General features: G+C 56.3%; 61 protein-coding genes and 1 tRNA gene. 34 read left to right on the top strand and 28 right to left on the bottom strand.

The window, feature by feature from the left end; all coding sequences use genetic code 11:
• The first annotated feature begins 149 nt into the window (after window positions 1-149).
• From ACR0B5_RS21355 to ACR0B5_RS21295, 13 genes are all read left to right on the top strand, one after another.
• Window positions 150-1490 carry a tyrosine-type recombinase/integrase gene (locus tag ACR0B5_RS21355; protein ID WP_480543261.1) on the top strand — a complete coding sequence of 447 codons (1341 nt, stop codon included), beginning with the start codon at window positions 150-152 and terminating at the stop codon, window positions 1488-1490.
• Window positions 1477-2118, top strand: a complete 642-nt coding sequence (locus ACR0B5_RS21350) for a hypothetical protein (RefSeq protein ID WP_480543259.1) — start codon at window positions 1477-1479, stop codon at window positions 2116-2118. Before ACR0B5_RS21355 ends, ACR0B5_RS21350 begins: the two co-directional genes overlap by 14 nt.
• 118 nt (window positions 2119-2236) lie before the next feature.
• Window positions 2237-2476, top strand: a complete 240-nt coding sequence (locus tag ACR0B5_RS21345) for a helix-turn-helix transcriptional regulator (protein WP_480543257.1) — start codon at window positions 2237-2239, stop codon at window positions 2474-2476.
• 121 nt (window positions 2477-2597) lie between these two features.
• A complete protein-coding gene (locus ACR0B5_RS21340) occupies window positions 2598-2957 on the top strand; it encodes a hypothetical protein (RefSeq protein WP_480543255.1) in 360 nt (119 codons plus the stop codon).
• A 100-nt stretch (window positions 2958-3057) separates the two neighbouring features.
• Window positions 3058-3264: a transcriptional coactivator p15/PC4 family protein gene (locus ACR0B5_RS21335; protein ID WP_480543253.1), complete on the top strand. Its 207-nt coding sequence runs from the start codon at window positions 3058-3060 to the stop codon at window positions 3262-3264.
• On the top strand, window positions 3265-4353 hold the full coding sequence (locus ACR0B5_RS21330) for a bifunctional DNA primase/polymerase (protein WP_480543251.1): 1089 nt from the start codon (window positions 3265-3267) through the stop codon (window positions 4351-4353).
• Window positions 4354-4457: 104 nt separating this feature from the next.
• Entirely contained in the window at window positions 4458-4904 is a 447-nt protein-coding gene (locus ACR0B5_RS21325) for a DUF5681 domain-containing protein (protein WP_480543249.1), read from the top strand.
• A complete protein-coding gene (locus tag ACR0B5_RS21320) occupies window positions 4901-5215 on the top strand; it encodes a hypothetical protein (RefSeq protein WP_480543247.1) in 315 nt (104 codons plus the stop codon). The genes ACR0B5_RS21325 and ACR0B5_RS21320 overlap by 4 nt, the downstream gene beginning before the upstream one ends.
• A 240-nt stretch (window positions 5216-5455) precedes the next feature.
• Entirely contained in the window at window positions 5456-5725 is a 270-nt protein-coding gene (locus tag ACR0B5_RS21315) for a hypothetical protein (RefSeq protein ID WP_480543245.1), read from the top strand.
• A gap of 63 nt (window positions 5726-5788) precedes the next feature.
• Complete coding sequence (locus ACR0B5_RS21310) at window positions 5789-6589, top strand: alpha/beta hydrolase (protein WP_480543243.1); 801 nt, start codon at window positions 5789-5791, stop codon at window positions 6587-6589.
• Window positions 6590-6880: 291 nt separating this feature from the next.
• Window positions 6881-7312, top strand: coding sequence for a C39 family peptidase (locus ACR0B5_RS21305; protein ID WP_480543241.1), 432 nt, complete (start codon window positions 6881-6883; stop codon window positions 7310-7312).
• A gap of 1015 nt (window positions 7313-8327) precedes the next feature.
• Window positions 8328-9023 (top strand): SOS response-associated peptidase, encoded by a 696-nt coding sequence (locus tag ACR0B5_RS21300; protein WP_480543239.1) that lies wholly within the window; start codon window positions 8328-8330, stop codon window positions 9021-9023.
• The gene (locus ACR0B5_RS21295) at window positions 9007-9546 is read left to right on the top strand and encodes a GNAT family N-acetyltransferase (protein ID WP_480543237.1); all 540 of its coding nucleotides are present in this window, start codon (window positions 9007-9009) and stop codon (window positions 9544-9546) included. The genes ACR0B5_RS21300 and ACR0B5_RS21295 overlap by 17 nt, the downstream gene beginning before the upstream one ends.
• Before the next feature lie 34 nt (window positions 9547-9580).
• Here ACR0B5_RS21295 and ACR0B5_RS21290 read toward each other — a convergent pair whose 3' ends face one another.
• The 4 genes from ACR0B5_RS21290 to radC form a co-directional block, all read right to left on the bottom strand.
• Window positions 9581-9802, bottom strand: a complete 222-nt coding sequence (locus ACR0B5_RS21290; RefSeq protein ID WP_480543235.1) for a hypothetical protein — start codon at window positions 9800-9802, stop codon at window positions 9581-9583.
• Window positions 9803-9804: 2 nt separating this feature from the next.
• Window positions 9805-9951, bottom strand: a complete 147-nt coding sequence (locus tag ACR0B5_RS21285; RefSeq protein WP_480543233.1) for a hypothetical protein — start codon at window positions 9949-9951, stop codon at window positions 9805-9807.
• Window positions 9952-10281: 330 nt separating this feature from the next.
• Entirely contained in the window at window positions 10282-10677 is a 396-nt protein-coding gene (locus ACR0B5_RS21280) for a thermonuclease family protein (protein WP_480543231.1), read from the bottom strand.
• A gap of 44 nt (window positions 10678-10721) precedes the next feature.
• Entirely contained in the window at window positions 10722-11651 is a 930-nt protein-coding gene (radC, locus tag ACR0B5_RS21275; protein WP_480543304.1) for a RadC family protein, read from the bottom strand.
• Window positions 11652-11940: 289 nt separating this feature from the next.
• Between radC and ACR0B5_RS21270 the strand changes: the two genes are divergently transcribed.
• From ACR0B5_RS21270 to ACR0B5_RS21250, 5 genes are all read left to right on the top strand, one after another.
• Window positions 11941-12408: a type VI secretion system amidase effector protein Tae4 gene (locus tag ACR0B5_RS21270; RefSeq protein WP_480543229.1), complete on the top strand. Its 468-nt coding sequence runs from the start codon at window positions 11941-11943 to the stop codon at window positions 12406-12408.
• On the top strand, window positions 12405-12926 hold the full coding sequence (locus ACR0B5_RS21265; protein ID WP_480543227.1) for a hypothetical protein: 522 nt from the start codon (window positions 12405-12407) through the stop codon (window positions 12924-12926). The genes ACR0B5_RS21270 and ACR0B5_RS21265 overlap by 4 nt, the downstream gene beginning before the upstream one ends.
• Before the next feature lie 171 nt (window positions 12927-13097).
• Complete coding sequence (locus ACR0B5_RS21260) at window positions 13098-13307, top strand: hypothetical protein (protein WP_480543225.1); 210 nt, start codon at window positions 13098-13100, stop codon at window positions 13305-13307.
• Between the two features lie 282 nt (window positions 13308-13589).
• Window positions 13590-13925 carry a hypothetical protein gene (locus tag ACR0B5_RS21255; protein WP_480543223.1) on the top strand — a complete coding sequence of 112 codons (336 nt, stop codon included), beginning with the start codon at window positions 13590-13592 and terminating at the stop codon, window positions 13923-13925.
• Window positions 13926-14618: 693 nt separating this feature from the next.
• Window positions 14619-15869: a Hint domain-containing protein gene (locus ACR0B5_RS21250; RefSeq protein WP_480543221.1), complete on the top strand. Its 1251-nt coding sequence runs from the start codon at window positions 14619-14621 to the stop codon at window positions 15867-15869.
• A gap of 832 nt (window positions 15870-16701) precedes the next feature.
• Here ACR0B5_RS21250 and ACR0B5_RS21245 read toward each other — a convergent pair.
• From ACR0B5_RS21245 to ACR0B5_RS21230, 4 genes are all read right to left on the bottom strand, one after another.
• Entirely contained in the window at window positions 16702-18402 is a 1701-nt protein-coding gene (locus tag ACR0B5_RS21245; RefSeq protein WP_480543219.1) for a patatin-like phospholipase family protein, read from the bottom strand.
• Window positions 18403-18842: 440 nt separating this feature from the next.
• Window positions 18843-18919 (bottom strand) — tRNA-Arg (locus ACR0B5_RS21240).
• Between the two features lie 21 nt (window positions 18920-18940).
• Window positions 18941-19417, bottom strand: coding sequence for a GNAT family N-acetyltransferase (locus tag ACR0B5_RS21235; RefSeq protein WP_480543217.1), 477 nt, complete (start codon window positions 19415-19417; stop codon window positions 18941-18943).
• The gene (locus ACR0B5_RS21230; RefSeq protein WP_480543215.1) at window positions 19418-19729 is read right to left on the bottom strand and encodes an ETC complex I subunit; all 312 of its coding nucleotides are present in this window, start codon (window positions 19727-19729) and stop codon (window positions 19418-19420) included. It abuts the gene before it with no gap.
• 154 nt (window positions 19730-19883) lie between these two features.
• Between ACR0B5_RS21230 and uvrB the strand changes: the two genes are divergently transcribed.
• Window positions 19884-22070, top strand: coding sequence for an excinuclease ABC subunit UvrB (gene uvrB / locus ACR0B5_RS21225; protein WP_480543213.1), 2187 nt, complete (start codon window positions 19884-19886; stop codon window positions 22068-22070).
• Between the two features lie 69 nt (window positions 22071-22139).
• Here uvrB and ACR0B5_RS21220 read toward each other — a convergent pair whose 3' ends face one another.
• The gene (locus ACR0B5_RS21220) at window positions 22140-22580 is read right to left on the bottom strand and encodes a hypothetical protein (protein ID WP_170468730.1); all 441 of its coding nucleotides are present in this window, start codon (window positions 22578-22580) and stop codon (window positions 22140-22142) included.
• A gap of 232 nt (window positions 22581-22812) precedes the next feature.
• Between ACR0B5_RS21220 and ACR0B5_RS21215 the strand changes: the two genes are divergently transcribed.
• Together ACR0B5_RS21215 and ACR0B5_RS21210 are read left to right on the top strand one after the other, a co-directional pair.
• The gene (locus ACR0B5_RS21215) at window positions 22813-23514 is read left to right on the top strand and encodes an ORF6N domain-containing protein (RefSeq protein ID WP_480543211.1); all 702 of its coding nucleotides are present in this window, start codon (window positions 22813-22815) and stop codon (window positions 23512-23514) included.
• A gap of 47 nt (window positions 23515-23561) precedes the next feature.
• Window positions 23562-23990, top strand: coding sequence for a hypothetical protein (locus ACR0B5_RS21210; protein ID WP_480543209.1), 429 nt, complete (start codon window positions 23562-23564; stop codon window positions 23988-23990).
• 44 nt (window positions 23991-24034) lie between these two features.
• Here the strand turns inward: ACR0B5_RS21210 and ACR0B5_RS21205 are convergent, their stop codons facing one another.
• Window positions 24035-24325: a hypothetical protein gene (locus tag ACR0B5_RS21205; protein WP_170468737.1), complete on the bottom strand. Its 291-nt coding sequence runs from the start codon at window positions 24323-24325 to the stop codon at window positions 24035-24037.
• 143 nt (window positions 24326-24468) lie between these two features.
• A complete protein-coding gene (locus ACR0B5_RS21200) occupies window positions 24469-24891 on the bottom strand; it encodes an excalibur calcium-binding domain-containing protein (protein WP_480543207.1) in 423 nt (140 codons plus the stop codon).
• Between the two features lie 106 nt (window positions 24892-24997).
• Between ACR0B5_RS21200 and ACR0B5_RS21195 the strand changes: the two genes are divergently transcribed.
• Window positions 24998-25480 carry a HugZ family pyridoxamine 5'-phosphate oxidase gene (locus ACR0B5_RS21195; protein WP_480543205.1) on the top strand — a complete coding sequence of 161 codons (483 nt, stop codon included), beginning with the start codon at window positions 24998-25000 and terminating at the stop codon, window positions 25478-25480.
• Window positions 25481-25501: 21 nt separating this feature from the next.
• Here ACR0B5_RS21195 and ACR0B5_RS21190 read toward each other — a convergent pair whose 3' ends face one another.
• The 6 genes from ACR0B5_RS21190 to phhA form a co-directional block, all read right to left on the bottom strand.
• Window positions 25502-25822 carry an antibiotic biosynthesis monooxygenase family protein gene (locus ACR0B5_RS21190; protein WP_170378809.1) on the bottom strand — a complete coding sequence of 107 codons (321 nt, stop codon included), beginning with the start codon at window positions 25820-25822 and terminating at the stop codon, window positions 25502-25504.
• A gap of 111 nt (window positions 25823-25933) precedes the next feature.
• Entirely contained in the window at window positions 25934-28219 is a 2286-nt protein-coding gene (locus ACR0B5_RS21185; RefSeq protein ID WP_480543203.1) for a glycosyl hydrolase family 28-related protein, read from the bottom strand.
• Between the two features lie 135 nt (window positions 28220-28354).
• Window positions 28355-28756, bottom strand: a complete 402-nt coding sequence (locus ACR0B5_RS21180; RefSeq protein ID WP_170767227.1) for a DUF4864 domain-containing protein — start codon at window positions 28754-28756, stop codon at window positions 28355-28357.
• A 48-nt stretch (window positions 28757-28804) separates the two neighbouring features.
• Window positions 28805-30379 carry a lysine--tRNA ligase gene (locus ACR0B5_RS21175; protein WP_480543201.1) on the bottom strand — a complete coding sequence of 525 codons (1575 nt, stop codon included), beginning with the start codon at window positions 30377-30379 and terminating at the stop codon, window positions 28805-28807.
• Window positions 30380-30501: 122 nt separating this feature from the next.
• Entirely contained in the window at window positions 30502-30783 is a 282-nt protein-coding gene (locus tag ACR0B5_RS21170) for a 4a-hydroxytetrahydrobiopterin dehydratase (RefSeq protein WP_480543199.1), read from the bottom strand.
• Between the two features lie 78 nt (window positions 30784-30861).
• Entirely contained in the window at window positions 30862-31662 is an 801-nt protein-coding gene (gene phhA / locus ACR0B5_RS21165; protein ID WP_480543197.1) for a phenylalanine 4-monooxygenase, read from the bottom strand.
• Between the two features lie 109 nt (window positions 31663-31771).
• Between phhA and ACR0B5_RS21160 the strand changes: the two genes are divergently transcribed.
• Window positions 31772-32239, top strand: a complete 468-nt coding sequence (locus ACR0B5_RS21160; protein WP_480543195.1) for an Lrp/AsnC family transcriptional regulator — start codon at window positions 31772-31774, stop codon at window positions 32237-32239.
• Window positions 32240-32318: 79 nt separating this feature from the next.
• Window positions 32319-32741, top strand: coding sequence for a tellurite resistance TerB family protein (locus ACR0B5_RS21155; protein WP_170553359.1), 423 nt, complete (start codon window positions 32319-32321; stop codon window positions 32739-32741).
• 2 nt (window positions 32742-32743) lie between these two features.
• On the opposite strand, the gene dacB is transcribed toward ACR0B5_RS21155, so the two are convergent.
• The 3 genes from dacB to ACR0B5_RS21140 all read right to left on the bottom strand — a co-directional run bounded on the left by dacB (window position 32744) and on the right by ACR0B5_RS21140 (window position 35412).
• Window positions 32744-34222, bottom strand: a complete 1479-nt coding sequence (gene dacB / locus ACR0B5_RS21150) for a D-alanyl-D-alanine carboxypeptidase/D-alanyl-D-alanine endopeptidase (protein ID WP_480543193.1) — start codon at window positions 34220-34222, stop codon at window positions 32744-32746.
• Between the two features lie 66 nt (window positions 34223-34288).
• Entirely contained in the window at window positions 34289-34909 is a 621-nt protein-coding gene (locus ACR0B5_RS21145; RefSeq protein WP_480543191.1) for a nicotinate-nucleotide adenylyltransferase, read from the bottom strand.
• Window positions 34910-34941: 32 nt separating this feature from the next.
• Window positions 34942-35412, bottom strand: coding sequence for an MOSC domain-containing protein (locus tag ACR0B5_RS21140; RefSeq protein WP_480543189.1), 471 nt, complete (start codon window positions 35410-35412; stop codon window positions 34942-34944).
• Between the two features lie 138 nt (window positions 35413-35550).
• Here ACR0B5_RS21140 and ettA point away from each other — a divergent pair, with 138 nt between their 5' ends.
• From ettA to ACR0B5_RS21120, 4 genes are all read left to right on the top strand, one after another.
• Window positions 35551-37218: an energy-dependent translational throttle protein EttA gene (gene ettA, locus ACR0B5_RS21135; RefSeq protein WP_170462733.1), complete on the top strand. Its 1668-nt coding sequence runs from the start codon at window positions 35551-35553 to the stop codon at window positions 37216-37218.
• 139 nt (window positions 37219-37357) lie between these two features.
• Window positions 37358-38209, top strand: a complete 852-nt coding sequence (locus tag ACR0B5_RS21130; protein ID WP_480543187.1) for a glycosyltransferase family 32 protein — start codon at window positions 37358-37360, stop codon at window positions 38207-38209.
• A gap of 231 nt (window positions 38210-38440) precedes the next feature.
• Entirely contained in the window at window positions 38441-38647 is a 207-nt protein-coding gene (locus ACR0B5_RS21125; RefSeq protein WP_170378838.1) for a cold-shock protein, read from the top strand.
• Between the two features lie 151 nt (window positions 38648-38798).
• Window positions 38799-39353 (top strand): L,D-transpeptidase, encoded by a 555-nt coding sequence (locus tag ACR0B5_RS21120; protein WP_480543185.1) that lies wholly within the window; start codon window positions 38799-38801, stop codon window positions 39351-39353.
• A 6-nt stretch (window positions 39354-39359) separates the two neighbouring features.
• Here ACR0B5_RS21120 and ACR0B5_RS21115 read toward each other — a convergent pair whose 3' ends face one another.
• A complete protein-coding gene (locus ACR0B5_RS21115) occupies window positions 39360-40025 on the bottom strand; it encodes an arylesterase (protein WP_480543183.1) in 666 nt (221 codons plus the stop codon).
• Window positions 40026-40051: 26 nt separating this feature from the next.
• On the opposite strand from ACR0B5_RS21115, the gene ACR0B5_RS21110 reads away from it, so the two are divergent.
• Complete coding sequence (locus ACR0B5_RS21110; RefSeq protein WP_480543181.1) at window positions 40052-40747, top strand: ABC transporter ATP-binding protein; 696 nt, start codon at window positions 40052-40054, stop codon at window positions 40745-40747.
• The gene (locus ACR0B5_RS21105) at window positions 40744-43272 is read left to right on the top strand and encodes an ABC transporter permease (RefSeq protein WP_480543179.1); all 2529 of its coding nucleotides are present in this window, start codon (window positions 40744-40746) and stop codon (window positions 43270-43272) included. Before ACR0B5_RS21110 ends, ACR0B5_RS21105 begins: the two co-directional genes overlap by 4 nt.
• A gap of 4 nt (window positions 43273-43276) precedes the next feature.
• On the opposite strand, the gene ACR0B5_RS21100 is transcribed toward ACR0B5_RS21105, so the two are convergent.
• On the bottom strand, window positions 43277-43723 hold the full coding sequence (locus ACR0B5_RS21100; RefSeq protein ID WP_170490778.1) for an RrF2 family transcriptional regulator: 447 nt from the start codon (window positions 43721-43723) through the stop codon (window positions 43277-43279).
• A 95-nt stretch (window positions 43724-43818) separates the two neighbouring features.
• Here ACR0B5_RS21100 and ACR0B5_RS21095 point away from each other — a divergent pair, with 95 nt between their 5' ends.
• Complete coding sequence (locus ACR0B5_RS21095; RefSeq protein ID WP_480527614.1) at window positions 43819-44430, top strand: gamma-glutamylcyclotransferase family protein; 612 nt, start codon at window positions 43819-43821, stop codon at window positions 44428-44430.
• A gap of 10 nt (window positions 44431-44440) precedes the next feature.
• Here ACR0B5_RS21095 and gltX read toward each other — a convergent pair whose 3' ends face one another.
• Entirely contained in the window at window positions 44441-45766 is a 1326-nt protein-coding gene (gltX, locus tag ACR0B5_RS21090) for a glutamate--tRNA ligase (protein WP_480543177.1), read from the bottom strand.
• A gap of 217 nt (window positions 45767-45983) precedes the next feature.
• On the opposite strand from gltX, the gene ACR0B5_RS21085 reads away from it, so the two are divergent.
• The gene (locus ACR0B5_RS21085) at window positions 45984-46916 is read left to right on the top strand and encodes an MBL fold metallo-hydrolase (RefSeq protein WP_480543175.1); all 933 of its coding nucleotides are present in this window, start codon (window positions 45984-45986) and stop codon (window positions 46914-46916) included.
• A 4-nt stretch (window positions 46917-46920) separates the two neighbouring features.
• Here the strand turns inward: ACR0B5_RS21085 and ACR0B5_RS21080 are convergent, their stop codons facing one another.
• From ACR0B5_RS21080 to ACR0B5_RS21070, 3 genes are all read right to left on the bottom strand, one after another.
• Window positions 46921-48252 (bottom strand): NAD(P)/FAD-dependent oxidoreductase, encoded by a 1332-nt coding sequence (locus ACR0B5_RS21080; protein WP_480543302.1) that lies wholly within the window; start codon window positions 48250-48252, stop codon window positions 46921-46923.
• Window positions 48253-48413: 161 nt separating this feature from the next.
• Window positions 48414-48635, bottom strand: a complete 222-nt coding sequence (locus ACR0B5_RS21075; RefSeq protein WP_480543173.1) for a hypothetical protein — start codon at window positions 48633-48635, stop codon at window positions 48414-48416.
• 321 nt (window positions 48636-48956) lie between these two features.
• Window positions 48957-50615, bottom strand: a complete 1659-nt coding sequence (locus tag ACR0B5_RS21070; RefSeq protein WP_480543171.1) for an NAD+ synthase — start codon at window positions 50613-50615, stop codon at window positions 48957-48959.
• A 130-nt stretch (window positions 50616-50745) separates the two neighbouring features.
• On the opposite strand from ACR0B5_RS21070, the gene ACR0B5_RS21065 reads away from it, so the two are divergent.
• Window positions 50746-52254, top strand: a complete 1509-nt coding sequence (locus ACR0B5_RS21065; RefSeq protein WP_480543300.1) for an MORN repeat-containing protein — start codon at window positions 50746-50748, stop codon at window positions 52252-52254.
• Between the two features lie 4 nt (window positions 52255-52258).
• Here the strand turns inward: ACR0B5_RS21065 and ACR0B5_RS21060 are convergent, their stop codons facing one another.
• Window positions 52259-52924, bottom strand: a complete 666-nt coding sequence (locus ACR0B5_RS21060) for an SDR family NAD(P)-dependent oxidoreductase (RefSeq protein ID WP_480543169.1) — start codon at window positions 52922-52924, stop codon at window positions 52259-52261.
• Window positions 52925-53215: 291 nt separating this feature from the next.
• Between ACR0B5_RS21060 and ACR0B5_RS21055 the strand changes: the two genes are divergently transcribed.
• On the top strand, window positions 53216-54784 hold the full coding sequence (locus ACR0B5_RS21055) for a 2-isopropylmalate synthase (protein ID WP_170553395.1): 1569 nt from the start codon (window positions 53216-53218) through the stop codon (window positions 54782-54784).
• On the opposite strand, the gene ACR0B5_RS21050 is transcribed toward ACR0B5_RS21055, so the two are convergent.
• The coding region (locus ACR0B5_RS21050) for a trimethylamine methyltransferase family protein (protein WP_480543167.1) at window positions 54781-54965 on the bottom strand (185 nt) is incomplete at its 5' end. The two genes, ACR0B5_RS21055 and ACR0B5_RS21050, sit on opposite strands and share 4 nt — an antisense overlap.

Here is a 54965-nt window from a genome sequence, read left to right as displayed (position 1 = left end):
TGCCGCCATCCAAGTTGTTACCAAAATCTCCTTATTTTATAACTTTGTGAGACTTGTCCCCCAATCACAAAGCGTATACAGTTGTCCGTAATCGTCCACTAGTATCCAGCATTTCTTGTCCCCCAGTTGTCCCCTAGAGGAAATTATCAGTGAAAGTAGAACTCACACACGGATTTCTATCTAAGCTGAAACGGCCAGATACCGGGCGTATCGAGATATCCGATGTGAAGCGCGCTGGCCTACGCTTGAGGGTTTACCCGACTCGCGCAGTGTGGATGTTTGAGAAGCGCGTTAAGGGTGGAGCTAAGCGAAAGCACACCTTTGGCACCTATTGCACATGGTCCCCTGCCGGTAAGCGAGAGGATGGGGGGATCGGCCTTTCAGATGCCCGCTCTTTAGCTCTGGAAATTGAAGCCGAAGCGGCAAGAGGCTTTGACCGGGTTCTGGTGGCTCAAGAACAACGCTTACAGAAAGAGCGCGCAGCAGCTCGAATCCAAACTGTTCAGGAAGTCATTAATCTTTATTCTGATTTGAAGCTCAGCAACCTGAAAACAGGCGATGAGCGCAAGCGACAATTGGAACTGGCGCTTGAAGCGCATCTATCCGAACCCTTTCCAAGTCTTACGCGATCCATCTTGCAGAAGGCAATTGACGACAAGGCCAAAGAGGGACGCCTGATAATGGCCAACCGCATCCGTGCGGCGCTCAAGGCGATGACACGCTGGGCGTGGCACAGGGAATATACGGACCAAGACCCAGGCAGTAGATTGGAGCGGGCCACAAAGGAGAGAATCCGCGACCGAGTGTTATCACTGGATGAGGTTCGGGAAATCTGGGTCAAATCGTTTGACTTGGGAGCCCTGTGGGGGCCGGTGATCCGGTTGCTCATACTAACTGTTCAGCGTCGGGGGTCTATAGGCGGGCTTGAGTTGGCAGAATTGGAACTTGAAAACAGCCGCTTCAAAAAGTCCGTTTCTCAGGAAAAGAACGACCGAGGGCATACAACGCACCTTTCCCCGCCTGCTTTTGCGGAGGTGCAAGCAGCGATTGAGCGGATTGAACAGCGGCGAGCCGAGAGTGGAGAGGTTCAGAAAAAGCGAAAACGCGGAAGGCCACCTGCTATATCAGTTACTTCTGCTACGCCGGAATATCTATTCACAACCACAGGTCGCACCCCTGTGTCGGGGTGGAGCGACATGAAAGAAAGCCTTGATAAGCTTCTTGGTGATGATTTCGAGCCTTGGCGGCTTCACGATTTCCGCACCGCGTTTGCAACTCATATGGCCGAGCGCGGGATATCTGAATCGGTCGTGGATCGTGTCTTGAACCATGCAGCTACAGCGTCAAAGGCCAGTGCAGTTGCCCGTGTCTACAATCAAGCCGAGTTGTTGGCTGAACGCGCCGTTGCGCTGGATAAATGGGCCGAGTTGGTTACGCAGGAAAGTGCAAATGTGGTTGAAATGAGAGGGCAGGCTAATGTTCAGTCCTGACGGATACACGTCGCTATATGACCTTGCAGAGGACTACCGCAGAGCCGAGTTTAGCAATCAGGATTTTGTGAGGCAGTGCGCTCAAGTCCAATCGGTCGCTGTTTGCACAACCGCCATGCAGGTTGCTCAAGTCTCAACCGACTTACTTCACAGGATTTCCTGGGAGGGTCGGGAAGAATTTGCATTCATCGACATGCGTCGCTGGGTTGTATCGCTGCACCGCATCAGAGAAGCCGCCAAGGGCATGAAGCCGGAACTCTTTGTGGGTGCGAGGATTCTTCTGACAACCGACCCTCATAACTTTTCAGAATACACGTTCCCGCCTGAATTTGTTACTGGACTTGAGGCGTTTGAAGGACAGCAGATAGTCGTCAGAGATACTGAGGCGGATAAACTAAAGCTTGCACTCACAGGAAAATCTCGGAGAGCTACCCTCAAAAGGTTTCCCACAAAGGCAGACACCAAACAGGCGTTCAGCGCTTGGATAGGGAGCAACCCTCTCTCCACAGACCAGCAACGAAACCAGTGGTATACAGACCATGGGTTGTCGCGTGAGGCAGGACGTAAACTATGGAGTGAACTAAAGCCTCAAGGTGGCTCAAAGGCGGGTCCGAAACCCAAAGACTAACCTCGCCGTTTTTTGTCTTCATCCGTCAACGGCGAAGTTGGCGAGGTTTCGGCGAAGTTCCCAGCGAAATTTGCCCCTACCATCCTGTGTGCATCAAAGCTACACAGAGGTGAGCAGGATGGGTAACAATGCAGAAGTCAAATCTGTCGGTATCGAACTGCGCCAACGGCATTCGGTTAGGCCTAGAGCCACGGATATAAAGGGCGCATCTCGATACACCGGAATGTCTCGTGCAACTCTGTACGCCGAGATGAAGGCAGGAAACTTGCGGTACGTCAAACTTGGTGGCGCGACTCGGCTGGAATATGGCGAGTTAGACCGCTGGTTTGATGCGAAAGTAAAAGCATCTGCCGCGTAAACGAAACCCGCGCACCATGGGTCAAACATGGGCACGGGGCATTTCGTTTTCAGTCGGTGGCTAAGACTGCAAGAAATGTAACGTGTTCTGACCTAAAGCGCAAGCTTAAGGATTTCCAAATATGGGAACCAAAACACTAGATACACTTCTAAAGAACGCACTATGGGTCACTACATGGCGTGACCTTCCAGATCAAACTGCACCTGCGCAATACACGGTCATCAATGAGGCTGGCGAGACCCGAAAAACCTGGGTGAGCAAGAATAAGCGTCGCATCATTGATGCCTTAATTGATGGTCCCGTCCATTGTGCATCTCCCTGCCGTTTGAGTCATTTCGTGATGGGCTTGCGAGAGGAACAAGGTCTCAACATCGAGACCGTATGGTTTGATCAAGATCCAAAGGCCGGGCGCGCGCGCTTCGGTATTTACAACCTCTTGGATCAGGTCATCCGGATCGAAGAGCGCGGGGTAGCGGCATGAGAACCGTTGACCTGCAAGTATCAACCCTTCGCCGTAAGCATGGCCTCTCAGAGACCGCAGCCCGTCTTGTCGCAACCCTGCATTATGGGGAGGGCCGCTAATGGCCCTCATTTCCCAGATCCCGAAAAACAGCCGTGAGGAATTCCGCGTCAGCCGGGATGACTTCCAAGGGCACGACCTCATCAACATCCGCGTGTTCTTCGTCTCGAAAGACGGAGAAATGCTACCCGGCAAGCAGGGTGTCGCCTTCAAGGCGGAATTGCTACCCGAGTTCATTGATGCGCTCAGCAAGGCGGAGGCGGTTTAGATGGGACGTCATGAAGCGCTCAAAACCCAATCAGGCTGCGTGCCGGTTGAAGAAATGTCCCGCCTTCACTCTCTTGGACACAGCTTGTTGCCGCTCGGAGGTGGCATCGACGGGAAGTCCCCACTTCTCAGCTTGGCCGATCCATCACGCCTGCCACTCAAGCGCGTGCTAGGACCAATGTACGGCAAAGGCAGCTCCTGTTTTGGGGTTCGCCTAGATGGCCTAGCAGTTGTCGATTGCGACGAACGCAGCCCATCTTTGGTAAAGGACATGGAGGCGCGCTTCGGGGCGTCTCCGGTCCACGTGTCCACCCCGCGTGGAGTGCATTTGTACTTCAGGGATGTTGGCGGGCAGGCACCCAAACTACGTGGCGAGGGCTATCCTGTAGACGTGAAGCGCGGTTCAAGCAGCTACGTTGTCGGACCGCACTCTATCCGACCAGATGGAGGCACATATCAACCATTAGTCGGAATGTTGGGTGTGAACAATTTGCCCGCGCTTCCACTAGAAACCGGCGCGACGCAATTCCGCACTGAAGCTATCACGATAGGCAACCGCAACCGCGAATTGAGCCTTGCCGCAATCGGAATGGTGGAGGCGGTCGACGGCCCAGAAGAGCTCTTCGGCAACCTAGCATTCATCCGTGATGACGAATGCGAAGATCCTGCCACGTTGCCAGATACTGAACTTCGCAAAATCGCCGACTGGGCCTGGACCAAGAGGCTGGAGGGCAAAGTGTACCGAGACCGCGACAGTGAGTTTCGCATGAACCGCGCCGCGTTGGACAAGCTATCAGGCTACAGCAACGCATCCGATGCCATCGCGCTGTTGGCAACTCTCCTTGCCTACCACGGCCATATCGCTGGCAAGACATTTGCCCTGGACCACGCGGGAATGGCGAAGGCAGGTCACACCAGTTTGGGACGCCGCCGTTTTTCAAACGCTATCTCGTCACTCCGCCATGCAGGCCTTCTCGGTGTAGCGAAGGAGTACTCGGTTGGTCACAGCCATCGGACTTATCAGCTTCTGCGCATGCGCCCTGATTTGCCCAACGTCCATTCACTGCTCACAGTAAAGGAGGCGTCCTAGTGCACGGGGGGAGGGGTTTATTAATTACATATGTTGACCGCTTTCGGTCAAAAGGGGCTTCCGGCCCGAAAACAACGAACAATCCAACAAGCGAGGCATGAGCAATGACGGATGAACCAAACCGAAAAAACGGCAGGACTACGGACGAGCGAAACCCGGACGGCACTTTCGCAACTGGTAACTCAGGAAGACCACGAGGAGCACGTCACAAGGTCACACGCGCCGTTGAGGAGCTGCTTGAGGGACAGTCTGATGCAATCACCCAAAAAGCGGTGGAATTGGCGCTAGAGGGCGATAGCACTGCCCTGCGCCTCTGTCTGGAGCGGATAGCGCCTACGAGGAAGGACGCACCGGTTAGTTTCGACCTCAAGCCTATCAAATCCGCTGAGGACGCCTCAGAGGCCGCTCAGGCGGTCTTACAGGCGGTTTCTCAGGGCGAAGTGACACCATTGGAGGGCGCAACGGTTATGGGGCTGGTGGAGCAGTACAGACGCGTGCTGGAAACCACCGAACTCGAACGCCGGATCTCGGCTTTGGAGGCAGCAAAATGAGCATGAGAAAGCGTATCAAAAAACTGGAAACAGCATCAGAAAACGAATTCAAGGTCGTTGTCACTGAAGGCCAGTTCTTTGACAGACACGGTGCTTCCATCTCAACAGAAGGTGAATACCCGCGAAATCTAGTGGAGACCGTTCATCGTGCCATCGTTAGTGTATCCGGTTCGGAAGAAGCAGAGACCTTAGAGCGAAAAGATGGTGAGACAGGCGCGGAATTTATGCACCGTTTCGAGCAAATGGGTATCCTTATTGGCAAAAAGGTAGGTGCGACTGTAACACTACGATGGGATGTGAAGTGGATTTGATTTTACAGTTTTGGGGTACGACGCGCCGAACTCGTACCCCCTCATTTACAATCGCAAACCCCATTCAAGACGCGCCGCACTTACCCGCTATCGAATCTGAATGTTTGAATTGTGACAGTTTGATGAAACAACGGCGGGAAGCTCGCTTACGTAGCGGAAAACGGTCACTGTTCAACACGTCAACGTTGAGGACGGCGGACAAGCAATTGTTGGCAACGTGCAGACCGGGGGGAGCAAAAAATGAAAGACAACCCCAACCCCATGCAAAAGGCACATGCGGCCCGGCGATGCACGGCGAAGTCCAAACGCAGCGGCCTTCCTTGCAAGAATCCAGCGGTCAAAGGCTGGTCTGTTTGTCGGATGCACGGCGCTGGCGGTGGCCACGGTCCCGGCAAAGCGAACCCCGCCTACAAACACGGCATGCGAAGCAGGGAGGCTCGAAAGATGAAGAAAGCTATCAACGAGCATTTACGATTGGTTCGTGAGATTGAGAAGCTACTCACTGAGTAAAGCATTTGACCAGAAGCAATTTCAAATGCACCATAAAGCATTTAGATATTTTTGGGGGTTCAAATGCATATTTTTAGTGCTTTTTTGGCCGCGATTTTTGTATTTGGCTCTCAATCACCGGCTCATTCTCGGGCGCTGTTCAGCTACATAGAAAAAAGTGTCGATGCGAATATTACTGTCGTGTTCGTTCATGGTTTGACGAGTGATGCCAGATCCAGTTGGACCAATGAGAATAGTAAAGGTTACTGGCCATACATAGTTAGTGATGATGACGAACTTGACGCGTTCAATGTAGCGGTTCTTGACTATGAATCCTTCTTGCGAGACGGTTTGCCTGTGGAAGGTATAGCAGCCAAGTCTCTGGACGCATTCAGAAACAACGTTTCCAGGGGTCAGAAACTAGTTTTTGTTGGACATAGCCTCGGCGGCATCGTCGTACGTGAAATGATTTTGCAAGAACCTGAAATCGCAAAAAATACGCTTAGCATAGTGACTTTTGCTACTCCGATGGCTGGTTCAGAATTAACAAGTTGGGCTCGTTTGATTGGCTTCAATGGCCCTGTTGTTGCGCAACTTGAGCCTAGCGTGGATAGTAACTATGTCACAAGACTGTTGCGAAGATGGTCGCGCTTACAAAACGTCGAGAGAATCCCAGTTCATTGCTCCTCCGAAGGAAAAAAAACTGGCTCGTTTATCGGCCTTCGTGGGCCGTTGGTTGTCGATCAGTCAAGTGCATTTACTTCTTGCACTCATACTTTCAAAGATTGGCCTGGGCACGACCACAATAGTATCAACAAACCAAGAGACGAATTTGATCAACTTCACGTTTGGCTTAAACAAATACTAGTTGGCTTGCCGAGTTAGAGAATTCCCGCCCAATGACAGCTATGGTGGAGGGGCTCTTAGCTCAATTTGACTGCAGCGGGATAGTCCGAATACTATTAAGAAAAGGAGGAAGAGTTGATTTTTAGGTCTGCATCGTCTCTGGGAGTTTTTATTCTTCTTTCATCCCTGGCGTACGCTGAAGTTGGTTGGCGTGAAGGTGCTGTTTCACACCAAAAGCTGCCGCCCCCAGCTATAACGAATTCCTACGTCAGGTTGGACGTGCCCCATATTAGACAAAGAGACTTTTTGTGCGTCCCAACTTCTGCAGCGATGGTCGTGCGGTATTTTGGGGGAGATATTGACCCCGTTGAGCTCAAGAAAGTCGCTGAAGGACATAAACCCGAAAGCCGAAGGAACAGCAAGTTCACGTATTGGAAAGATGCCGACTATGCTCTTCGCAAGTACGGTTATAGATGGAAAATTCGTGTTTACCCCAAAACATCCTCCGGGTTTCAATCTGGCCTTCGAGACATAAAGAAAAGTCTGAAAAAGGGCCGCCCTGTGCTTATCGATGTTCATCAGGACGATGGGCACACGTTCGTAGTAATGGGTTTCGACGAAAACAAGGAAGTCGTCTACATCCGCGATCCAAATATTCCGAAGCGGCAGTCTCGTGTTTTGAGTTATGCCGTTTTGGAGCAAAGTTGGCACAACCATAGATTTGCTAACAACCGAAGCGCTTTCTTTGCATATCCGAAGTAAATGGCGGAGGGCCACTGAATTTAAAATGCCCTGCTTGCTAGCTTCGCTGCGGTCTGGTGCCAGCCTGAAGGTTGAGCTTTCGACCGGCGCAAAACGCTTAGTTTACGTCAGTGTCTGTGATGCGGATGAAGTGGACATTCATCAACGTTGCGTAATTGAGCGAACCATTCAGCCGTCAAATCGTCACTGTGTCCACTTGAATTTCCCCGTCTGCTTGCCGGTCATATCGTGGAAAGTGCCCTTTCCACCCGGTCTGAACATATAGACAACCCCAAAATCCGCGAAAACGACCTGCAAGCCACTCTTAGTTTTTGTCATAGGTTTGTTTGCGGGAGAAGTATTGGTGTCTCGCAGACACAAGCCGCTGTTCGAATTGCAAGATACGATATTTGGACTGTATGGTCCCCCGTTTTGTGAGTGCCAGTCTGAAGTCACAGTAATTCGGGAACCTGCTGCGATATCCTGAGCGAAAGCCGGGATTACTGAAGTCAAAATTGCCGCTACTATCCCCGCAAACAGTTTTCTCAAAGAATTACCCTCCATAATAAATACTAGTTAACTTGCCAGATGGCGGACGCGTGTCAAGCGAACCGAGAATACAGCTTATTCTCAGATAACTCTGGGCTCAAAGCAGGCATTCGACCAGCTAATAGGCGGAACACTAGTTTTTCACCGAATCCACCTCCGGCCACCCCGGCAACCTATCAGGTGCCGCTACATCGTGCCGCTCAAGCCATTCCTTGATACCCGCCCAATGATCCTGTGTTCCCGCAGTGTAACGTCTGGCGTGTAGCTCGCTTATTTGGCGTCTAAGCGAAGGCCACCACTGCAATTTGAGCTTCAGTCGGTGCGTCTTCGCCCAAGCACGCAAAGCTGCTTCCCAGTCGGTTAAGGCTCGAGCCTCAAGCTCTTTGTGTAGGTCAAACGGAATTCGGTTGGGCCAATCAGACATGGGAAACATTTAGCGAACATCTAAACCTTGTCCAAACGTAAAATCGCGCCTACCGTCGTTCACATGTGCAATCTGTATTCCAATACCATTCCTGCCGATGCGATGCGCCTATTGTTTGACGTGGCCGTAGAGCGCGACCGGCTCGGGAATGCGGAACCATTGCCAGCCATCTACCCGAAGCACTTAGCTCCTGTGGTCAGGAAAGGCGACGAAGGCCAGCGAGAGCTGGTCCCGCTGAGCTGGGGTTTTCGTACGACAAAGAAGTCAAAGAAAACCGGCGCAATTATTCAACCCGGTGCTTGGAACAACGCACGTGATGACAAGGTGCGCTCAAACGGTTTGTGGAAGCAGAGCTTTGAAGGGAGGCGTTGCCTTGTTCCGGCCAGTTCATTCTGTGAGGCCCAAGGAAGAAACCCAGCCACTTATCACTGGTTTGCCCTGAAGGGCGATGACGACCGCCCGCCATTCGCATTTGCGGGTATGTGGCAAACATCGCGGTACCTGGGCAAGGAAGGGCCCGAAGAAGTTGCAACCTACACCGTCATCACCACGTCGGCCAATGAACTGGTAAAGCCCATACACCCGCAGAGAATGCCCGTCATCCTCAAGCCGGAGGACTATGAGCAATGGATGGACGGCAACGCGGATGATGCGTTTGAACTGTTGGAACCCTACAATTCAGACGAGATGCAAATTGTTCGGTTTGGCGAGGGTGAGAAGTCGGACCCAGTGGGAATAGACGATGGAATTTACGACTGATTACGTAGACAAAGCCGACGCCATCATTGCGATGTTCTTCGACACCTTTGCCGCATCGGAAGGACCCGAGGCTGGAACACTGATTAAGGCGTTAGTGGCCGATATGCTGACTTCGCTTGCATCTGACGACCTGCACGTGTTCACGGCAATAGAGAACGGAGAGGTCTTAGCCAGTATCATTTTCACACGAATGACCTATGCCGATGATAATCGGACGGTGTTCATTCTTGCGCCCGTGGCGGTGGCAACCGCTCAACAGGGTAAAGGACTAGGGCAGCGATTGATTAAACATGCCCTGCAAGCACTAAAGGATCGTGGGTTGGATGTTGCCCTGACCTACGGCGACATCAACTTCTATTCAAAAGTGGGCTTCGCTCACATCACGGAAGCCGATGCGCAACCGCCCTTGCCTTTACGGTATCCAGAAGGATGGTTGGGCCAGACCCTAAAATCCGGGTCATTCCTCCCGCTTAGAGGTCCTTCGAGATGCGTTGGCCCGCTCGACGATCCAAACCATTGGTGACGCAACATAGGGCGCATGAGGGCATCTCCGTTACTTAACCATGATCCTCAACGTCTTCGCCTTGATCCACAACATCGAAGAACAGCCAGAGAACAATCATCGATCCGAAAGGTGACCAGCAAAGCGAGATTATCCACCACGGCCAAGGGCTATGGCCACGGTCTCTAGCCATATCTCCAACAATTGAAAATACTACCCATATGAGCGCTATTGCGGCAAGGATTCCGAGCAGCGCAACTACGCCTTCCACGCTCATCACTATTGCTCCAGTCTTGTCAAAAGCGCCCGCTCGATTTCTAGATTCTGCTCTAGCACCGCTTTGCGTTCATCATCCTCGCATCCGGCCAATTCTTCTTCAATCTTGGCCATGTAGCGCTCATAGGATTCGCGGATCGCTGATTTCATGTCTCAGCTTCAGCTACTATAGGCAAAGGAAAAGGTGCGTGGTTGTTGAGTTGTTGTAGTCTATTGTCGAGCTGGCGTATTCGGGCGTTTTCCCGACCTTCCCGCAAACTCTAATTGCCTCAGACTGAACTGCTGGAAGTGACGGGTCACCTTCAACCAAAAAAGTCGATTGCTGTATTTCAACACTATTGCCGTTGAATCCTGTGACAAATGGGGCGGGTTCTGTGCAGGCGGTGGCAAGCAGAGGCAGGCCCAACAAAATTCGGTATTTCATTAAAATCGTCCCCAACATCTCATTCCAACAATAGAATGCATAATGGGGACTCTACTTCAATTGCAATATCTAGCTCGCTTGAGCCGTGATTTAGCTGCTGACGTCTCTAAGTGCCTGTAGCGGCCCCCTGAGTACCGCCGACAGTCTAGCGCGTGCCCTGCGGCGATAACAGCGGCTCCGATGTCCTGTCCATCCGCGTAACAAACCCCTACCCAACGGTCATGGGTGCGCTCGCCGTTCAATTCACAGGAAATCGACTTACCGCGAAGATAGTTGACCATCCAGCGCTTTGCGTCCTGGCCTGAGCGCGTTCCTCGTTCCGGCGCATCCACGCCGTTCAGCCTAACAGGGGTACCGTCTACAACGATTGTGTCAGCGTCTCGGACGTGAAGGGAACCCGCAAAAGCTGGGGCAGCCAGAAACAGCGCAGTGGTGAATATCAAGTATTTCATAAGTCGATAAAGTTTCCGTCCTCAAGAGCCACGTGAGGAAATCTCTATAGAAACCCGTTGCTCTTGAAAGAGTATTCCTCCTTTTTCCCGACAATAACATGGTCATGTATCAAAATGCCCAATGTGTCACAGGCGTCCTGAATGCGCTCAGTCATTTCGATATCCGCCTTGCTGGGCGTTGGGTCACCTGATGGGTGGTTGTGGACCAAGATTAGAGAACTGGCGTTTAGCTCCAAAGCACGTTTGACAACTTCACGCGGATAGACTGGCACATGGTCAACAGTGCCTCGTGCTTGCTCTTCGTCAGCAATCAAGGCGTTCTTACGATCCAGGTACAAAACACGGAATTGCTCGACCTCGCGGTGCGCCATTGCTGTACGGCAGTAGGTCACTAGTGCTTCCCATGATGACACTACGTCTCGCTTCATAACCTGAGCCTGCGCCATTCTGTGCCCAAAGGCCTCGACCACGCGGAGATGATAGTAGACCCAATCGGTTGCACCTTCGACCTGCATTACACGATGCTTGGACGCAGCAATGACGCCGTTCAAATCACCAAATTCAGCCAGGAGGCGCTTTGCGAGTGGCTTTACGTCAATTCGTTGAATCGCATTGAACAGTAGTAGCTCCAGCAGCTCGTACTCGGGCATTGGCTCGTGACCGCCCTTGAGGAAGCGAGTTCTCAGTCGCTCTCGGTGCCCCCAATAGTGGGGCCGTTTGGCCCCGTCATCTCCTTTGACCAATCCGCCGCCAGCAGCATTCTTGGGCGATAGTCGGTCTCGGTTGACATATGCGGGTGCGTAGGCTGGTTCCAAGGCAGCGTCAGGCGGTGGAGTTCGCGCCTCCAGATCCTTGAGGCCTTGCAGCGCATCTTCGGAAAAACCGCTCTGCCCATCGTATTTGACTAGCTTGCCGAACTTCTTCTTGTCCCCAGCAATGACCTGTTTGAGGTGGTCAAGCATTTGGCTTTTCATCACTGCACCCGTTCTTATCGCTTTCCAAGTGAGATTGCTCAATGGTTGGTTAACGACTGGTAAACTGAGTTCGGGCGCGCCTTGGCGCTCAATCTTGAGCAGCCTCATCTGACTGGCCCAAGTTGATTGCTAGTGCATCATAGGCATGTGATCCATCAAGACGATGGTTTCAGGCGATAGCCCAGTGCACTGTGGGGTCGTTTTGTGCTATCATTTCTTCATTCTATTCTAGGTAGTTTTACACCGGATAAGACCTGCCCAACGGTGCCAAAGCGAATGAGGTTTCAAAATGTCTAAATTTGATGATTTATGGAATAACCATCCTGCCAATCAGTCGCCCCCTGTGATCGAACCCTGCAAGACCGATGGTTCTCCGAATTTTACAAACCAGTGCTGTATCCGACTGGGAGTGGCAATTACGAAATCTGGAATAAAGATTTCACGCTACCCGGGCGTCTTTTGTTGGCATGGCCACGGCAAAAAACACCCCTTGCGTGTTGAAGAGATGAAGCTTTGGCTCAATTCAGACCGTGCTAAATTTGTAGGTAAAGCTAAGATATCAAGAAGCAGTCCGGGCATACCGCAAAAGACGTTTGTCGACTACCTGGGAAAACGTGGCATTGTCGCATTTATCAACTTTTGGGGTGAAGGTAATCAAGGGGATCATATTGATCTTTGGAACGGTGAAAGTGTTGCTCATGGCAGCCGGGACTATTTCGAGCGTTCAGAGCAAATCTGGTACTGGAAAATGACTTGAAACAGTTTCCCAATGCACTCACATCGGCGGTATTAGTCGCTGCTTTCTACGCAATGCCAGCGTTTGCCCAGGAGCTTGTGGTAGAATTGGCGACGGTAGAATCGAATGAGTCTGGCACAAAGTGCGTCTTCAAGTATCGAACCAATGGAGAAAAGCAACAGACTTTAGAGCTTGAACTTACTCCCCCCTGCATGTTTGCCCGACCCACAACTGATCCTTCGTCTGCCACAACAGAAAGCGATGAGTTTAATGGTCCCACAAAAGCGGCAGCTTGGCGATTTGGGAATGGTGACCTCGTTATACCTGTTATCGGCGACCGAATTCCCGACAAATGGCATAGTCAAGAATTGTATCAACTACGACAAAGCCAAGGACTTAGATGTGGCGCAAGTCTGCAGGGCGTATTGGTCAATGCACAAGGAATTCGCCTTTCTCCAAAACGCGAGCATGTCGGCCTGTTTTGCGAAGAATTGGGTGTAAGCGCAAAGGATGCTTGGTTGCTTGCAGCCCCAGGATAAACCTCGACTTCAGATAGCTGGCCAAGTTCGTTCGCGAATGACACCTGAAACTGCCAGGTTACGCAGGTCTGGTACCATATTGTGATTAGTTAATCAGTTCGCAAATAACTCCTTAACTCTGCACACCATCTTGCTTCCATTGCCATACCGACTGCATCGGGAGTTAAAGACATGACACAAGTCGAAACTCGCCCTGATAGAGGGTTTTGGGGACTGTTCTTTGCGACGTCAGAAGAAAGAATGGCGCGGCGTCAAAACAAGTTGCAAGCCCAAAAAAAGCAGAAAGAAATCAACCGGCAAGTAGCAAAAGACCTACGAGATTCAGGCTACTTCGATGAACACATGCCGGACGGATATTTCTATCGACACTACTACTTTTGAACTCTGAACTGCTGTTCGTCTGAAAAAAGGGCGCCCCCATCCTTAGGCGCGCCCCAGTCCAACAGGGAGGAGAAAAACTCACGTTCTCAAATACACCAACGCTAGTTCTTCAATAACGTAAGACTGCACTATTCCGTTGGAAACATCAGTGAAGCGGATCACATGCGCCAATGGTGGCCGACTCCGGCATGTTTGACAGAAGCTTGCTCATGGCGGACGATAGTCGTTTCGCCGCATATATTTCGCGCGGCATTGATTTCAGCATTTTTTATTGGAGCTGTTATGAGCGTTTTTTATGGAATTTTGTTTTCTATGTTCACCGCTGCAGTGGTCATTGCAGGAGACCTATTCATCAAGGTTGCAGCGGATGGAGCTAGGGCGATTACGTCTCCGCCCATGCTTGTGGGCATCCTTCTCTATGCCTGCTCTGCAATTCTTTGGTATTTTGCCATGCGTCATGTGACGCTTGGACAAGCCGCAGTAGCTTATTCCATGCTATCATTGATAATTCTATGCGGCGCTGGCTGGGCTTTCTTCGACGAGTATGTTGGGCTTCGCGAGCTGGCAGGCATTGGCTGTGCCTGTTTGGCTATGGTTTTGATGATGCGGGTTGCGTAAAGCCAATCGCAATATCGCTGCAAAGGTTAAGACCGCCATTGAGACCAATGATTGAAGTGTATCAGGCTACCCGCATCAGTTCACCATCAGAGCGAAGTTGCCAACTGGGGCGGAAACCGAGCTATCCAGGAAAGTGAACGGGCACGGAGACTGGATGTTCTACGGCCATGCTGGGCCAGATGGGCAGACTATCCTGAATTGGTGGCTGATTGACCTGAAGGCCTTCAGAGCGGCGCTGATCCGGCATCGGACGTCAGGGGCGTTTTTGCATATGGGAGACAAGCGCAATCCAGATGGCACCTGTTTCAAGTGGTTTGACATAAGGTCGTTTCCGAAGGAGCCGCCGTTGGTGGTGGCTAGAGGGTAGAAGCAGAGGCCGCCCCTTGATACCGGCGTTTTCTTTCTTTTGTTTGCGGCGGCTCTGAGCCCTTAGTGACGAATGAAGCAAGCTAAAGCCAAACTCCAAGCAGACAGTTATGGAAATCCGTACGTAAGAAACCGACCGCAGAAACTCAAAGAACCTAGAGTTCAGCCAACACCTTGTTTTCCAGTTTTGAAACGAACTGTCAGCACGTCATTGCCAATCGCTATTGCGTCGTTTTGCTCTAGGTTGGGTTAGCTCAGCATGCCTGCTAGTATTTTAATTCAAGCGATAGTGTATCGACTTTATCAATTTAAAAAGTGGATCGAAAAGTGCCTGTTTTTATTACTTTGACAGATGCTGACATCAACGACCCCTCATTTTGGGCGTCGTTGGACATAGGCCTGAACAGCACAATCGACGCCTCGGGGCTTAGCAACGCGTTCCAGGTTACAATGACTGAGAACTCGATAACTTTCACCAACACCAACACTGGTGCCGTCACTACCTACACCGATTCCGATATTGCAGCAGGGTCGTTCAGCCAGTTCGTTGAATATACCGGGAACAATAACGATGACAACGTAAGTGGTTCCGTTGGTCTAAACGCGGGAGGGTACATTGGCGGACGTGGAGACGATACTCTCGTCGACACAGGCAACCTTGGTGGAAGCATCAGGGGTGGACGCGGAAATGACACGCTACAAGGTGGCTCAGGAAGCAACAATATCTTCGGTAACCAGGGCAACGACATCCTACGCGGTGGCTCGGGAAACAACAATCTCAGTGGCGGCGGGGGACGTGACACACTTTTCGCGGAAGACGGCAGTGGAAATCTAGATGGCGGAGGTGGGCGTGACGTCATTTACGCCGGGTTGAACACAAGTTTCGTCGATGGCGGCAACGGAAACGACACACTTATTCTGCCTGCCGGATCAACGTTTACACCGTTTTCGCCCGGCTCAACAGGCGGAACTGCCACTCTTTCGAACGGTCGAAACTTCACCTACCTGAACATTGAGAATGTGGAAGTCGCGTGCTTCACAGAGGGGACACTTGTAAGAACTCCAAGTGGTAATCGTTTAATTGAAAACCTGAAGGTTGGTGATTTGGTCGAAACACTTGACCATGGGCCGCAGCCGATCAGATGGATAGGGAAACGTGCCGTCAGCGGTTATGGAAAAAATGCGCCAATTCGATTTGCGTCAGGTGCAATCGGAAATCGACGAGAGCTCCGCGTGTCGCCTCAACACCGCGTCCTTGTTTCAGGTTGGCGGTGTCAGTTGTATTTCCATTCGCTCGAAATGCTCTGTGCGGCAAAGCATTTATGCAATGGTGACACGGTCTGCCGTGAGCCTTGTGATACGGTAAGATATGTCCACATAATGTTCGACAAACACGAAATCGTATACTGCGATAATGCTCGGCTCGAAAGCTTCTATGCTGGAGAACATATACTGAATGCAGACCTCGAAACTTATCAGGAATTGATTGAGATTTTTCCGGAGCTAGCCGAAGGAACATACGTCCAAAGCCCTGCACGCCCTTTCGTCCGCCGCGCTGAAGCCGAACTACTTAACTAGTGGTCAGAACTGGTTTTCGAACTCTGTCCCCTCTGTCTGAGCCCATGACACAAGCCAATTGAATTACGCTGAGTATGCTGTTCAACGTTCAGTTCGATACAGAAAAATTTGAAGAATCCGCTTTTTTATCGCTCTTGCCACTCGGAGCAATTGCGCGGCTTACTGTCCCGATTTGGACGAAGTGAACGAATGGTATAGTGAACAAAGCTGAGGCCCTAGCTTGCAGCCGGTCTAGAAATGGGCCGGTTGTTTCATGTCAGGACCGTTTTCTAACGGTTTTTAACGGGCGAAACCTGACCAGCAGGCAGGTATGCACGGGACCTGGATCACCCGAGCTCTACAGTATCAAGGAACGGCGAATTGCTGGAATAGAGAGAATAGCAGCCGTCCAACCCAGACTTCGCAAAGGGTATCCAAATTGTGGAGGGGGGGGCATAGCCCTCGCACCCTTTCTTGCCTGCAGGAAGGACATGGGCTTTCTGCCGCTTTCTGCCGTTTGTCGGTGTGGTCTCCGAGGCAAAGCGAGGAAAATGGTACGCTCAAGTATGACGGAGTTGTCAGGCGCGGAGAGTCGACAGCAGATTTTAGTCGCCTGACTGCCCTTCGAATGTGCAGCGCGTTGTGAACCGCGAATTGGAAGCATTCACCGCGAGGTAGGCAAAAAGGAGGGTTGACGGACGGTATGAGTGTTAGCTGCAGTCGCGCCGACGGCTGCGGTCTGTGCTAGGACCAAAAAGTCGCAATGGAAAGCTGCTATGCTTCCAGGCAACGCGGAGTCCGCTTACTTCACACCAAAACTGTTTCGTCTATCTTAACGCTCATGCGAAAAACCTTATTTTGTTAGCCTTATCCGGGCACCTTGGCCACTGTTAATGCCAGAAGCATGCCACCCATGCAAGGGCTTGTCATGGTCACACAATACAGCCAACTCAGTGGGCAGGTACTCGAAACTGTTGAATGATTTGAGGTCGACAGACTTCGGGTCCTTTTTTACAGAAACACCCGCCTCCATTGGGTCTCCACAAATCATCAGGTAAACATTTTCCAAGTAGCCGGTTACAGATCCTCCGAGTTGCAAACCAAGTGTATCATAGTCCTCGTCTGGATCAGGCAAGTCTTTGAACAGACAGGGAGCAGTCTGTTCATACCATACGAACAATCCATCAGCATCATTATCTGCAATGTCTTCTCCCGCCTCACACAGTGGCTCCTCGAGAGTCAAAACCCACTGATAGATTTGCCTCTGTGAGCCAAACACGGAAGTTTCCTTAAGAAAGGTTGCTATTTCATAGTTGACGTCAGTGAAGTTTCCAGCCTTGCTTTTTCGCCTGACCTGAAGCAAAGGAGGCGTACTCCACTGGCCGTCGAGCGATGAAATACCAATCGGATACTCCTGAAGCCTAAAGTTTTCTTGTCTCGGGATCAGGTGGGCTCGAATAAGCGAGTCCGGACTATCGCTGCCGTCTGACAAACCTCGACCCCAACAGCGTGGCTTGGCAATCATAGCAGAGTAGGAAACCTTAAAAGATTTGTCCTTTATTCTGTACAGAAGTGACTTCCAGTTTTGTGCCAGTAACTGAGACTGAGTAGGGGTCGACGGAATTTCACGCTTCGAACTCTCCTCAGCTTCGGATAGAGCGTCAAACCGCGCTTTCATCCATGCCAAACATCGGTTTCGCGTGTCCCGATAGGGGTCGGTCAAACGAAATGTCGATGGTATATCCAAGAAATCGAGCGATGACACATTCGAGTTTACAGTAAGAATATTATCAGCGCCTATAGCTCGCTTGGCGCGCTCAACGCTGTTGTTGATTGAGATATCAAATAAGTGAAGCAAAAAATCCTTAGCGTTGTCAGGCGGCCAACTTTTTTCACTTGATCTCAACGAGACAGCCAAAACTTGGCCGAAATCTTCAGCACCCGAACTCAACACTTCAACGGGCAAATTTTCACACAATCCCCCGTCCACATGTGCGTTTCGCCAGTCCTTAACGTTTTCAAACGAAGAAAACAAAAGTGGAATGTTGCACGAGGCGCAAAGAGCATCCAAAAGCAGGATGTCGCCAGTATCATCCTGAGAAGAAAAGTAGACTGCTTTCTCCTCTGACAAAGAGGCGGCGCTTATAAAAAGAGGCGTTGCAGCATCACAAACACGCGTTTCTTTTGAAACACCCAGTCCGGTCAACAATGCGAATAGGAAATCCTTCAACAAGTTTTCGGGAACTAAGGCGTTCCCCTGGTAAATCTGCCAAAGTTTTTCGCCACTTGCCAACCATCCATTCTTGCTCAGTTTTCCAATTTCTTCAGAGTTCCCAATCAAGTCCAACGCAGGCTCAAGCATAGAGGAGTCTATTTCGTTCACCCGTATGTCAAACGCCACTAAAGAAGCTGCAATTGCACCCGCAGAAGTTCCGGAAACTCGTGTTACTTCAGTCAAGTTTTGTTCTTTACATGCTTGCAAAGCTTCTACTGCGGCAGCAAGCGCCGTTAGCTTTGCGCCGCCGCCCTGAAATACAAACTGCGTCTTTGCCAATTTCTTTTCTCCAAATAACTCGAATAATTGGAGCAATGAACCCAGTCGTCAAGTTTTAATGACTGTCACGCGGGTAGGCAGTTCCTAGGATCAACAGTGTTTATGGTTTGTTGTTTGATACCCCAGCGCCCCCGCATGAGCCGCTACGACAACGCTTGATGACCGTTTTGAAGCAATGAGGCGAGCATTGCAAAGTCGGCTTTCTGCGCAATACTACCAGCCGGGAAGTCAGAGCTGCTAACGCTTTGAACGGCAGCTCGGTGGCAACACCCATCAAAGAGCAACGCCGCTAGATAACAAAAAACGCTACTCGCCCCACGTAGAACCCCGCAAGGCGTGGCTGAGGGTCAAATTCTAGTACGCTGTCCCCTATTTGTCCCCCGAAATGAAATTTCCAACGTAAACAGAGGCGTGAATCGCATGTAACAATTTGTTTTTATTGGCGATCCCTGAAGGACTCGAACCCTCAACCTGCTGATTAGAAGTCAGCTGCTCTATCCAGTTGAGCTAAGGGACCGCTGCGCCCTTCTTGCTGGTTTTAAGGGCGGGGTTCAAGGGCCAAGCGCATGAAGGCGCTGTTTGGATCATCTTCATACCCGTAGATCGGGTCGCAATAAGAATAACCCAGTGCCTCGTAGAGCTTACGGGCAGCATCATAATCCGGCAGATGCGACGCACCCGTTTCAAGCACAAGCGCCTTTGTGCCCTCATTGGCTGCCAGATCGGCAAGGTATGCCATCATCACCCGCGCGAAACCGCGCCCGCGTGCGGCTTCGACAACGTGAACTGATTTCACTTCGGCCGTACCATCGGGCAGCGTCTTTAACGCGCCGCAGCCCAGTGCACGACCCTCTTCGAAAAGACCCCAGAACCGGATGCCGTCACCCGACAAGGCGTCGGGTCCCATGGTATGATTGCTTTCCGCCGGGCCAGCTTGCTCGCTATGGGCAAAATGCGCCTCGATCACAGGGCGCAAGGCATCCGACATGGGGTCGGCCAGTCGAATTTCGATCATTTAGTGCGTCCAGGGGCTGCGACGGTCAGTTGCGAAATTCTCGCCATACCCGCGCGGACGCAGGTTGGGCTTGCGCTTGTGCGGTTCGCTGACCTGTACGTCGATACCATTGTCCTTGGCGTAATCCAGCGCCTCCTCCCTAGTATCAAATTTCAGGCGCACCTGAGTCTGGGTGTCATCGGATGAGGTCCAGCCCATCAGCGGATCAACTTCACGCGAGGACGCAGGCGCGTATTCCAAAACCCACTTGCGGGTCTTGGCCATGCCCGAGGTCATCGCATTCCGCGAAGGCTGGTATATCCGTGCGCGCATCTTGCCTCTCCGTACTCACTTGGCTGGCTTTGTTTATGCGTCACAGCATCCATTCGGACAAGTCCGCAATTGTCGCAATTGCGTGCAATGGAAATGCCCCCTTGAACCGGAACAAAAACAGATCAAAATCAGGCGCGAAAGGAATCCCCCCTCTATGGCCTATGCTCATTCCGACAAGACCCAGCTAACCTCAGAAGACGTCCGCGCCCGCCTCAAGCTTGAGGGCGGCAAGGCGTTCGTGATGCACACCGATTTTGCACCTGCCGGGGACCAGCCCACAGCCATAAAAGAGTTGGCAGGCGGCGTTCTGGACGGCGAGCGCGATCAAGTTCTGCTGGGCGCGACCGGAACGGGCAAGACCTTCACCATGGCCAAGGTGATCGAGGAAACCCAGCGCCCTGCCATAATCCTTGCGCCTAACAAGACGCTGGCCGCACAGCTATACGGCGAGTTCAAAGGCTTCTTCCCCGAAAACTCGGTCGAATATTTCGTGTCTTACTACGATTACTACCAGCCCGAGGCCTATGTGCCGCGCAGCGACACCTACATAGAAAAAGAATCCCAGATCAACGAACAGATCGACCGGATGCGCCACTCAGCCACCCGCGCGCTTTTGGAACGTGACGACGTGATCATCGTCGCCTCGGTCTCGTGCATCTACGGTATCGGTTCGGTCGAGACCTATGGGGCGATGACGCAGGATCTGAAGGTGGGTCATGAGTATGACCAGAGGCAGGTGATGGCTGATCTGGTCGCCCAGCAATACCGCCGCAACGATCAGGCGTTTCAGCGCGGGTCCTTCCGGGTGCGGGGTGACTCGCTGGAGATCTGGCCCGCCCACCTCGAGGACCGCGCTTGGAAGCTGTCTTTCTTCGGCGAGGAACTGGAACAGATCACCGAATTCGACCCGCTGACCGGCGAACGCGCCGCCACGATGGAGCAGGTGCGGGTCTACGCAAACTCGCACTACGTGACGCCGAAACCGACGATGCAGCAAGCGATCATCGGGATCAAAAAGGAACTGCGCATCCGGCTGGACCAACTGGTAGGCGAAGGCAAACTGCTGGAAGCGCAGCGTCTGGAGCAACGCACCAATTTCGATCTGGAAATGCTTGAGGCCACCGGTGTCTGCAACGGGATTGAAAACTACTCGCGCTATCTGACCGGTCGTGCACCAGGTGAACCGCCCCCGACCCTGTTCGAATTCATCCCCGACAACGCCATTGTCTTTGCTGACGAATCCCACGTCTCCGTCCCGCAGATCGGCGGCATGTACCGGGGCGACTATCGGCGGAAATTCACACTGGCCGAGCACGGGTTCCGCCTGCCGTCGTGCATGGACAACCGACCCCTCAAGTTCGAGGAATGGGACGCCATGCGCCCGCAATCCGTCTTCGTCTCGGCTACCCCTGCGAAATGGGAGATCGAACAGACCGGCGGCGTCTTCACCGAACAAGTGATCCGCCCCACCGGCCTGCTGGACCCCGAGGTCGAAATCCGCCCTGTGTCGATGCAGGTGGACGATCTGCTGGACGAGGTGCGCAAGGTCTCCGCCAATGGCTTCCGCACGTTGGTCACGACTCTAACCAAACGCATGGCCGAGGACTTGACCGAATACCTGCACGAACAGGGCATCAAAGTGCGCTACATGCACTCGGATATCGACACGCTGGAACGGATCGAAATCCTGCGCGACCTGCGGCTGGGGGCGTTCGACGTGCTGGTCGGCATCAACCTTCTGCGCGAAGGCCTCGACATTCCCGAATGCGGGCTGGTCGCCATTTTGGATGCGGACAAAGAGGGTTTCCTGCGGTCCGAGACCTCTCTGGTCCAAACCATCGGCCGTGCCGCGCGGAATGCCGATGGCCGCGTGATCATGTATGCCGACAAGATCACCGGCTCGATGGAGCGCGCGCTGAACGAGACCAACCGCCGCCGCGCCAAGCAGATCGCTTATAACGAGGAACACGGCATCACGCCCGAGACGGTGAAGAAGAATGTCGAGGACGTTCTGGCCGGTCTCTACGAAGGCGACGTCGACATGAACCGCGTCACCGCAACCATCGACAAACCGATGCACGGCGCCAACCTCGAGGCCCATCTGGACGGCCTGCGCGAGAAGATGCGCAAAGCCGCCGAGAACCTTGAATTCGAAGAGGCCGCCAACATCCGGGACGAGATCAAACGTCTGGAAGCGGTCGACCTCGCTGTCGCCGACGACCCTATGGCGCGCCAATGGGCGGTCGAGAAGGCCTCAGAAGACGCAATGAAATCGCGCGGGCGTTCGACTGCTGGACGGCCTGGGCAGCGAGGTGGGAATGTGAAGCGGAGGAAGAGGTGAGACAGCGGCCCTCTTCACAATTTGGAACATCTTGGCACACGCAAATAGCAAAAGGACAACGTCAAAGTCTTACCAATTGACCACGGTAAAATTCACCATCACACCTTTGTCTTTTTTTTCGAATTGCCTTGGATCAGCCCAGGCCTTGATCGAAACCTTCCCTTTTGTTTTGAGTTTCGGGTCTATCACGAATTCGGTAATCGGTATTGTGACGGATGGCACACCTGCTCCTGGTGGTTTGGGCACCCACTTGGTATCAACCTTAGGGATGGGTGTAGTTCCATCAATCTTCTTATTCTTTTTTGCCAATTCTTGTTTGAGCTGGTCGACAAAAAACTTCACTACTGTCTTATCGACAGATTTGACCTCCTTCTGACATTTTTTTACAAATTCCTTTTCCAGCTTTCCCTTTTCATCCAATGGCTTGACCGCAGATCCAATCTTTCGACCGACTTTCTTGCATGCGCTTTCCATCTTCTTTTTGGCAGCATTTGGCACTAAATCTGACATTTCGTTTTCCTAAATTTCTTGAACAACGGGAATACTCTATCACAGTTCGAGTCTTGACCAAATCCAGCGCTCAAAACAGTAAGCGCAGGATGGATTTCCAAGCCATCCTTTCGAGGCGACCCAAACACATGATGGGGTAAAACCCTGCCCTACGCCCCCACACACCACCCTTGCAGCCCAACGCTCGCTCCGCCACGTTTGAAATCACAAATTGTGATTCCAAACGGTTGCCATGACGAACACCTTGCCCAGCACGCATGAGGTCCAAAGCGCCATTCACCGGGTGCGCGGCACCCGTGTGGTGCTGGCCGAAGATCTGGCGCAGTTCTACGGAAAATCCGTCAGCGCCTTCAATCAGGCCGTCTCGCGCAACAAGGACCTGTTCGAGGGCTACCGCTTTCAACTGACCGACGCCGAGGTCGTCGATTTGCAATCACGGAATGTGATTTCAAAACCCAAGGGTCGCGGTGGGCGGCGGGTCAATCCGTGGGTCTATACGGATTACGGCGTGGCCATCGCCTCGGCCCTGTTCAAGGACCCGCGCGCGATCAGGATCACCCGGATGATCACCGAGGCCTTTGTCGACGGTGCGAATGCGCTGGCCGAGACCCCGCGTAGCGTACCGGAAATCCTGCCGCCCGAGGGCGCCTCTGCCCCGTTGCTGCCCAATGGCGCGCAACTGCGTGATCTGGCCGAAAACATCCTCGATTCTGGTAAGCAAAGCCTTGTTGACTATATCGCCAGCCCCAGCACCAATCGCAAACAGGCCGTGGCAGCGATTATGAAGACATTGGCCGAAACCGCCAGCGAAGATGTCCGCACTCAGCAGGAACGCCTGCGCCTGAGCATTGCCCAGCGCCTGGCCACCGGTGACTATGCTGACGATGATGACAGAATGCGGCTGCTGGACTTGTTGAATGCGATGAAAGGCTAGCCCGTCACACACTTGCCAAAGGGCAATCTGCGGCTAGTTTCCTCGCTATGCGCTTTGTCCTTCTCTCACTGCTGCTCGGCAGCCCAGCCTATGCGTGGAACGCCACGATTGGCGATATCTGCACGTTGACACACGAAACCGAAGCAGAGGAGATCCGGCTCACCTACGATCCGGCGCAGCCGCTCTATACCCTCGAAATCACGCGCCGCGCCGAAGGCTGGACGCAAACGCCGTGGTTTGCCATGCGGTTTGAAGGCCCAAACCCGATTGAGATCGGAACGCCACGACACAAGCTGTCGGACGATGCGATGTCCTTGTTCGTCTCAGACACCGGTTTTGGCAACGTCTTGGATGGCCTTGAGTTCAACCAAACAGCCTATGCCTTCACGCAAGACCACCTGAGTGAATTCTCACTGGAAGGTGCCGCGCCAGAGGTGCGCAAGTTTCGCACCTGTGCAGCGTCGCTGCTTTCGTAGCATCGCCTGAAGTGGCGCGGATCGGCCGGTGGTCAAACGTGCGTTCAGCCTTTGTCCCAATGGGCAATAACGTCAAAGCCTGCCGGGGTTGGCGGCGCTTCCATGAATTCAGCGAAATGCCCCCAAAGCTCGGCCACCTTTGGGGCGTTTGCGTTTGAGATATCCTCGCTTTCGACCACCGAGATCACGTATCCGGTGCCGTCCTCGTTCATCACATTGGTAAAACAGTGCATGCCTGGCATGCCCATGATTTCAGATTTCAATTCGTTCATCTTCGCCGTGGCCGCCTCGCGCGTGCCGGGCTTCATTTTAAATTGAGTTACGCGTGCAAACATCTTTGTCCTCCCAAGCTGGGCAAAATTGCCCGATGGAGGCACCAAACTGGTACCAACGCCGTGCATCATAGCATGAACTGGCAGATTCCCGCAGCGTCACAGGCCAAGCGGTCGCGGAGGTAACGGCCCTCAACCCACGGGTTTTAGGGCTTGATGAACTTGGCGTTGCCCAAGGACCTTTGGTTGGCGGTTGTTTCGCGGGGCGTGGTCGTACTTGGCGAGGGGGCCGTTTGACGCTGCGCCACATCCGGTCCACAGGCCACTCCATCACCGTCGGGGTCGTTGCGCGGATGATAGCCCGCATAACCTTCGTAAAAGGTGCCGAACCCAACGGCCCTAGAGGCATCGCAGCCGGCCAGCGCGATCAGATGGACCATAGCTTCATCCCGACCATAGTCCGAAAGGCGCACGAACATGTTGAAAGAGATCAACGCGACGGTCAGCGGCAGGCACAGAACCATAAGCAGAATACGCACCGGAGAGAGTGCGCGTCGCCGGGCGGCTTCGGCCCGGCGCTGACGTTTGGTCGGCAAGGGTTCGTCCAGATTGGATTTGCGAAACATCATGCCATCGCGATACAGGGACTTTGTGGCGAAGCCGAGGCAGAACACGGCTTACCCACAAAGATCACCGCGGATAGGATTACCTTTACGCTTACCAATGCGAGGTAAAATGCCAACCAAAGACCCCTACCAACCGCTGGACGACACCGCCCGGGGCCTGATCCGCGAATTGATGGATGAGGCGACCCATGTTGCGCTCGCCGTTCTGAGCCCTGGCACCGTTGTGCCATCAGTATCGCGGATTGCTCTTGCAACAGATGCCGAGAGGAAACCGATCTCGCTGATTTCAAGCCTGTCGGAACATAGCCGGGCGCTACAGAAAAACCCGGCCTGCGCCCTTCTGATCGGGGATCCAGGCCCTAAGGGGGATCCGCTGACGCATCCTCGGCTGACCTTGCACGCGACGGCTCGTTTGGTTGCAAGGGGAACGGCGGATCATGACAACCTCCGCCAGAGGTATCTGTCATTGCGCCCGAAGGCTAAACTCTATGCAGATTTCGCCGATTTCAGCTTTGTCCGCTTTGAGATTGAAGATGGGCTGTTGAACGGCGGTTTTGGCAAAGCTTACCGCGTCGAAGCTACAGACATCTGACCCCAATGCACGGGACCTGCGTCAATTGAATGTCTCAGCCACGTCATACATGACCGGTTCGAAACTCTTGCACAGCTCATTGATCTTGCGGTTGCGGTCGCGCATTTCCGGGGTGCGTAGCATGGCCAGAAAATCCTCGCGCCGTTCCCATTGCGAATAATTGGCAATCCGGGTCTGGGCGTCGTTGACATGTAGGCCGGCCGATACAAATCCGGGCTGTTTTGAGATGAAGTCGGAATAGGCATCCGTCAGCGCCTCTAGCAGGTCCTGGCAGGTGCCGGGTGTCATCTCAAATGTGGTAATGACGGTCTGAACGCTGGCGGTTTTGGCTATGGTCGGCATCTGAGTCCTCCTTTGGCTTACCCTCAGCCTAGCACAGGATTCCCAAACGTCTTGCCTTTCCTGTCACCCAAAGCGAAGCCGCCCCGATACAGGGGCGACTGGCTGCTATCGTCACTCTTCCAGACGCATCTGTACCGATACATCGCCGCTCAGGCTTTCGGCCCAGCGCAGTTGGACGGCATCGCCGTTGCTGCCCTGTTCCACATCGGCATAGGGAAAGGAATAGCGCACCGACCCAAGCGCCGTTCTAAGCGGCCCCAGAACCGCTACCGCATCGCAACTGCGCGCCTTGGAGCCAAACGGCAACCGACCGTCCGAGTCGATGGTCCAGACCTGCGAGGCCGAGTTCTGGCTGTGTCGCACCCGCAGCGGGTTTTCCACCTTGGCGTCAATCCCGTGATAGGTGTTGTTGCTGAACGTGACATTGATGTGCTGATCCGCATCCAGATCCGCAAAGGACGTATCCACCCGGTCGGCGCGCTCTAGGTCCGTTCCGTTAGAGCGGAACTTGTTACCGGTCACCGCCAGCCCGTTCAGGAAATGCCCCGGACCGTGCGGACGGATCACGATATAGCTGAACCAGGGCGGCGCCTCGCTGGAATAGAAGATATTGTCGGTGATGCTCATGGCGCTGAAGGAATAGCCCGAGACATAGGCGGGTGTCGTGTCCCGCTCGTTCGTCCACTGCACAAAGCAATTGTCCACGTAATTCTCGGCGATGGTCGAGCTGTTATAGGTGCCGATCATAATCAGCCCTGCGGTCCGCACCCCTTGCGGAATACTGTCGCCCTGGAAGAAGTGGTTGCCAAGGATCATGTTGTTGTCGCCGCCGATAACCGCAAAATGCTTGAAGCGCACTGCCCGGTTGTGGCGGATCTTCACGTCATTCGAGGTGGTATTCAGCGCGATCGACTTGCGATCGGGCACAATGAACGACTCTTCCGAGGACAGGAACTGGCAATTGTCGATCAGCATCCCCTTACATCCCGAGCCGATCGAGGTGATGCCGCGATCCAGCGGGCGGCTGATGAAGCAATCCGACAATGAGAATGTGCTGCCCGCGGGCGCCAGACGGATGGCGCTGCAGCGACCGTTGCACTGGAATTCGATCTGTTCCATCCCGAACTTGCGCAGTACTCCGAAATTGCCGAAATCAAGCAGGTATTTGAAGGACACGAAGGTGAAGGTCTGGGTGCCTGCCGCGTCATACATCGGCGCGTTTAACGTCAACTCACCAGCGCTTTCATCTTTTCCGCGTACATAGATCTCGCGCCCGACGCCGCTGCCCTGAACCAGCGAGCCGATGGGGATATTCGCCACATTGGCCACATTGATCAGACGGGTCGAATCCGCTGGATCATAGGTCGCGACCGAGGTGAAGGTCTCGGTATCCCAGGCCGAGCTGCCTTTAACATCGAACTGACCGTTACGGATGACCCGACGTGTCGAAAACCCCGGCTTGTTGGGAACGGCGGCAAACACGTCGATTGGGGCCGTCACTTCGATCTTGCGGCCGCCCAGATCCAGCGATTCATGGTCCGAGTTGTTCAGCAGCGCCTGAAATGCCTTTTTGAAGGCCAACTCCTCATTCCCGAACGCGGAGATATAGGCGGGCAGGTCATAGTTTTTCAGCAGCAGAAGCATCTTGTCGTCAGGCATCGTGACCGTGCCCTCAAACTCGACCTCAGAGGACAGGGTGGTATTCTCGGCCAGACGATAGGTGCCTTGGGGCACAAAAATGCGCCGGCCTCCAGCGGCCTGATCCGCCGCCTCGAACGCGGCCGAGTCGTCGGCAATGCCGTCGCCCACCGCGCCATAGTCGCGCACATCGACACGGCTGACGATCTCACGCAGGAACACGCCGGTGACATCGGTGATCTCCAAATCATCGACGCGGATAACGGCCCCATTGGCGCCCTCGACATCAATGCCGAAATGACCGTAGAGCGCACTGACACCCCAAGCCATGTCCACGCCCGGACGCTGACCGGTGCCCACGATGGCGGTGATCTCGGTCACTGCGCCATAGCTTGTCAGCTGGGTGGCTGGGCCTTGCTCGATCACTCCTGTCAGATGGGTGTCGCCCGCTGCACCGGCCCAGGCGGCGATCCGCACCTCGGGCAGAGGGCCACTGATCGCCTTGACCCGCGCCTTGATCTGCAAATAGCACCCCGGCAGGATCGGGGTCTGGCCCATGTATCGCAGCCGTTGCGGGCTGTTGATCTTCAGGATCTCAAGACAGCCGCCAAAATCCGCATCCGACGGCACAAATGCCCCGGTGCCCGAGCCATCATAGGTCGGTGAGCCCGGCGTACCATCGCCTGCAGACCACACGCCCAGACCGTTTTCGAAAGCAGGTGGCATGAACACAATGCCGTCGGTGATTGCCTTGTTCATAGAAATCCCTTTCCTCGTCGCGCGGCCCAATGGCTGCACGTTCAAACGCCGTGTTCAGGTCCATCCCGAACGCGACAGTCTGAGTATCCAAAAGGAATTAACCGCCACTCATACGACCGTGACGGTGGTGTTGCATCAGGCTGCTGGGTCGGCGCGCCCAAGTAGCTGCACGCCGTTGATCTTCCAGCCATTCTCCTGCTGGATCATCTGATAGTCGAGAATGTGAACCGCGCCGTCGCCATCGGTAATCATGACCTTCTGCCAAAGCACGCCTGCGACCTCGCGCAGTTCCAGAAATCGCACATCAGAGGGACGCCAGACCATGGGATAGCCATTGCGTACCATCGCTCCGAAATTGTCCGGGTTTCCAAAGAGACGCTGAATATTGGGGCTGGCAAAGGTAAAGGCTGTGGCGAAATCATCCGCCTTGAAGGCCTGAATCTGGGCCGCGATATTGGCCTCGATCTCGGTGCTCTGGGCAAACGCACCCGAGGCCAGACCAGCACTCAGGGACAGGGCAAGCAGTAAACGACGCATGGGGCTACCTCCTGACGGAACGGTAGCCCCATGCGGGATCAGGTCAAATCAGATCAGCTCTCCGGCCAAGGCCTTGTCGATCAGCGCGATCGTTTCCGGCACGCCATAGAGGGCAATGAAGCCACCAAAACGCGGGCCTTGCGAGGCCCCCAACAACACCTCATAGAGGGCGGTGAACCAGCCACGCATGGGGTCAAACCGCTCGCGCCCAATGGAATAGACCACAGATTGCAGCGCCTCGTCTTCGGCTGGACCGTCATAGGCCTCAAGCGCGGTTTTCAGAGCCTCCAACGCCTCGCGCTCTTGCTCCGTCGGGGCGCGGTGCTTGCGCGTTGGTTTGACGAAATCGTTGAAGTAACGCACGGCAAAACCGGCCGCCAAGTCCAGATCGGGGTGGCTTTCTGCCGTCGCCTCAGGCGCGTAACGGCGGATAAAGCCCCAAAGCGACTCTTTGTCCTCGGCCCCGGAAACCGACGCCAGGTTAAGCAACATGGCAAACGGTACGATCAGGGTCGATTCCGGAACATCACCGCCATGAATATGCCAGACCGGGTTGTTCAGCTGCGCCTTCAGCTCCTGCCCCGGATAGGCCCGCAGCTGCTGATGGTATTCATCGTAGGCCTTGGGAATGACGTCGAAATGCATCCGCTTGGCCGTCTTGGGCTTTTGATACATGAAATACGACAGGCTTTCTGTCGGCGCATAGGTCAACCATTCGTCAATCGACACGCCATTGCCCGACGATTTCGAGATCTTCTGGCCGTTTTCATCAAGAAACAGCTCATACGAGAAATGCTCGGGCGCACGACCGCCCAAAGCACGGCAGATCGCGTCATAGATCTTTTCGTTAGTCGCGTGTTCCTTGCCGTACATCTCGAAATCGACGCCCAGCGCAGCCCAGCGCGCGCCAAAGTCCGGCTTCCACTGCAGCTTGACGTTGCCGCCAGTGACGGGAACGGTCCATTCCTTGCCCGTCTCATCATCAAAGGTCACGGTGTAGTTCTCGGCACATACCTTTTTCATCGGCACATACATCACCCGCCCGCTTTCGGGATGCAGAGGCAGGAAGATCGAATAAGTTTGCTGCCGTTCTTCGCGGAGACTTTTCAGCATGATCGCCATAATCTCATCGTAGCGTTCGACAGCACGCTTTAGGATCTCGTCAAATTGTCCGGACTCGTAGAATTCCTTGGCCGAATAGAACTCATACTCGAACCCAAAGGTGTCGAGGAACCGGCGTAGCATAGCGTTGTTGTGAGCCCCAAAGCTTTCGTATTCACCGAATGGATCGGGCACCGATGTCAACGGACGCTGCAGGTGCTGCTCCAGAATCTCCGGGTTCGGCACGTTGCTTGGCACTTTGCGCATGCCGTCCAGATCGTCCGAGAAACAGATCAGCTTGGTGGGGATATCCGACAGGGCCTCGAATGCGCGCTTGACCATCGTGGTCCGCGCGACCTCCCCAAAGGTACCGATATGTGGCAGGCCCGAGGGGCCATAGCCGGTCTCGAACAGCACAAACCCCTTCTCCGGAGCGTTCTTCTGATAGCGTTTGAGCAACCGGCGCGCCTCTTCGAAAGGCCAGGCCTTGGACGACATTGCGGTTTCACGCAGTTCAGACATCAGATTTGCTCCATCGGGAAAAACGGCGCCGATCGCACTTTGCAACCGACCGGCCCCTCCTATTGTGCCGTTGCAGCATGAGTCAATAAAAGCGAGGGGTTTTTCCGAGGAACAAGGCCGATTTAACCGGTCAACTGGTCCAGTTTCGCCGCCCAGATAAAGTCATTCTCGCTGAGCCCGCCGATTTCGTGGGTTGTCAGCCTGACATCCACATAGCCCCAGCCGAACGAGATATCAGGGTGGTGGCCCTGCTGATCCGCCAGCCATGCACAAAGATTGGCCAGGTAGGTCGCCTTAGCAAAACCCTTGAACGCGAAGTGGCGGCTTAGCTCGGTCGACCCGGCATTCAGTGTCCATTCCGACGACAGCTCGCCCAAATGAGCATTCGCTTCATCTGCCGTCAAGGCTGGAATGCCGCCGGAACAAGGTACACAAGTACGGTCTGACAAATTGCAGGTTTGTCCTGTTGTAGTCATTTTCGATCACTCCGCTGCTGTTGCTTTGGGTGGGAACTTGTTGGGCAACAATCCAAGCGACTGCGCCTGCTTTACATCTGCCAACAGGTCCCTGTCGGCCGCGGCGAACAGCGCCTCAGAGTCTTGCAGAACAAAGTAGCCCATCTGGTGCATGTCGATCCGGTATGGGGTGCGCAGGATCGTCAGCACGTCAAACGGGTCCCGGTCCGGAATGTCGCTTTCGACCGCATAAACAAGTTCGGTGGGCGAGGACGCCAGCCCCGAACCCAGCGCTTTGATTGCACCATCCTGCCACCGTAACCCGAACTCGACCGAAAACCAATAAAGCCGGATCAGCCAGGCATAGTCCTTTGGCCCAGCCTGCACCCCGGCCTTGCCGATGGCCTGACTGAACGCCGCAAATCTGGGATCGCTGAGCAAGGGCGTATGCCCAAAGATCTCGTGAAAGATGTCCGGCTCTTCAATATAGTCGAAATCCTCGCGTGAGCGGATGAAGGACGCTGCCGGAAACACCCTGTCGGCCAGCATCCCGAAGAAGGTTTCGAACCCAATCAGCGCTGGCACGGGCTGAACCCGCCATCCGGTCAGGTCCAACAAACGTTCCGAGATATCCTTGCAAGAGGGCACACGGGTCTTCGGCAACTCCAACCGTTTCAGGCCGTCGAGATAGTCGCGCGCCATGTATTTCTGCACGTTGTCCTGCTGCGCCGAGTAGAGATCAGCCCAAACAGCGTCCTCTTCAGCGGTATACGCGATATGACCCTTCGCATCGGCGATTTTAGCGCGGTATTTCGTTGTTTTCGGCATCTTCTCCTCCCCTTCACAGATATTCTATTCAAGGGAGGTGGTGAATTCAGTTTCTATAGATGGGAAAATCGCTTATAGTTGAACGGATCATTTCGCATTGAGATTAAAATTGGCACAAACGTTTCATCCTGCCGATCTAGCCATCCTGCAACAGCTGCAAACCGACGGCCGATTGTCGATGCAGGAGCTTGCAGACCGCACGGGCCTGTCGGCCTCGCAATGCTGGCGTCGGGTGCGGGATCTTGAGGCATCCGGAGTTGTATCGGGCTACACTGCGCAGGTCCACGCCAAGTCTGTCGGGCTGAACGCAATTGCTTATATCCACGTCGCGTTGCAGAGCCATCAGGAAGACAGCATCAATGCCTTCCTCCGTCTGGTTGAGACAGAACCTCAGATCGTGGAATGCGCGTCGATTACCGGAGATCATGACTTCCTCCTCAAGGTCTATGCCAAATCGCCCGAAGATCTTGAGCTTTTCATAATGCAGCGCCTTCTGAAGTCAGGCCTGGTCCGTGACACCCGTAGCAATTTCGTGCTGCGCCAGACCAAAACGCGGGGACCACTGCCAATTCTCTGACACACACAGGCAAAAGCCGTTGAACCCGTCCGCCAGCCCTCCTATCGTGCGACGGCAGCAAATGACTCAGGACGACCCAATGACCGATCAAATTCCACACCCGATGTCTCCGCAAGATTGCCTTGTGGCGATCATGGTCGCGATCTCGGCGTCGGATGAGACGATCCGCACCGCCGAACTGGTCAAGATCGAAGGCGCGGTGAATATGCTGCCTGTTTTTGCGGGCTATGACATTGACCGCACCCGCCGGGTTTCGCAAATCGTGTTCGACCTGTTCGAACAGGAAGACGGGCTGGATGCGCTGTTTGGCCTGATCCGAGAAAACCTGCCCGAACGCTTGAATGAAACCGCCTATGCGCTGGCCTGCGACGTGGCCGCCGCAGACGGTTCACTGGCCGAGACCGAGCTACGTTTGCTGGAAGAAATCCGCTATGAGCTAAACATCGACCGCCTGCACGCTGCCGCGATCGAACGCGGTGCCCGCGCGCGCCACACGATTTAGGTTCAACTGCCGTAAAGAGACCCCCAGCGCTCAATCAAAGCCCGCTGAAGCTTGCGCGACCGTCGGTTCCAACTGCGCGCGCCTTCTGGTCGCTCGCGTTGTTCGCGCGGGATCGTGGCGCGGTGGTCCACATCTGCCGTAAAGATCGCAAAGGCCAGTTCGGACCCGTCGGCCGTGGTCAGAAAGCCGCCAAGACCCGAGACGAAGTTCAGCGTTCCGGTTTTTGCATTCACCTTGATGGGATGATCCTTGACCGCGCGACCCTGACTATCGGTCAGCGTAAAAGGCTTGAGCAGGGGCCGCAGCGCCCCGGTTTTGCGCGCCGCAACAAGCGCCTTAACCAGATCGCCCGGAGGCATGCGGGACGCATCACCCAGACCCGAATGGTCCACCATGGTGATCTGGCTGGCCCCATAGGTCTCCGCCGCCCAGCGGTTCATCTCAGCCGCCGAGTCCGCCAGATCACTCGGCCTCACCCCGCGTGCTTTAGTAGCCGCCATACCAACCATTTCTGCCGTCAGATTGGTCGAATATTTCAGCATCCCGCGCAGGATGCTCTCTAACCGGTCACTCTGATGCACAACCAACGTAGTGCCCTGCGGGGTTTCCTGCGTGACTTGCACCCGGCCCAGAACAATCCCGTTTGAGCGGGCAAGCGTGCGAAACACATCGCCCGCATAAAGCGCAGGTTTTCGAACGGGTAACCACCGTGCGCCGCCATTGCCCAGCGCGCCCTTGGCGACGGTCCAGCGGTCCTGACGTGCGCTGGGTTGATAGGTGTAGATCGGCAGGCTGCGCGGTTCGACCCGCATCACAGCCATATCGACATCTGGACGGTACTTGGCGCTGCGCGCATCCATCGTGACGTTGTAATTCGTCCCGGCCCGCTTCCATTCGAAATGAACGCGGTTGAAGTTCAAAGAAATTCCACTGATCGCCGGGCTATAGCCCAGATGATCTGGCTGCCCAGGGTCGATGCTGAACACGTAGGGCAAGGCTCCGTCATAGACTTTGAACGCCCCGCGAACTTCGGTCACCCCAGCCTCGCGCAGATTGGCTGCCATGCTTGCCAATGCATCTGTATCCAGCAGAGGGTCTCCGCCGCCGACAAGGATCAAGTCGCCCTTTAGAATGCCATTCTCAATTGGCCCATCCGCCAGAAGCTTGGTCTCAAAGCGATGATCTGGCCCCAGAAGGTCCAACGCATAGAGCGCGGTCAGCGCCTTGCCCACACTGGCCGGAGGCAACCCGGCCTCACCCCCCAGCGCCTCAAGCTGGGTGCCTGTCTCAACATCTGCCACAGCAAAGATCACATCGCCCCTCAGCCCGGCTGCGCGCACGAACCGCTCGGCCCCGGTCAGCTGAGGTCCACGGGCCTGAGGCCGCAAGGACACCAAGGGGGCCTGCGCAAAGGCAGCAGCGGGGATCGCAGCTGCGCTCAACCCTGCAAGAAACAAACGGCGTGAAATACGATCAACCATGGGTCAATTAAAATCCCAGAGATGAAATTTGGACAACCATTGCATGAGAATATGCAGGCAATGTGGCTATTCGGGCAACACTCCGTTCGCCCAGATGCCGCGATTGCGAAGATCAGTTGAACTGAGATTTACCATCGGCACGTTCACGAAACACCATGCCGGCGCCTGCGCGCGTCCCAATAGATGCCGCGCCTGCCCGTCAATTCTGTAGGGTGCGTAGACCCGCGCCGCTGGCGACATCCGCGCGGAAATTCGATCCCCCGGTCGCGCCACAACGCCCACGGGGACGCTGTCCATGATCAGCCGCCAGTCCTTCCATTGGTGAAACTGCGCCAGATTGTCGGCCCCCATTATCCAGACGAACCGAACTTGAGGATAAAGCCGCCGGAGGGCCACCAGAGTCTCCGCCGTCGCCCGCGTACCCGTCAGCGCCTCGATATCCGTAACGTCCACCCGAGGGTGCTGCATCACCGCCTGCGCGGCCCTTAACCGACGCGGCAAAGGCGCAGGCCCTTGCTGTTTCAGAGGGTTACCCGGAGAAACCAGCCACCACACACGATCCAAACCGAAAGCCTTCATCGCCTCAAGCGTGACATGCACATGACCTTGATGCGGAGGATCAAAGGACCCCCCGAACAGCCCAATGACCTGTCCGGGCCGAGCATATGGTATCTGGCTGCGCAACATCCTTTGCTGTTGTTCAGAACTGAAGCAGCTTGTCAATCAATCGGATGCACCGCATCTCCCACCCGAACGCGTCCAGTGCGCACCACTTCTGCACACCATCCGCCATGCCCACGCACGGCCGAATAGCCGCCTTTTCCCAGCGCTTCCTCCATCCGACTGCAGGGCGCGCAGATCACGGTTAAGCGCAAAATCGCCTCACCTACCTGCACCTCGCGTCCTTTGAGCGCGGAGAGGTTAATCCTCGAAACCACCAGATTGCGCCGCAATATCTCTGGCGCGATCGGCCTTTGTCCAAGATACGAACCAATCGCCGTCAGATGCTCCTGTTGGATCAACGTCACCGCCCTCTTGCCCGCTCGACTGCGATCTCCGTCCAAACCATCAGCGGAAATCATAGCGTCGACCAAGGTGACGATCTCCGCCCGCCGGGCTGGACGCACTCCGATCCAATCGACCCGACCGGGTTTTGCCCAACCAGCAATCAATTCCGCAAGTTCTGACATCTCATGCGCCTCTCAAACCTTGGCCACTCTAGCCTGCCCAAGGTCTCAGCAAAAATCACGAAACCACCAGCTTGCCCCGCCCGCCCCGCTTGGATATCAAGCGTTTCAACCCAATTTCCCCGACCCAGAGGACGCGACATGGCCGCCTATCAATATGTCTACCACATGCAGGGTGTCTCCAAGACCTATCCCGGTGGCAAGAAGTGCTTTGAAAACATCCACCTGAGCTTTCTGCCCGGCGTGAAAATCGGTGTCGTCGGCGTCAATGGCGCGGGTAAATCGACACTGATGAAGATCATGGCGGGCCTGGACACCGATTTCACCGGTGAGGCATGGGCGGCCGAGGGAGCCAAAGTGGGCTATCTGCCGCAGGAACCGCAGCTGGATGAATCGCTGACCGTCCGCGAAAACGTCATGCTGGGCGTAGCCGCGAAAAAGGCCAAGGTCGACCGCTTCAACGAGATCGCCATGGAGATCGCCGAGAACTATTCGGACGAGCTGATGGAGGAGATGACCACCCTGCAGGACGCGATCGACGCGGAGAATCTCTGGGATCTCGACAGCCAGATCGACGTCTCGATGGAGGCGCTGCGCTGCCCGCCGGATGATGCCAACATCGCCAACCTTTCGGGTGGTGAGAAACGCCGCGTGGCGCTGTGTAAGCTGCTTCTTGAAGCGCCCGACATGCTGCTGCTCGACGAACCGACCAACCACCTGGACGCCGAGACCATCGCCTGGCTGCAGCAGCACCTGATCGACTACAAGGGCACCATCCTGATCGTCACCCACGACCGCTATTTCCTGGATGACATCACCGGCTGGATCCTCGAACTCGACCGCGGCCGCGGCATTCCTTACGAGGGCAACTATTCCGCGTGGCTGGAACAAAAAGCCAAACGGCTGGAGCAGGAAGCCCGCGAGGACAAATCCAAGCAGAAGACCCTGCAGCGCGAGTTGGAATGGATGCGTCAGGGCCAGAAGGCCCGTCAGGCCAAATCCAAGGCCCGGATCAACGCCTATAACGAGCTGGCCGAACAGTCCGAGCGCGAAAAGCTGACCCGCGCACAGATCGTCATCCCCAACGGCCAGCGCCTTGGCGGCAAGGTGATCGAGGTCGAGGGCCTGTCCAAACACATGGGCGACAAGCAACTGATCGAAGGGCTGGACTTTGCCCTGCCCCCCGGCGGCATCGTCGGCGTCATCGGCCCCAACGGTGCCGGTAAATCGACCCTGTTCAAGATGCTGACTGGTCAGGAACAGCCCGACAGTGGCACCATCACGCTGGGCGACACGGTCGAGCTGTCCTATGTCGACCAGTCCCGCGACGACCTTGCCGACAACGACACCGTGTGGGAGGCAATTACCGGCGGCGCCGAGATCATCCAACTGGGTGACGCACAGGTCAATTCCCGCGCCTATTGCTCGTCCTTCAACTTTAAGGGCGGCGACCAGCAGAAGAAGGTCTCCTTGCTGTCAGGGGGTGAGCGCAACCGCGTCCACATGGCCCGGCTGCTGAAAGAGGGCGGCAACGTGCTGCTGCTCGACGAACCCACCAACGACCTTGACGTCGAAACCCTGCGCGCGCTGGAAGACGCCTTGGTCGATTTCGCCGGCTGCGCCGTTGTGATCTCACACGACCGTTTCTTCCTCGACCGGATTTGCACGCATATTCTGGCGTTTGAGGGCGATGCCCATGTGGAGTGGTTCGAGGGTAACTTCGAGGATTACGAAGAGGACAAAAAGCGCCGTCTGGGACCAGACGCGCTGGAGCCCAAGCGCCTGAAGCATAAGAAGTTTGCACGATAGCACTAAAAAGCGATGCCGGAGCTCTGTGTTCCGGCATCACCGCCACACAATCCGGCCATCCTTAGCAGAAAAATCTTGATACTGGTTTTGCAGAGTACTAGCACCAGACAGTGGTTTTCTATCAGTAAGTGCGCGGAAATTGATCGAAATGCAGCAAAACGGTTTTGGCACATTTTGGTCCGGCCCGAATTTGGGCGAAGTCGAACATGCCTGCTTGTCGTCCTTTCTCCGCGCTGGTCAAACGCTCTATCTTTTTTCATACGACACAAAGTCTTTACAAGTACCAGACGGCATTGCCCAGCGTGATGCGTCTGACATCCTCCCACTCACACCGGAACTCAGCGAGGTTCTCCGGCAACATCCTGCGCGTTTTTCGGATTTCTTCCGGCTGAAAATGATGCAGCAAATGGGGCTGATTTGGGTCGATTGCGACGTCTATTTTCTAAAGCCAGTAACATGCAACGGCAGCCTCCTGACCGTTGGTCGCGAATATCGCGGAGGGGCGCGGCACATCTGGAATGGAGTGATGTATCTTGATCCGGAATCCGACCTTTTTGCCGACTATCTGGGAATGTTCAGCCGTGATCGAATAGAGTTCCGCGACTCGTGGAATGCAAAAATAGCGTATAAAGGCCGCGACGAATCTGCAGTGGCCGTATTTGATCGCGTCAAAGACGTTCATTTCTTTTCTAACGATCTTCCCCGAAGCTTCTTCGGCCCCATCCTGTTGTCATTGCTTGCTCTGGACCACCCCGAGGTGACACTCACGCCCCCTCCGGTGCACTATCCTTACGGTGCCCCAAAGATTCGAAAAAACACATTCAAGCCGCAGATCTATCCATTGGAAAAACCGCGGGACAGTGAAACGCTGCATTTCTACGGATCAATGGCCCGTAAGGTCAGCGAAGGCTACAGGTCGGACCAAAACGACGGCAGAATAAGTCTTCCGCCTGGAAGTCTGCTGGCACAGGCTTTTGCGGGCACGTTGTAGGCAGGTCAATCTCGATCTGAAGGGCGCTTTTGCCTTCCTCCGAACCATTGGCTTGTAACCACAGTGCGGACTCCCCCCTTGCCACAACGCCACCCCAATGCCATATCCAAAAGGCTAACGTTTTTCTATTTCGACCCACTGTCTCCTTCTACGGCGCTCAGTCATTCGATCCAGACCGACGACGCCAGGCTGCCGCATCCACGTGGGCAGCACTAAACAGGAGACACGGATATGCCTGCAGGCACCGTAAAATGGTTCAACACCACCAAAGGCTACGGCTTTATCGCACCCGAAGATGGCGGAAAAGACATCTTCGTTCACATCTCGGCTGTCGAGCGTTCGGGCCTGACCGGTCTGGCCGACAACCAGAAAGTCACCTACGAGCTGCGCTCGGGTCGTGACGGTCGCGAAAGCGCGGACAATATCGAGCTGGCATAAGCCACTCAGACGGGCGGGGGTAAACCCCGCCCTTTTCTGTGGCCGTCAGGCCTCACATCACAATTTCGTAATATCTGCCCCATAATTGACCAATTAAGATATCATTCTGGCATTCGAGTGATGATTTTTCAGGTCAATTCAAGAGGCGCACATGTTTACACGTCGTGTTTTTCTGGCCGGAACGGCCCTGAGCTTTCTCCCCGGTATTGTCGTTGCCAAGAAGGCTGCCGAGTATGATCCCACACCGCAATTTGTCCGGATCAAAAAGCAGTTTCAGCCGGGGCAACTGCTGGTCGTGCCGCGATCATTCTACCTGTACTACGTGACCGAACCGCGCAAGGCGGTCCGCTATGGCTGTGGTGTCGGCAAAGCCGGGTTGGAGTTCACCGGCACTGCGACCATCGACGTGAAGAAGGAATGGCCCACCTGGCGACCGACGCAAGAGATGATCGAGCGGGATCCGGTGGCCTATGCGCGTTTCAAGGATAACGACTATGTTCAGCCCGGAGGGGGCGACAATCCGTTGGGCGCGCGGGCGCTCTATCTGTTCCAGAATGGGGTCGACACCTATTTCCGCATCCACGGCACAACGCAGCCGCAGACGATCGGACGGGCGGCGTCGAACGGATGCATCCGGATGATGAACGAACACGTGGTGGATCTCTACAACCGTGTGCCAATCGGAACGGTCGTCACAGTGGTTTGAAGGCCCTTAGCCCTGTCCGCCTGACGTCTTGACCAGTTCCAGCACAGATGGGCCAAGCGCCTCGACAATCCGCGCGACTCCTTGAGCGTTCGGGTGAATCCCGTCCGGCTGCATGTATTGGCTGACTGCGTTCGGATCACTTCCCGAGGCGAGACCGTCAAAGAAACTCTCTGCGTAGAGGACATCAAACTGTTCAGCCAAATCCGGGTAGATCGTGTCGAACGCCTGTTTGTAGTCCGGACCATAGTTGCCGGGGGCCTGCATGCCGATCAGTAAAACGTCGACATCGCTTGTTTCAGCCGCGCTCAGGATTGCGGTCAAGTTGGCGCGCGACAGATCGGGGTCGAGGCCCCGCAGCAAGTCGTTGCCACCCAGCGCAACGATCATCGCGTCCACATCCGGCGTCAAAGTCCACTCGACCCGCGCCGCGCCGCCCGCCGTTGTGTCCCCCGAGACACCCGCGTTGATTAATCGAACCTCAGCGCCGTTCGCCTGCAGCCAGCGTTCCAGCTGTGGGACGAACCCATCCTGTTCGACCAACCCATAGCCTTGGGTCAGCGAATCCCCCAATGCGGCAACCACCACGGGCTCGGCTGTTGCCGTATAGCCCCAACTGACAAACAGCCCTGAAACCAGAACCTTGCGCAGAGCTGCAAACGCTCCATATCCCAATTGACTGCCCTCCGATGGAAAGACCGATGACTTCAGCTGTTCTTACGCTCCAAAATGCCTCTTTGTCTCTGGATGGCAATGCCGGGCGGGTCGATATCCTGCATGAAATCTCTCTGTCCGTGATGAAGGGTGAGAGCTTGGGGCTGATCGGGCCATCCGGTTCCGGCAAATCTTCGCTGCTGATGCTGATGGGCGGGTTGGAGCAAGCGACCGGCGGTCGCGTCTCGGCTTTGGATCAGGATCTGACGACAATGGATGAGGATTCGCTGGCCCGCTTTCGGCGCGACACGATGGGTATTGTGTTCCAGAATTTCCACCTGATCCCCACCATGACGGCACTGGAAAACGTTGCCACCCCGCTGGAGCTGGCCAGCCACAAGGACGCATTCACCCGCGCGGAGGCAGAACTCGACACCGTCGGCCTGTCCCATCGGCGCGACCATTATCCGGCGCAATTGTCCGGGGGTGAGCAGCAGCGTGTTGCCCTAGCCCGCGCCTCGGCCCCGCGCCCTCAGATCCTTCTGGCGGATGAGCCTACGGGCAATCTGGATGAAACCAACGGTGCGGCAATCGTCGATCTACTGTTCGGTTTGCGGGACAAGCACGGCGCGACCTTGGTGTTGGTCACGCACAGCCCATCGCTGGCGGCGCGCTGCGACCGCGTTGTGCGCCTGCGCGATGGCCGCATCTCGGATGATGACAAGCAAGAGGCAGCGGAATGAGCCTGCGACTGGCCGGACGACTGGCACGTCGTGAACTGCGCGGAGGCCTGCGCGGCTTTCGCATCTTCCTCGCCTGTCTCGCCCTTGGGGTTGCCGCCATCGCTGCGGTCGGCACGGTCCGCTCGGCCATCCAGACAGGGTTGACGCAGGAAGGGGCCGCCTTGCTGGGCGGAGACGCGCAACTTGAGTTCACCTATCGCTTTGCCAGCGACGAAGAACGGCGCTGGATGGACGAGACCGCGCAACTGGTGTCCGAGGTTGTCGATTTCCGGTCGATGGCTGTCGCCGCGCAAGACACCGGAACTGAGCGCGCCCTGACGCAAGTGAAAGCGGTGGATGGCGCTTATCCCTTGGTGGGGGCGGTTACTCTGGCCCCGGACATACCTCTGGGCAACGCTTTCGCGGGCGCAGACGGCCTGCCTGGCGCCGTCATGGCCCCCGCATTGATCGACCGGATGGGCCTGGTGGTCGGAGATCGTTTTGCCTTGGGCACGCAGGAGTTTGTCCTGAGGGCGGCCCTGCGTCATGAGCCGGACGGTGCGGCGGACGGTTTCGCCCTAGGGCCAAGGACACTGGTCCGGACCGAAGACTTGCAGGCCTCGGGACTATTGGCGCCTGGGACGCTTTTTTCGACCAAATACCGCCTTGATCTACCCAGAGGCACTGATCTTGCAGACCTCTCCCAGCAAGCCAAGGAGGCATTCGACGGCACCGGCATGCGCTGGACCGATGCCCGCAACGGGGCACCGGGCATCACTGAATTCGTCAACCGCCTCAGCGCGTTTCTGGTTCTGGTCGGTCTTTCGGGGCTAGCAGTTGGAGGCATAGGCGTATCCGCAGCCGTCCGCGCGTACCTGTCACAGAAGACCGAAACCATCGCCACCTTGCGCACCTTGGGGGCCGACCGCGCGACGATCTTCCAGACCTATATGATCCAGATCGGGCTCTTGTCGGGGATCGGAATAGCCATCGGCGTCACATTGGGCGGGGTCCTGCCGCTGGCTTTGGCCCCAATGATCGAAAGCCTGCTGCCGATCCCAGCGGTTTTCGCCCTCTACCCGCAAGCTCTGGCCGAGGCTGCGATCTACGGCATTCTGACCGCTTTCCTGTTTACCCTGTGGCCACTGGCCCGAACTGAGGAGGTGCGCGCCGCCACCCTGTTCCGCGACGCGCTGACTACGGCCCGCGCCCTCCCCCGACCCATCTATGTCATGGCCACCGGTTTCGGGCTGCTCCTGCTGATCGCAATCGCCGCGTGGTTCAGCGGCTCGGCCCGACTGACGCTCTGGACCAGCGCCGGGTTGGTGGGCGCGCTCGTACTTCTGTCCCTGTCGGCCATCGCCATCGGCCGCCTCGCCCGCGCGGGCAAACCCGCAGCACGTGGCCGCCCTGCCCTACGATGGGCGCTCTCGGCCATTTCCGACCCGCGTGAGGGCGCGGCATCGGTGGTCCTGTCCCTCGGTCTCGGCCTGTCTGTTCTGGCCGCCGTTGGGCAAATCGATGGGACTTTGCGCAATGCGATCTCGGGCAACCTGCCGGATGTCGCGCCGTCCTATTTCTTTGTCGACATCCAAAAGGACCAGATGCCGGGCTTCACCGAGCGTCTGGAATCCGACCCATCCGTCAGCCGGATCGAAAGCGCACCGATGCTGCGCGGCATCATAACCCAGATCAACGGACGCCCCGCGCGCGACATAGCCGGGGACCATTGGGTTCTTGAAGGCGATCGAGGTATCACTTACTCGACCCGCCCGCCCGAAAACGCCCGCGTTACAGCAGGCGATTGGTGGGCCGAAGACTATTCCGGAGAACCGCAAGTCAGCTTCGCCGCTGAAGAGGCCGCTGAGATGGGCCTGACCCTTGGGGATGAGTTGACGGTTAACATCTTGGGCCGAGATATCACGGCCCGCCTGACCTCATTGCGCGAGGTCGATTTTTCGACCGCAGGTATGGGCTTCATCATGTCGATGAACCCTTCGGCACTGGCTGGAGCACCACACAGTTTCATCGCCACCGTCTATGCCGATGAACAGGCCGAAACCGCGATCCTGCGCGATCTGGCTAACCAGTATCCCAATATCACCGCGATCCGGGTGCGGGACGCGATTGACCGGGTGTCGGGCCTGCTGGCCGGGTTGGCGGCGGCAACCTCCTACGGGGCAGGTGTCTCGCTTTTGACCGGGTTTCTGGTCCTGATCGGCGCAGCCGCCGCCGGAGAGCCTGCGCGACGCTACGAAGCTGCGGTGCTGAAAACACTCGGGGCGAACCGGCAGCGCATCCTGCAAAGCTTTGCTCTGCGTGCTGTCTTGCTGGGAGCAGCCGCTGGGGGAGTCGCCCTTCTGGTCGGAATTCTGGGGGGCTGGGCCGTCGCCACCTATATCTTCGACACCGGCTATACGGTTATCTGGCCTTCAGCCGTTGGCATCGTATTGGCCGGAATGGTCGTGACACTGGGTGCAGGGCTTGCATTCGCTCTACGTCCGCTATCGGTAAGACCAGCCCGCATCCTGCGCGCCAGCGATTGACCCTTTAGCGCACGCAGGCGACGGGTTGCAGGATTTTCAATAAAGGATCGTTGTCACAAACCAACGCGTCCAATGTGATTTCGTCAAGCGAGGCGTAAAATACCTCAGCCGCGTCCTTCAGCGCCAGCTTCAATCGACACGCATCGGTCAGAGGGCAGGTGTTGTCGGCATCCGCAAAACACTCGGCAATCGGCAACGCGCCTTCGACATCCCGGAACACCGCCCCCACCCGGATCTCATCGGCCGAGCGCGCCAGCGACATGCCCCCATTGCGACCCCGTTGGGTGCTGAGATAGTTCAGCTGGCTCAACTGGTTTATCACCTGAGCCAGATGGTTTTCGGAGATGTTGCAAACCTCGGCAATCTCGGCCTTGGTCACCAGCCTTTCGGGATGTGCCGCGCAATACATCAACAGGCGCACGGCGATATTCGTCCGTTTGGTAATCCGCATAAGGGCCTCCCTAAATCATTGATGTGATCTTATTGCATGTCCGGCAAAAAAGCGGTTTGACATACATCAATCGACCGAAAGGACATCTCGCGCTGATGGCAGATCCCTATTTCTTCGGCTATGGCAGCCTCGTGAACTTGGCCACACATGACTTTCCCGATCCTCGGCCAGCAAAGCTCCAAGGTTGGCGGCGGGCATGGAAGCACACCGACTTGCGCTCGGTCGCCTTCCTAACTGCGGTCCCTGATCCTGATTCCGAGATCGAAGGTATGATTGCCCATGTGCCAAAAAACGACTGGGCCGCGCTGGATGAGCGTGAGTGGGCCTATGACCGCATCCCCGCCACGCGGTCAGTCACGCATCCGCTTGCGCAGGATGTTGAAATCGCTGTTTATGCAGTGCCGGAGGACCGACACAATGCGCCGACAGATCATCATCCACTGCTGCTGAGCTACATAGACGTCGTTGTGCAAGGATATCTGCGTATTTTTGGACCCGACGGGGCCGATCGGTTCTTCGCAACAACGGATGGCTGGGACGCGCCCGTCTTGAATGACAGGGCCGAGCCAAGATACCCGCGCCACCAACAGCTCAAACCCGACGAGACAGATTTTGTTGACGATCGCTTGCGCCGGGCGTCGGTGCGGGTCATCCAACCGCACCAACAAAAAGAGGCAGACGAACTGCCTGCCTCTTTCAAGTTCTAAGGTCTGACAATCAGCCTCGCGCGCGGATCACTTGCAACAGTGGCAAGAGTGCCGCCATCTCGGGCCCACGCTCCATCCCGGTCAGCGCCTTGCGCAGCGGCATGAACAGGCCCTTGCCCTTGCGGCCCGTGGCCTCTTTGACGGACTTGGTCCAAGTGCCCCACGTGTCGCCATCAAACGGACCTTCCGGCAATAGCGCAATCGCCTCGGCGATAAAGTCACGATCCTCCTCGGCGATCAGAGGTTCCGCCCCATCCCGGCACAGCTCCCACCAGCCTGTGAGATCGGCCAGAGTGGTGATGTTCTCGCGCGCCATGGCCCAAAACGGCTCGGCCAGATCGGCAGGAACACCCGCCTCGGCAACGGCGTCCGCAACATCGGCCAGCGGCAGCGATTGCAGGTGCTTCGCGGTCAGCGGGAACAGATCCTGCACATCAAACTTGGTCGGAGCCGCTCCAAAACGGTTGATATCGAATCCGTCGATCAGCTCGGCCATCTCGGACCGCAACTCCACCGGGTCAGACGAGCCCAGACGCGCCATCAGGCTCAGCAGAGCCATCGGCTGCACGCCCTGCTCACGCAGATCACGCAGCGCCAGCGTGCCCAGACGTTTCGACAGTGCCTCGCCCTGCGGGCCGGTCAGCAACGAATGGTGCGCAAAACGGGGGCAAGTGCCGCCCAGCGCCTCGATGATCTGAATCTGCGTTGCGGTGTTGGTGACGTGGTCCGAGCCACGTACAACATCGGTCACGCCCATCTCGGTATCGTCCACGACGGAGGCAATCGTATAGAGCACCTGACCGTCACCCCGGATCAACACCGGATCGGAAACCGAGGCCGCATCGATCGAGATGTCGCCCAGAATGCCGTCATTCCACTCGATCCGTTCGTGATCCAGCTTGAAGCGCCAGACGCCATTGCCACGCTCAGCCCTCAGCGCGTCTTTCTCGGCCTCACTCAGGTTCAGCGCGGCGCGGTCATAGACCGGCGGCTTGCCCATGTTCAGCTGCTTCTTGCGCTTGAGGTCCAGCTCGGTCGGCGTCTCAAACGCCTCGTAAAACCGGCCCATCTCGCGCAGCTTGTCAGCGGCTTCGGCGTAGCGGTCCAGACGTTCGGACTGACGCTCGACCCGATCCCAGTGCAGACCCAGCCACTCAAGATCCTGTTTGATCGCGTCGACATATTCCTCTTTCGAGCGCTCAGGATCGGTATCGTCGATGCGCAGGATGAAGGTGCCGCCTGCTTTGCGGGCGATCAGGTAGTTCATCAGAGCGGTGCGCAGGTTGCCCACATGGATATAACCGGTGGGCGACGGGGCGAAACGGGTGGTTGTCATGGGTGTCTCCTGTTGGCGCGGCTCTTGTCACAAAGGCGCGTTTTTGTCCAGCAGGCGTTTCGGACTACCCAAGTTCCGCAGGACCCCCCAGATCGCAAGATGAACAAATATTAACACGCAATGTTCATCCACGCAGACTAAGTACCGGTGTATAAAGTGGCACGCGACCCGAAGCGAACTACCTTTTTCGCTGGCGTTCTGACAGGGAGACTAAGAAATGGCCATCAATTTAACACGCAGAGCGGCCCTGGGCGCCGCAGCAGCCCTTCCATTTGCATCCGCAGCGACCCCTCTTTTGGCGGCCGGAGCCGAGACAAAGGCGAACTCGACCATCGCAAGATCATTCCAGCTGGGCGACTTCACGGTCACAACCCTGCTGGATGGCAGCCTGCCGCGCGACGGAGCGCAGGAAATCTTCGGTGGCGGCGCCTCGGATGAGGAATTCGCCAAAGTATCGGCCGAAAACTTCATCTCGCCTGACGTGGCACAATTCTTTTTCACGCCGACTCTGGTGAACACAGGCTCAGAGCTGATCCTGTTCGATACCGGACTTGGACAGGGCGGCATTCAGGCCGCTTTGGCAGATGCAGGTGTCACGCCCGATCAGATTGATGTGGTTGTGCTGACCCACATGCACCCGGACCACATCGGCGGCATGACCACCAATGACGCGCCGACATTCCCCAATGCCCGCTATGTCACTGCGGCACCCGAATATGATTTCTGGTCCGCTCAGGAAGCCGGGAACCGGGTCGGCGATCTGGTTGCTGCCAAGGTCACCCCCCTGGCCGAGAAGATGACCTTTATTGAGGATGGCGGAGACGTGGCCTCGGGCGTGACGGCGATGGCGACCTTTGGGCATACCCCCGGTCACATGGTCTATCACCTGGAAAGCAACGGCCAGCGTCTTATTCTGACTGCGGACCTTGCCAATCACTATGTCTGGTCCTTTGCGCACCCTGAATGGGAAGTTCGGTTCGACATGGACAAAGCTGCGGCAACGGAATCACGCCGCAAGATTTTGGGCCTTCTGGCCGCCGACAAGGTGCCCATGATCGGCTATCACATGCCCTTCCCAGGCGCTGGCTATGTCGAGAACCGAGGCGACGGCTTCCGCTTTGTGCCCGTCAGCTATCAAATGATGGGCTAAGCCTTCAATACCCAGGGTCCGGCCGGACCTTTGAGCCATCGGTGAAACGAGACAGGCGAAACGCGGCCGGATCCACACAGGGCGTTCTGTGCATGACCAGATCTGCCATAAGCAAGCCCGCGCCGGGGCCGATGCCGAAACCGTGGCCAGAAAACCCGGTGGCAATGAATAGGCCCGGCAGTTCATCGACCGCCGAGATCACCGGGATTGCGTCCGGGGTCACGTCAATCATCCCCGCCCAGCTCTGGACAATCTCGGCCTGTTCCAGCGCCGGATAACTCTTGCGCGCATTCGCCCACGCGCCGCGGATGACCTTTTGCGACGGCTCCGGATCCAGCACGCGGCAATGTTCGAACGGAGTCACATCGGTGGGCAGCCAGCGCCGGTCCTCTCTCGCCTCGGTCGTCCATCGGCCTGACAGGCGAAAGCGCAGCGATTTCCACTCCTGCGCGAAGGCTGGCAGGAACTTAAAGGCCAGCCGGAAACTGTCGGGCACGATATCCACCGTGTTTTCATGGCCCGAAGCGATGGTATAGCCGCCATCGGCCCGCTTTCGGATTGCAAACCCATCCGACCACAGCGCGACCTCAGGCCCCTCGGCCACCGGCGACACGCGCATGACCGTGTTCAGCACTTTCAGTTGAGGCAGGTCGATCCCGGCATTTCCCGCAAACAGGCGCGACCACGCCCCTCCGGCCAAAACCACCCGGTCACACGCTACGCGGCCCCGTTCGGTGAACACTCCGGCAACGCGACCCTCCTGCATATCGACGCAACGGACGGCGCAATTGGTCATGATGACCGCTCCGCGATCACGCGCGGCCTCGGCGATGGCGGGGGCGGCCCATTGCGGCTCGGCACGGCCGTCTTGCGGCATGTAGAGACCGCTTGCGATATCCGACTGCGCCCCGGGCATCAGCTCGGCCAGTTCGGCACCAGAGACGAGCCGCGCGCCAGTGTCCAACCCATCGACATGGCGCATCCAACGTTCAAGATTGCGCGCATCCCGCTGGCCTGAGGCCCCGAACAGAATCCCCGACTGCGTATAGCCGGTCTGACGTCCGATCCGGTCCTCCATCCCGCGCCAAAGGCGCAGCGACTCTTGCATCAGAGGGATCTCTCTCGGGTCGCGCATACCAAGACGCACCCAACCCCAATTGCGAGAGCTCTGTTCACCCGCGACCTGACCCTTTTCACATAGCAGGACCGAAACGCCCCGCTCGGCCAGTTCCAAGGCCGTCGATACACCGATAATACCGCCGCCAATCACGACGACATCGACTTGTTTCGGCAATGAAAAATCGGAATCGAAGACAGTAGGCTTGGGACCGGGCATCAAAAGCTCATGGACAATCGCTTGGACCGCCATGGAGACCGACCACTGCGCCACTGGCAACCGGTTTTTTGAGGATTACAACAGGATTGTGTAGACCTGTGGCGCGCACGCCAAAGGTGCCGCGAAATACGCCGCACCTTCTACGACTTTAGCCTAGCGATTTACGCCGCGCCCGACAGCTCTGCCCATTTCTGTCGCAGATTGGCCGAGAAGCCGGTCGCCTTGGGCTTTGACCCGGTCCGGACCTCTTCTTGAGGGACGAGATCAGGGAACTCAGGCCGCTTCATCGGCGCGACATTCTGCTGACTTGCATCTTCCCTCAGCATGTCCGCAATGGCCGCATCCAGTTTCTCCTCGTTCAACTCTTGGGGAGGAGATTCCATCGTATTCAGCGCACGCGGCGCGTGAAGCGATTTATCATATTGCTCATTCATCGTAACACCACACTGTTCACTCAGACATCCCACCCGGGTGTTACGTCGTCAGGCTAAAAACAGTTTGCCATGACCCTGCGCCCCTCGCAGCAATACGTCACACCCGCCTCACATGAGGCAATATCCAAGCATAAATGTGGCGGAAAAATGTCACAAAAACAAGGATAGCCTGCGGATCACCCCGGAAAATGAACGGGGCACGCGCCTATCGGAAACAATGCGGGAACTCAAAGCGTCACCACACCATAAACAGGAAACAATGTGCCATATTTACCCCTGATCACGCCAACGATTCACGATCGGATAGCGACGATCCAACCAGAAGGCCCGACTGGTCAGGCGCGTGCCGGGGGCGGATTGGAACCGTTTATACTCGCTGATGTAAATCAGATGCTCGACCCGTTTGGCATCGGCCTCATCGAAACCGGCCGCAACGCAATCAGCAATCGAGCCATCCTGATCGACTAGGATATCCAGAATGCCATCCAGAACCGGATAGTCCGGCAGGCTGTCGCTGTCTTTCTGATCTTCGCGAAGCTCGGCGCTTGGGGGTTTGTCGATGACCGACGGTCGGATGACTTCACCTTGAGGCCCCATCATCCAGTCGCGATGATTGGCGTTGCGCCAGCGGCAGGTCTCGAACACGCGGGTTTTGTAGAGGTCCTTGATCGGGTTATAGCCCCCGTTCATATCGCCGTAGATGGTAGCATAACCAACCGCAACCTCGGATTTGTTACCGGTGGTCAAAAGCATCTCACCAAATTTGTTCGAGATCGCCATCAGCAACACGCCGCGCAGGCGGGACTGGATGTTCTCTTCAGTCAGATCGGCATCGCGACCGGTGAACAGAGGGGCCAGAGTCTCGGTCACCGCCGCGCGGCTGTCCGAGATCGGCACATAGTCGTAGCGAACACCCAGTGCCTTGGCGACCGCCTCGGCATCGTCCAGCGAGGCTTGGCTGGTGTATTCCGATGGCAGCATCACGCAGCGCACATTGTCAGCGCCAATCGCGTCAACGGCAATGGCCGCAACCAGGGCTGAATCGACCCCACCCGACAGCCCAAGAACCGCCTTTTTGAAACCGGTCTTGCCCATATAGTCACGCAAGGATTGGACCATCGCACGGTAGTCCTGCTCCCACACATCCGGCTGGGGGACGATCTCGGCCGGGGCGATGCGCCAGCCGTCATCGCCACGCTCAAGGTCTACATGGCGTATCGCTTCGTCGAATACGGGCATGCGGAAGGCAAGTTCACCACCCGGATTCAGGCCAAAGGTTGCCCCGTCAAAGACCTGATCGTCCTGCCCGCCAACCATGTTCAGATAGATCAGCGGCAGTCCAGTCTCGACCACGCGGGCCACCATGTGGTTCAGACGCACATCGTATTTGTCCCGGAAATAGGGCGAGCCGTTGGGGATCAGCAGAAACTCGGCCCCGGTTTCCTCCAGCGTCTCAGCCACATCCGGATGCCAGCCGTCTTCACAGATCGGGCTGCCGATGCGGAAATTGCCCACCGAGTACGGCCCACCCAGCGGGCCAGAATCATACAGACGCACCTCATCAAAGACCGTTTCGTTCGGCAAATGGTGTTTCAGGGACTTGCTGGTGATTCGCCCGCCATTCAGGATCAGGTAAGCGTTATAGAGGCGCCCGTCCTCGACCCACGGCCCGCCGATGGCAATGGCAGGACCCTCGGCGCAGTCCACGGCCAATGCCTCAATCGCGGCCATGGCAGCGCGATGAAACACGGGCTTCATCACAAGGTCCTGCGTGTTGTAGCCGGTGATGAACATCTCGGGGAAGGCCAACATATCGGCCCCGGCCTCGCGGGCCTCTTGCCACGCTGCGCGCGCTTTGGCGGCATTGCTGGGAATATCCCCCACGGTGGGGTTAAGCTGCGCCAGAGTGATGCGGAAACGGTCGGCCATGCTGCCCTCTTGCCTTCGTCAGTCCTTTTGCATTTAGCAGATCACCGCGCGAGTGAAAGGGCCATGCGGCAAAAGCCGTTGCTCTGCCCGTGACGGTCCCTTAGTTTTGCGCCGAAGAAAGCAAGCAATGATGATCGGGCAGGCAGGAACAACAATGGATGTGATCCGCAATTCGATTGCTGCAGGGGCCATGACCCTGATCGCAGCAGCAGCCTTTGCACAGGACGGAACTGTCATCGTCAAAGATGACGAGGTCGGAGGCGTCTATGAAGGCACCTTCCTGAACGGCTTGCGGCACGGGACCGGGTCGTATCGGCTACCCAACGGGTTCGAGTATTCGGGCGAATGGATCGAGGGCAAGATTCAGGGGCAAGGCACGGCGCGTTTTGCGAATGGCGCGATCTATGAAGGTTCCTTCGCCGATGGCCAGCCGGACGGCCAGGGCAAGATCACCTATCCCGATGGCGGCACCTATGAGGGGACGTGGTCCAACGGGGCCATCAACGGAACCGGCGTGGCCCAATATGCCAATGGCCTGCGATATGAAGGCGCGTTCAAAGACGCGCGCCATCATGGCAAGGGGACTCTGTCCGACCCCAACGGATACGCCTACGAGGGCGACTGGGTTGAGGGTGAAAAGCAAGGTATGGGCAAGATCACCTCGGCCGATGGCTCGGTTTACGAAGGTGAGATCGAAAAGGGTCAGCGCCATGGTCAAGGTCGTTTGGTTCAGTCGGACGGCGTTGAATATGACGGTCAGTGGCAGAACAACGTGATGACAGGCACCGGGCGGCTGACGCTGGCCAACGGGGATGTCTACGAGGGCGCATTGCTGGACGGGCGCCGTCAGGGCAAAGGCAAGGAAACCTATGCCAACGGCAACGTCTATGAGGGCGACTACGAAGACGATCAGCGCCACGGCAAAGGCACCTTCACCGGGACAGATGGCTACAGCTACACAGGCGACTGGTCCCGTGGTCAGATCGAAGGTTTTGGTGAGATCACCTATCCAGATGGCTCAACCTATATCGGCGAACTCAGCGCGGACCTGCCTCATGGCAAGGGTCAGAACACATATCCTGACGGTACCATCTATGATGGTGAGTGGGTTGCGGGCGTGTTCGAAGGTCAGGGCAAGGCCACATACCCAAACGGCGTCGTCTATACCGGCGAGTTCCGGAATGCGGTCAGCCATGGCACCGGCATCGTCACTTTCGCCAACGGCTATCGCTATGAGGGCGAATGGGTCGACGGTGCGCGGCAGGGCAAAGGCAAGGCCAGCTACGCGGACGGCACGATCTATGACGGAGATTTCCTGAACGGCAAGCGCCACGGCAAAGGCACGATCACAACGCCCAGCACCTTCACCTACACGGGCGATTGGGTTGACGGCAAAATCAGCGGCATCGGCGTTGCGACCTATAGCACAGGCGACGTTTACGAAGGCGGCTTCCTCGACAACAAACGCCACGGCGAAGGCACCATGCGCTATGCCAACGGCCAAGAGGAGTCTGGCGTGTGGGACAATGACGCCCTGCCTGCGCAAAGCGCAACAGAAGAAGCGCCCGCGCAAGAGGATGAACCCGCTCAGGCAGAAAACACTGAGGAACCAGCGGAGGCGGAACCCTCCGACGGTTAACCCACTACCACGGAACGGATTTTCCAGCCCAATCGAAGAACCCACCCGTGTCATCGGTCGTTAGGCCGTTGACCACGTTTAGCAAATTCTGAGCAGCCTCTTCAGGCTCCACCGCCGGATGCCGACCAAGGTATTTCTGCGTGAAGGCCGTTTTGACGGTGCCGGGATGCAAAGACACGCAGATCGCCTGTTTGTGCGTGCGCGCCAGTTCAATAGCCGAGGTATGGACGATCTGATTCACCGCAGCTTTCGCGGCCCGGTAGCTGATCCAACCACCGATCCGGTTGTCTTTGATCGACCCCACACGCGCCGACAGAACACCAAAAACAGATCGCCTGTCGCGCGGTAGCAATCTGTGCGCACGGCTGAGGACCAAGGCCGGACCAACCGCATTCAACGCAAACTGATCCATCATTGCCTGCGCCGATACCGCGCGGATCGTCTTTTCCGGCTCTGCCCCTTTGATCTCCAACGCGCCGGAGACGACCAGAACCAGATCGAACGGGTCAGGCAGGTCATCCAACATCTGCAAAGCCTGGTCCGGTTGAGTCAGGTCAAATCCGTCAACAGACCGGGACAGGCTTGTGACCTGGATGCCGTACTCCTCAAGACGCGTGCAAAGCGCCGATCCAATTCCGCCAGAGGCGCCTATGATCAAAGCCTTTTTCATGTCTAACGACCTAGCGGCGGTAATGGCTGGATCAATGACAGGTCTCTAAGAATCCGCGCAGAAAGGACCACGCCCTCATTTTGGTTCTTTTCATTCCGCGCAAGCTGGGTATAACCTCATCCTCATGATCAACCGCGCAGATATCCTTGTTGCCGACACCGCCCTTCGCGGTGCGCCGCTGCGTGGCCTACTGATCCTAATCCGCCTCTGAGCGTGCCATCCGGCGCGCCCGCTCAGAGGAGGACGCCAGCGCGCCAAGAGGCTTTAGGACAGAAGAAGAAAGAGAACCCCATGACCAACGTGACCGACCAAGACCGCGTCTTGATCTTCGATACCACTTTGCGCGACGGCGAGCAGAGCCCCGGCGCAACCATGACTCACGACGAAAAGCTCGAGATTGCCGAGCTGCTGGACGAAATGGGCGTCGATATTATCGAAGCCGGTTTCCCCATCGCATCCGAGGGCGACTTCAAGGCCGTATCCGAGATCGCGCAACGTTCGAAAAACAGCCGTATCTGCGGTCTGGCCCGTGCGAACTTCGCCGACATTGACCGCTGCTGGGAGGCGGTGAAACACGCCGAGAAGAACCGTATTCACACCTTCATCGGCACATCCCCCCTGCACCGCGCCATTCCGAACCTGACGATGGACGAGATGGCCGAGAAGATCCACGAAACCGTCAGCCATGCGCGCAACCTGTGTGAAAACGTGCAATGGTCGCCAATGGATGCGACGCGGACCGAGTGGGACTACCTCTGTCGTGTGATCGAGATTGCGATCAAAGCAGGCGCAACCACGATCAACATCCCTGATACGGTGGGCTACACCGCCCCTGTCGAGTCCGCCGACCTGATCAAACGCCTGATCGAGACCGTACCGGGCGCGGATGAGGTGATCTTTGCCACCCACTGTCACAACGACCTCGGCATGGCGACCGCGAACTCTCTGGCCGCTGTTGCAGGCGGTGCGCGTCAGATCGAATGCACCATCAACGGTTTGGGCGAACGCGCGGGCAACACGGCTTTGGAAGAAGTCGTGATGGCGCTGCGCACCCGCAACGACATCATGCCTTGGCACACAGGCATCGACACCACAAAGATCATGCATATTTCGCGCCGCGTGGCGACCGTGTCGGGCTTCAACGTGCAGTTCAACAAGGCCATCGTCGGCAAGAACGCCTTCGCGCATGAAAGCGGTATCCACCAGGACGGCATGCTGAAAAACCGCGAAAACTTTGAAATCATGCGCCCCGAGGATATCGGCCTCTCCGGCACCTCTCTGCCCTTGGGCAAACACTCGGGTCGCGCCGCGCTGCGCGACAAGCTCGAGACGTTGGGTTTTGACGTCGGTGACAACCAGCTCAAGGACATCTTCGTTCGGTTCAAAGATCTGGCCGACCGAAAGAAAGAGGTGTTCGACGATGACCTCATCGCGTTGATGACCATGGATGAGCATGACGACTACTTACAGCTTGTCTCGATGAAAGTGACCTGCGGCACCGGCGGACAAGCCGAAGCAACTGTCGAGCTTGAGATGGACGGAAAGGACATCATAGCCACCGAACATGGCGATGGTCCGGTGGATGCAACTTTCAAGGCGATACGCGCGATCTATCCTAACACCGCTCGGTTGCAACTGTATCAGGTTCACGCAGTGACCGAAGGCACCGACGCGCAAGCCACAGTCTCAGTCCGCCTGAGCGAAGACGGCATGATCGCAACGGGTCAGTCAGCCAACACGGACACGGTTGTTGCGTCAGCCAAGGCCTATATCCACGCGCTGAACCGCCTGATCGTTCGCCGCGAGAAAACCGGCCCAGGCGCAGACACGCGCGAGATAAGCTACAAAGACCTGACCTAGAAACGGCAAAGGGCTCCCGCACCCGCGGCGGCCCGGCTTCGCCGACCCAACTTGGGTTTTGGGCCCGGCAGCGCGCCCGGGTTCGTCAATTGCGTCAGGGTCACGGCCGCCAGAGCCTCGGCATGGGAAAGCGTGATGGCCCCCGCGACCGTGATCGGGGCCATCGCCCCCATCAGGGTGA

It is taken from the genome of Ruegeria sp. AG1, assembly GCF_056541705.1.
The sequence above is the reverse complement of the archived record's forward strand: the minus strand, read 5'-3'. Positions and strand labels throughout refer to the sequence as shown.

What these genes read in the sequence shown, in the direction of transcription:
- ACR0B5_RS21325 (WP_480543249.1), top strand. Translation starts at nt 4,458, where the DNA reads ATGACGGATGAACCAAACCGAAAAAACGGCAGGACTACGGACGAGCGA.
- ACR0B5_RS21300 (WP_480543239.1), top strand. Translation starts at nt 8,328, where the DNA reads ATGTGCAATCTGTATTCCAATACCATTCCTGCCGATGCGATGCGCCTA.
- ACR0B5_RS21095 (WP_480527614.1), top strand. Translation starts at nt 43,819, where the DNA reads ATGGCAGATCCCTATTTCTTCGGCTATGGCAGCCTCGTGAACTTGGCC.
- ACR0B5_RS21260 (WP_480543225.1), top strand. Translation starts at nt 13,098, where the DNA reads ATGACACAAGTCGAAACTCGCCCTGATAGAGGGTTTTGGGGACTGTTC.
- ACR0B5_RS21220 (WP_170468730.1), bottom strand. Translation starts at nt 22,580, where the DNA reads ATGTCAGATTTAGTGCCAAATGCTGCCAAAAAGAAGATGGAAAGCGCA.
- ACR0B5_RS21215 (WP_480543211.1), top strand. Translation starts at nt 22,813, where the DNA reads ATGACGAACACCTTGCCCAGCACGCATGAGGTCCAAAGCGCCATTCAC.
- ACR0B5_RS21105 (WP_480543179.1), top strand. Translation starts at nt 40,744, where the DNA reads ATGAGCCTGCGACTGGCCGGACGACTGGCACGTCGTGAACTGCGCGGA.
- ACR0B5_RS21120 (WP_480543185.1), top strand. Translation starts at nt 38,799, where the DNA reads ATGTTTACACGTCGTGTTTTTCTGGCCGGAACGGCCCTGAGCTTTCTC.
- ACR0B5_RS21180 (WP_170767227.1), bottom strand. Translation starts at nt 28,756, where the DNA reads ATGCGTCGTTTACTGCTTGCCCTGTCCCTGAGTGCTGGTCTGGCCTCG.
- ACR0B5_RS21345 (WP_480543257.1), top strand. Translation starts at nt 2,237, where the DNA reads ATGGGTAACAATGCAGAAGTCAAATCTGTCGGTATCGAACTGCGCCAA.
- ACR0B5_RS21295 (WP_480543237.1), top strand. Translation starts at nt 9,007, where the DNA reads ATGGAATTTACGACTGATTACGTAGACAAAGCCGACGCCATCATTGCG.
- ACR0B5_RS21190 (WP_170378809.1), bottom strand. Translation starts at nt 25,822, where the DNA reads ATGCCGACCATAGCCAAAACCGCCAGCGTTCAGACCGTCATTACCACA.
- radC (WP_480543304.1), bottom strand. Translation starts at nt 11,651, where the DNA reads ATGAAAAGCCAAATGCTTGACCACCTCAAACAGGTCATTGCTGGGGAC.
- ACR0B5_RS21330 (WP_480543251.1), top strand. Translation starts at nt 3,265, where the DNA reads ATGGGACGTCATGAAGCGCTCAAAACCCAATCAGGCTGCGTGCCGGTT.
- ACR0B5_RS21195 (WP_480543205.1), top strand. Translation starts at nt 24,998, where the DNA reads ATGCCAACCAAAGACCCCTACCAACCGCTGGACGACACCGCCCGGGGC.
- ACR0B5_RS21140 (WP_480543189.1), bottom strand. Translation starts at nt 35,412, where the DNA reads ATGTCAGAACTTGCGGAATTGATTGCTGGTTGGGCAAAACCCGGTCGG.
- ACR0B5_RS21205 (WP_170468737.1), bottom strand. Translation starts at nt 24,325, where the DNA reads ATGTTTGCACGCGTAACTCAATTTAAAATGAAGCCCGGCACGCGCGAG.
- ettA (WP_170462733.1), top strand. Translation starts at nt 35,551, where the DNA reads ATGGCCGCCTATCAATATGTCTACCACATGCAGGGTGTCTCCAAGACC.
- ACR0B5_RS21075 (WP_480543173.1), bottom strand. Translation starts at nt 48,635, where the DNA reads ATGGAATCTCCTCCCCAAGAGTTGAACGAGGAGAAACTGGATGCGGCC.
- ACR0B5_RS21185 (WP_480543203.1), bottom strand. Translation starts at nt 28,219, where the DNA reads ATGAACAAGGCAATCACCGACGGCATTGTGTTCATGCCACCTGCTTTC.
- uvrB (WP_480543213.1), top strand. Translation starts at nt 19,884, where the DNA reads ATGGCCTATGCTCATTCCGACAAGACCCAGCTAACCTCAGAAGACGTC.
- ACR0B5_RS21350 (WP_480543259.1), top strand. Translation starts at nt 1,477, where the DNA reads ATGTTCAGTCCTGACGGATACACGTCGCTATATGACCTTGCAGAGGAC.
- ACR0B5_RS21080 (WP_480543302.1), bottom strand. Translation starts at nt 48,252, where the DNA reads ATGCCCGGTCCCAAGCCTACTGTCTTCGATTCCGATTTTTCATTGCCG.
- ACR0B5_RS21310 (WP_480543243.1), top strand. Translation starts at nt 5,789, where the DNA reads ATGCATATTTTTAGTGCTTTTTTGGCCGCGATTTTTGTATTTGGCTCT.
- ACR0B5_RS21155 (WP_170553359.1), top strand. Translation starts at nt 32,319, where the DNA reads ATGACCGATCAAATTCCACACCCGATGTCTCCGCAAGATTGCCTTGTG.
- ACR0B5_RS21070 (WP_480543171.1), bottom strand. Translation starts at nt 50,615, where the DNA reads ATGGCCGACCGTTTCCGCATCACTCTGGCGCAGCTTAACCCCACCGTG.
- ACR0B5_RS21285 (WP_480543233.1), bottom strand. Translation starts at nt 9,951, where the DNA reads ATGAAATCAGCGATCCGCGAATCCTATGAGCGCTACATGGCCAAGATT.
- ACR0B5_RS21100 (WP_170490778.1), bottom strand. Translation starts at nt 43,723, where the DNA reads ATGCGGATTACCAAACGGACGAATATCGCCGTGCGCCTGTTGATGTAT.
- ACR0B5_RS21255 (WP_480543223.1), top strand. Translation starts at nt 13,590, where the DNA reads ATGAGCGTTTTTTATGGAATTTTGTTTTCTATGTTCACCGCTGCAGTG.
- ACR0B5_RS21270 (WP_480543229.1), top strand. Translation starts at nt 11,941, where the DNA reads ATGTCTAAATTTGATGATTTATGGAATAACCATCCTGCCAATCAGTCG.
- ACR0B5_RS21230 (WP_480543215.1), bottom strand. Translation starts at nt 19,729, where the DNA reads ATGCGCGCACGGATATACCAGCCTTCGCGGAATGCGATGACCTCGGGC.
- ACR0B5_RS21335 (WP_480543253.1), top strand. Translation starts at nt 3,058, where the DNA reads ATGGCCCTCATTTCCCAGATCCCGAAAAACAGCCGTGAGGAATTCCGC.
- ACR0B5_RS21340 (WP_480543255.1), top strand. Translation starts at nt 2,598, where the DNA reads ATGGGAACCAAAACACTAGATACACTTCTAAAGAACGCACTATGGGTC.
- ACR0B5_RS21315 (WP_480543245.1), top strand. Translation starts at nt 5,456, where the DNA reads ATGAAAGACAACCCCAACCCCATGCAAAAGGCACATGCGGCCCGGCGA.
- ACR0B5_RS21175 (WP_480543201.1), bottom strand. Translation starts at nt 30,379, where the DNA reads ATGTCTGAACTGCGTGAAACCGCAATGTCGTCCAAGGCCTGGCCTTTC.
- ACR0B5_RS21145 (WP_480543191.1), bottom strand. Translation starts at nt 34,909, where the DNA reads ATGTTGCGCAGCCAGATACCATATGCTCGGCCCGGACAGGTCATTGGG.
- ACR0B5_RS21210 (WP_480543209.1), top strand. Translation starts at nt 23,562, where the DNA reads ATGCGCTTTGTCCTTCTCTCACTGCTGCTCGGCAGCCCAGCCTATGCG.
- dacB (WP_480543193.1), bottom strand. Translation starts at nt 34,222, where the DNA reads ATGGTTGATCGTATTTCACGCCGTTTGTTTCTTGCAGGGTTGAGCGCA.
- ACR0B5_RS21085 (WP_480543175.1), top strand. Translation starts at nt 45,984, where the DNA reads ATGGCCATCAATTTAACACGCAGAGCGGCCCTGGGCGCCGCAGCAGCC.
- ACR0B5_RS21235 (WP_480543217.1), bottom strand. Translation starts at nt 19,417, where the DNA reads ATGATCGAAATTCGACTGGCCGACCCCATGTCGGATGCCTTGCGCCCT.
- ACR0B5_RS21200 (WP_480543207.1), bottom strand. Translation starts at nt 24,891, where the DNA reads ATGATGTTTCGCAAATCCAATCTGGACGAACCCTTGCCGACCAAACGT.
- ACR0B5_RS21290 (WP_480543235.1), bottom strand. Translation starts at nt 9,802, where the DNA reads ATGAGCGTGGAAGGCGTAGTTGCGCTGCTCGGAATCCTTGCCGCAATA.
- gltX (WP_480543177.1), bottom strand. Translation starts at nt 45,766, where the DNA reads ATGACAACCACCCGTTTCGCCCCGTCGCCCACCGGTTATATCCATGTG.
- ACR0B5_RS21305 (WP_480543241.1), top strand. Translation starts at nt 6,881, where the DNA reads ATGGTCGTGCGGTATTTTGGGGGAGATATTGACCCCGTTGAGCTCAAG.
- ACR0B5_RS21055 (WP_170553395.1), top strand. Translation starts at nt 53,216, where the DNA reads ATGACCAACGTGACCGACCAAGACCGCGTCTTGATCTTCGATACCACT.
- ACR0B5_RS21065 (WP_480543300.1), top strand. Translation starts at nt 50,746, where the DNA reads ATGATCGGGCAGGCAGGAACAACAATGGATGTGATCCGCAATTCGATT.
- ACR0B5_RS21110 (WP_480543181.1), top strand. Translation starts at nt 40,052, where the DNA reads ATGACTTCAGCTGTTCTTACGCTCCAAAATGCCTCTTTGTCTCTGGAT.
- ACR0B5_RS21320 (WP_480543247.1), top strand. Translation starts at nt 4,901, where the DNA reads ATGAGCATGAGAAAGCGTATCAAAAAACTGGAAACAGCATCAGAAAAC.
- ACR0B5_RS21125 (WP_170378838.1), top strand. Translation starts at nt 38,441, where the DNA reads ATGCCTGCAGGCACCGTAAAATGGTTCAACACCACCAAAGGCTACGGC.
- ACR0B5_RS21280 (WP_480543231.1), bottom strand. Translation starts at nt 10,677, where the DNA reads ATGAAATACTTGATATTCACCACTGCGCTGTTTCTGGCTGCCCCAGCT.
- ACR0B5_RS21060 (WP_480543169.1), bottom strand. Translation starts at nt 52,924, where the DNA reads ATGAAAAAGGCTTTGATCATAGGCGCCTCTGGCGGAATTGGATCGGCG.
- phhA (WP_480543197.1), bottom strand. Translation starts at nt 31,662, where the DNA reads ATGCCGAAAACAACGAAATACCGCGCTAAAATCGCCGATGCGAAGGGT.